The 57,671-nt window shown below is 38.1% G+C and carries 58 protein-coding genes and 4 tRNA genes (2 of these 62 cut by a window edge); 17 read left to right on the forward strand and 45 right to left on the reverse strand.

Annotated elements, in window-relative coordinates; all coding sequences use genetic code 11:
- The 5 genes from J663_RS02185 to J663_RS02205 all read right to left on the reverse strand — a co-directional run.
- Positions 1-260: the beginning of an MFS transporter gene (locus J663_RS02185; RefSeq protein ID WP_033847525.1), read on the reverse strand. 1,090 nt of this gene lie to the left of the window's left edge; 260 of the gene's 1,350 nt are visible here — the first part of the coding sequence; its start codon is at positions 258-260; its stop codon lies off the left edge, out of view.
- 117 nt (positions 261-377) lie between these two features.
- Positions 378-1,430 carry a 3-keto-5-aminohexanoate cleavage protein gene (locus J663_RS02190; protein WP_014207164.1) on the reverse strand — a complete coding sequence of 351 codons (1,053 nt, stop codon included), beginning with the start codon at positions 1,428-1,430 and terminating at the stop codon, positions 378-380.
- Positions 1,431-1,490: 60 nt separating this feature from the next.
- Complete coding sequence (locus tag J663_RS02195; RefSeq protein WP_033847526.1) at positions 1,491-2,339, reverse strand: TauD/TfdA dioxygenase family protein; 849 nt, start codon at positions 2,337-2,339, stop codon at positions 1,491-1,493.
- 11 nt (positions 2,340-2,350) lie between these two features.
- Positions 2,351-3,337 carry a quinone oxidoreductase family protein gene (locus tag J663_RS02200; protein ID WP_033847527.1) on the reverse strand — a complete coding sequence of 329 codons (987 nt, stop codon included), beginning with the start codon at positions 3,335-3,337 and terminating at the stop codon, positions 2,351-2,353.
- Between the two features lie 136 nt (positions 3,338-3,473).
- Positions 3,474-4,226 (reverse strand): aspartate/glutamate racemase family protein, encoded by a 753-nt coding sequence (locus J663_RS02205; RefSeq protein ID WP_033847529.1) that lies wholly within the window; start codon positions 4,224-4,226, stop codon positions 3,474-3,476.
- A gap of 137 nt (positions 4,227-4,363) precedes the next feature.
- On the opposite strand from J663_RS02205, the gene J663_RS02210 reads away from it, so the two are divergent.
- The 4 genes from J663_RS02210 to J663_RS02225 all read left to right on the forward strand — a co-directional run bounded on the left by J663_RS02210 (position 4,364) and on the right by J663_RS02225 (position 6,771).
- Positions 4,364-4,870 carry a GNAT family N-acetyltransferase gene (locus J663_RS02210; RefSeq protein ID WP_033847530.1) on the forward strand — a complete coding sequence of 169 codons (507 nt, stop codon included), beginning with the start codon at positions 4,364-4,366 and terminating at the stop codon, positions 4,868-4,870.
- A gap of 154 nt (positions 4,871-5,024) precedes the next feature.
- Positions 5,025-5,597 (forward strand): nuclear transport factor 2 family protein, encoded by a 573-nt coding sequence (locus tag J663_RS02215; RefSeq protein WP_033847533.1) that lies wholly within the window; start codon positions 5,025-5,027, stop codon positions 5,595-5,597.
- Positions 5,564-6,058: a chalcone isomerase family protein gene (locus tag J663_RS02220; protein ID WP_033847534.1), complete on the forward strand. Its 495-nt coding sequence runs from the start codon at positions 5,564-5,566 to the stop codon at positions 6,056-6,058. The genes J663_RS02215 and J663_RS02220 overlap by 34 nt, the downstream gene beginning before the upstream one ends.
- Before the next feature lie 17 nt (positions 6,059-6,075).
- A complete protein-coding gene (locus J663_RS02225) occupies positions 6,076-6,771 on the forward strand; it encodes a response regulator transcription factor (protein WP_000526530.1) in 696 nt (231 codons plus the stop codon).
- Here J663_RS02225 and J663_RS02230 read toward each other — a convergent pair.
- The 10 genes from J663_RS02230 to J663_RS02275 form a co-directional block, all read right to left on the reverse strand.
- A complete protein-coding gene (locus tag J663_RS02230) occupies positions 6,768-8,096 on the reverse strand; it encodes a sensor histidine kinase (RefSeq protein WP_033847535.1) in 1,329 nt (442 codons plus the stop codon). The genes J663_RS02225 and J663_RS02230 overlap by 4 nt on opposite strands.
- Before the next feature lie 32 nt (positions 8,097-8,128).
- Entirely contained in the window at positions 8,129-9,175 is a 1,047-nt protein-coding gene (locus J663_RS02235; RefSeq protein ID WP_033847536.1) for an SAM-dependent methyltransferase, read from the reverse strand.
- 8 nt (positions 9,176-9,183) lie between these two features.
- Positions 9,184-9,963, reverse strand: a complete 780-nt coding sequence (locus tag J663_RS02240; protein ID WP_033847538.1) for a DUF1295 domain-containing protein — start codon at positions 9,961-9,963, stop codon at positions 9,184-9,186.
- 29 nt (positions 9,964-9,992) lie between these two features.
- Entirely contained in the window at positions 9,993-11,192 is a 1,200-nt protein-coding gene (locus J663_RS02245; RefSeq protein ID WP_033847541.1) for an SAM-dependent methyltransferase, read from the reverse strand.
- A complete protein-coding gene (locus J663_RS02250; protein WP_033847543.1) occupies positions 11,189-11,980 on the reverse strand; it encodes a DUF1365 domain-containing protein in 792 nt (263 codons plus the stop codon). The genes J663_RS02245 and J663_RS02250 overlap by 4 nt, the downstream gene beginning before the upstream one ends.
- A gap of 21 nt (positions 11,981-12,001) precedes the next feature.
- Positions 12,002-13,264, reverse strand: coding sequence for an NAD(P)/FAD-dependent oxidoreductase (locus J663_RS19285; protein ID WP_033847545.1), 1,263 nt, complete (start codon positions 13,262-13,264; stop codon positions 12,002-12,004).
- Positions 13,261-14,232 (reverse strand): acyl-CoA desaturase, encoded by a 972-nt coding sequence (locus tag J663_RS02260; protein WP_033847546.1) that lies wholly within the window; start codon positions 14,230-14,232, stop codon positions 13,261-13,263. The genes J663_RS19285 and J663_RS02260 overlap by 4 nt, the downstream gene beginning before the upstream one ends.
- 119 nt (positions 14,233-14,351) lie before the next feature.
- Positions 14,352-14,915 (reverse strand): lipocalin family protein, encoded by a 564-nt coding sequence (locus tag J663_RS02265; RefSeq protein ID WP_032052263.1) that lies wholly within the window; start codon positions 14,913-14,915, stop codon positions 14,352-14,354.
- Positions 14,916-15,011: 96 nt separating this feature from the next.
- Entirely contained in the window at positions 15,012-16,415 is a 1,404-nt protein-coding gene (locus tag J663_RS02270) for a heavy metal sensor histidine kinase (protein ID WP_033847548.1), read from the reverse strand.
- The gene (locus tag J663_RS02275) at positions 16,412-17,083 is read right to left on the reverse strand and encodes a heavy metal response regulator transcription factor (protein WP_033847550.1); all 672 of its coding nucleotides are present in this window, start codon (positions 17,081-17,083) and stop codon (positions 16,412-16,414) included. Before J663_RS02275 ends, J663_RS02270 begins: the two co-directional genes overlap by 4 nt.
- A gap of 125 nt (positions 17,084-17,208) precedes the next feature.
- On the opposite strand from J663_RS02275, the gene J663_RS02280 reads away from it, so the two are divergent.
- The gene (locus J663_RS02280) at positions 17,209-17,676 is read left to right on the forward strand and encodes a GlcG/HbpS family heme-binding protein (RefSeq protein WP_014207181.1); all 468 of its coding nucleotides are present in this window, start codon (positions 17,209-17,211) and stop codon (positions 17,674-17,676) included.
- 10 nt (positions 17,677-17,686) lie between these two features.
- Entirely contained in the window at positions 17,687-18,088 is a 402-nt protein-coding gene (uraH, locus tag J663_RS02285; RefSeq protein WP_033847554.1) for a hydroxyisourate hydrolase, read from the forward strand.
- 117 nt (positions 18,089-18,205) lie between these two features.
- Here uraH and J663_RS02290 read toward each other — a convergent pair whose 3' ends face one another.
- Positions 18,206-19,111 carry an NAD(P)/FAD-dependent oxidoreductase gene (locus J663_RS02290; protein WP_081404562.1) on the reverse strand — a complete coding sequence of 302 codons (906 nt, stop codon included), beginning with the start codon at positions 19,109-19,111 and terminating at the stop codon, positions 18,206-18,208.
- Positions 19,112-19,216: 105 nt separating this feature from the next.
- Between J663_RS02290 and J663_RS02295 the strand changes: the two genes are divergently transcribed.
- Positions 19,217-19,672: an Rrf2 family transcriptional regulator gene (locus tag J663_RS02295; RefSeq protein WP_033848033.1), complete on the forward strand. Its 456-nt coding sequence runs from the start codon at positions 19,217-19,219 to the stop codon at positions 19,670-19,672.
- A 105-nt stretch (positions 19,673-19,777) separates the two neighbouring features.
- Here the strand turns inward: J663_RS02295 and J663_RS02300 are convergent, their stop codons facing one another.
- From J663_RS02300 to J663_RS02315, 4 genes are read right to left on the reverse strand one after another with little or no spacing between them, the layout of a single operon-like run.
- Entirely contained in the window at positions 19,778-20,485 is a 708-nt protein-coding gene (locus J663_RS02300) for a PqiC family protein (protein ID WP_005068387.1), read from the reverse strand.
- Positions 20,475-22,142 (reverse strand): intermembrane transport protein PqiB, encoded by a 1,668-nt coding sequence (locus J663_RS02305; RefSeq protein ID WP_032055556.1) that lies wholly within the window; start codon positions 22,140-22,142, stop codon positions 20,475-20,477. Before J663_RS02305 ends, J663_RS02300 begins: the two co-directional genes overlap by 11 nt.
- Before the next feature lie 7 nt (positions 22,143-22,149).
- On the reverse strand, positions 22,150-22,959 hold the full coding sequence (locus tag J663_RS02310; protein ID WP_033847557.1) for a paraquat-inducible protein A: 810 nt from the start codon (positions 22,957-22,959) through the stop codon (positions 22,150-22,152).
- Entirely contained in the window at positions 22,956-23,564 is a 609-nt protein-coding gene (locus J663_RS02315) for a paraquat-inducible protein A (protein ID WP_033847559.1), read from the reverse strand. Before J663_RS02315 ends, J663_RS02310 begins: the two co-directional genes overlap by 4 nt.
- 1,003 nt (positions 23,565-24,567) lie before the next feature.
- Here J663_RS02315 and aspT point away from each other — a divergent pair.
- Positions 24,568-26,253 carry an aspartate-alanine antiporter gene (aspT, locus tag J663_RS02320; RefSeq protein ID WP_033847560.1) on the forward strand — a complete coding sequence of 562 codons (1,686 nt, stop codon included), beginning with the start codon at positions 24,568-24,570 and terminating at the stop codon, positions 26,251-26,253.
- A gap of 56 nt (positions 26,254-26,309) precedes the next feature.
- Positions 26,310-27,908 (forward strand): bifunctional aspartate transaminase/aspartate 4-decarboxylase, encoded by a 1,599-nt coding sequence (locus J663_RS02325; protein WP_033847562.1) that lies wholly within the window; start codon positions 26,310-26,312, stop codon positions 27,906-27,908.
- Between the two features lie 77 nt (positions 27,909-27,985).
- Here the strand turns inward: J663_RS02325 and J663_RS02330 are convergent, their stop codons facing one another.
- Positions 27,986-28,540 carry a TetR/AcrR family transcriptional regulator gene (locus J663_RS02330; protein WP_033847564.1) on the reverse strand — a complete coding sequence of 185 codons (555 nt, stop codon included), beginning with the start codon at positions 28,538-28,540 and terminating at the stop codon, positions 27,986-27,988.
- A gap of 975 nt (positions 28,541-29,515) precedes the next feature.
- On the opposite strand from J663_RS02330, the gene J663_RS19460 reads away from it, so the two are divergent.
- Positions 29,516-29,749: a hypothetical protein gene (locus tag J663_RS19460; RefSeq protein WP_016806139.1), complete on the forward strand. Its 234-nt coding sequence runs from the start codon at positions 29,516-29,518 to the stop codon at positions 29,747-29,749.
- Positions 29,750-29,898: 149 nt separating this feature from the next.
- Here J663_RS19460 and J663_RS02340 read toward each other — a convergent pair whose 3' ends face one another.
- Positions 29,899-31,731 carry a monovalent cation:proton antiporter-2 (CPA2) family protein gene (locus tag J663_RS02340; protein ID WP_033847567.1) on the reverse strand — a complete coding sequence of 611 codons (1,833 nt, stop codon included), beginning with the start codon at positions 31,729-31,731 and terminating at the stop codon, positions 29,899-29,901.
- A 194-nt stretch (positions 31,732-31,925) separates the two neighbouring features.
- Entirely contained in the window at positions 31,926-33,161 is a 1,236-nt protein-coding gene (gltS, locus tag J663_RS02345) for a sodium/glutamate symporter (RefSeq protein ID WP_033847568.1), read from the reverse strand.
- A 432-nt stretch (positions 33,162-33,593) separates the two neighbouring features.
- Here gltS and J663_RS02350 point away from each other — a divergent pair, with 432 nt between their 5' ends.
- Together J663_RS02350 and J663_RS19290 are read left to right on the forward strand one after the other, a co-directional pair.
- On the forward strand, positions 33,594-34,745 hold the full coding sequence (locus tag J663_RS02350) for an alpha/beta fold hydrolase (protein ID WP_033847570.1): 1,152 nt from the start codon (positions 33,594-33,596) through the stop codon (positions 34,743-34,745).
- A 706-nt stretch (positions 34,746-35,451) separates the two neighbouring features.
- Positions 35,452-35,775: a hypothetical protein gene (locus J663_RS19290; RefSeq protein WP_005073518.1), complete on the forward strand. Its 324-nt coding sequence runs from the start codon at positions 35,452-35,454 to the stop codon at positions 35,773-35,775.
- Here J663_RS19290 and J663_RS02360 read toward each other — a convergent pair whose 3' ends face one another.
- The 8 genes from J663_RS02360 to J663_RS02395 form a co-directional block, all read right to left on the reverse strand.
- Positions 35,776-36,246, reverse strand: a complete 471-nt coding sequence (locus J663_RS02360) for an AnBLUF65 family BLUF photoreceptors (RefSeq protein ID WP_005073517.1) — start codon at positions 36,244-36,246, stop codon at positions 35,776-35,778.
- A 277-nt stretch (positions 36,247-36,523) separates the two neighbouring features.
- Positions 36,524-36,733, reverse strand: coding sequence for a cold-shock protein (locus tag J663_RS02365; protein WP_002115279.1), 210 nt, complete (start codon positions 36,731-36,733; stop codon positions 36,524-36,526).
- A gap of 436 nt (positions 36,734-37,169) precedes the next feature.
- Positions 37,170-37,243 (reverse strand) — tRNA-Trp (locus J663_RS02370).
- Positions 37,244-37,309: 66 nt separating this feature from the next.
- Positions 37,310-37,394: transfer RNA gene (locus tag J663_RS02375), tRNA-Leu, on the reverse strand.
- A gap of 27 nt (positions 37,395-37,421) precedes the next feature.
- Positions 37,422-37,495 (reverse strand) — tRNA-Trp (locus J663_RS02380).
- A 55-nt stretch (positions 37,496-37,550) separates the two neighbouring features.
- Positions 37,551-37,635: transfer RNA gene (locus J663_RS02385), tRNA-Leu, on the reverse strand.
- 92 nt (positions 37,636-37,727) lie between these two features.
- Positions 37,728-38,543: a protein kinase domain-containing protein gene (locus J663_RS02390; protein WP_033847572.1), complete on the reverse strand. Its 816-nt coding sequence runs from the start codon at positions 38,541-38,543 to the stop codon at positions 37,728-37,730.
- Positions 38,530-40,038, reverse strand: a complete 1,509-nt coding sequence (locus tag J663_RS02395) for a DUF3336 domain-containing protein (RefSeq protein WP_005073515.1) — start codon at positions 40,036-40,038, stop codon at positions 38,530-38,532. Before J663_RS02395 ends, J663_RS02390 begins: the two co-directional genes overlap by 14 nt.
- 177 nt (positions 40,039-40,215) lie before the next feature.
- On the opposite strand from J663_RS02395, the gene J663_RS02400 reads away from it, so the two are divergent.
- Positions 40,216-41,097, forward strand: a complete 882-nt coding sequence (locus J663_RS02400; RefSeq protein WP_002115248.1) for an ATP-binding protein — start codon at positions 40,216-40,218, stop codon at positions 41,095-41,097.
- A gap of 103 nt (positions 41,098-41,200) precedes the next feature.
- Entirely contained in the window at positions 41,201-42,304 is a 1,104-nt protein-coding gene (locus tag J663_RS02405; RefSeq protein WP_033847574.1) for a DUF6670 family protein, read from the forward strand.
- 2 nt (positions 42,305-42,306) lie between these two features.
- Here the strand turns inward: J663_RS02405 and tsaD are convergent, their stop codons facing one another.
- Complete coding sequence (tsaD, locus tag J663_RS02410; protein ID WP_033847577.1) at positions 42,307-43,317, reverse strand: tRNA (adenosine(37)-N6)-threonylcarbamoyltransferase complex transferase subunit TsaD; 1,011 nt, start codon at positions 43,315-43,317, stop codon at positions 42,307-42,309.
- 145 nt (positions 43,318-43,462) lie between these two features.
- On the opposite strand from tsaD, the gene rpsU reads away from it, so the two are divergent.
- Complete coding sequence (gene rpsU / locus J663_RS02415; protein ID WP_001136722.1) at positions 43,463-43,678, forward strand: 30S ribosomal protein S21; 216 nt, start codon at positions 43,463-43,465, stop codon at positions 43,676-43,678.
- A 25-nt stretch (positions 43,679-43,703) separates the two neighbouring features.
- A complete protein-coding gene (locus tag J663_RS02420) occupies positions 43,704-44,150 on the forward strand; it encodes a GatB/YqeY domain-containing protein (RefSeq protein WP_002115302.1) in 447 nt (148 codons plus the stop codon).
- Between the two features lie 90 nt (positions 44,151-44,240).
- On the opposite strand, the gene J663_RS02425 is transcribed toward J663_RS02420, so the two are convergent.
- The 12 genes from J663_RS02425 to J663_RS02480 form a co-directional block, all read right to left on the reverse strand.
- Positions 44,241-45,668 (reverse strand): M48 family metalloprotease, encoded by a 1,428-nt coding sequence (locus J663_RS02425; RefSeq protein ID WP_081404563.1) that lies wholly within the window; start codon positions 45,666-45,668, stop codon positions 44,241-44,243.
- Between the two features lie 143 nt (positions 45,669-45,811).
- Positions 45,812-46,777 carry a 2-hydroxyacid dehydrogenase gene (locus J663_RS02430; protein ID WP_033847581.1) on the reverse strand — a complete coding sequence of 322 codons (966 nt, stop codon included), beginning with the start codon at positions 46,775-46,777 and terminating at the stop codon, positions 45,812-45,814.
- A gap of 11 nt (positions 46,778-46,788) precedes the next feature.
- Complete coding sequence (locus J663_RS02435) at positions 46,789-47,436, reverse strand: hypothetical protein (RefSeq protein ID WP_017480785.1); 648 nt, start codon at positions 47,434-47,436, stop codon at positions 46,789-46,791.
- Positions 47,437-47,536: 100 nt separating this feature from the next.
- Positions 47,537-49,426 carry a M48 family metalloprotease gene (locus tag J663_RS02440; RefSeq protein ID WP_005068334.1) on the reverse strand — a complete coding sequence of 630 codons (1,890 nt, stop codon included), beginning with the start codon at positions 49,424-49,426 and terminating at the stop codon, positions 47,537-47,539.
- Positions 49,427-49,504: 78 nt separating this feature from the next.
- Positions 49,505-51,046 carry an amidophosphoribosyltransferase gene (purF, locus tag J663_RS02445; protein ID WP_033847583.1) on the reverse strand — a complete coding sequence of 514 codons (1,542 nt, stop codon included), beginning with the start codon at positions 51,044-51,046 and terminating at the stop codon, positions 49,505-49,507.
- A gap of 25 nt (positions 51,047-51,071) precedes the next feature.
- Entirely contained in the window at positions 51,072-51,659 is a 588-nt protein-coding gene (locus J663_RS02450; RefSeq protein ID WP_002115251.1) for a CvpA family protein, read from the reverse strand.
- Between the two features lie 6 nt (positions 51,660-51,665).
- Positions 51,666-52,670: a quinone-dependent dihydroorotate dehydrogenase gene (locus tag J663_RS02455; RefSeq protein WP_005073508.1), complete on the reverse strand. Its 1,005-nt coding sequence runs from the start codon at positions 52,668-52,670 to the stop codon at positions 51,666-51,668.
- Positions 52,671-52,759: 89 nt separating this feature from the next.
- The gene (gspM, locus tag J663_RS02460; protein ID WP_005073507.1) at positions 52,760-53,239 is read right to left on the reverse strand and encodes a type II secretion system protein GspM; all 480 of its coding nucleotides are present in this window, start codon (positions 53,237-53,239) and stop codon (positions 52,760-52,762) included.
- Entirely contained in the window at positions 53,239-54,378 is a 1,140-nt protein-coding gene (gene gspL / locus J663_RS02465; protein WP_033847584.1) for a type II secretion system protein GspL, read from the reverse strand. The genes gspM and gspL overlap by 1 nt, the downstream gene beginning before the upstream one ends.
- A gap of 23 nt (positions 54,379-54,401) precedes the next feature.
- Positions 54,402-54,857: a SixA phosphatase family protein gene (locus J663_RS02470; RefSeq protein ID WP_005073505.1), complete on the reverse strand. Its 456-nt coding sequence runs from the start codon at positions 54,855-54,857 to the stop codon at positions 54,402-54,404.
- Between the two features lie 56 nt (positions 54,858-54,913).
- Positions 54,914-55,987: an NAD(P)H-dependent glycerol-3-phosphate dehydrogenase gene (locus J663_RS02475; protein ID WP_002115297.1), complete on the reverse strand. Its 1,074-nt coding sequence runs from the start codon at positions 55,985-55,987 to the stop codon at positions 54,914-54,916.
- Positions 55,988-56,021: 34 nt separating this feature from the next.
- On the reverse strand, positions 56,022-56,597 hold the full coding sequence (locus tag J663_RS02480) for a nitroreductase (protein WP_033847586.1): 576 nt from the start codon (positions 56,595-56,597) through the stop codon (positions 56,022-56,024).
- A 203-nt stretch (positions 56,598-56,800) separates the two neighbouring features.
- Here J663_RS02480 and J663_RS02485 point away from each other — a divergent pair, with 203 nt between their 5' ends.
- On the forward strand, positions 56,801-57,181 hold the full coding sequence (locus J663_RS02485) for a hypothetical protein (RefSeq protein ID WP_033847588.1): 381 nt from the start codon (positions 56,801-56,803) through the stop codon (positions 57,179-57,181).
- Between the two features lie 37 nt (positions 57,182-57,218).
- Here J663_RS02485 and rhlB read toward each other — a convergent pair whose 3' ends face one another.
- Positions 57,219-57,671, reverse strand: the end of a protein-coding gene (gene rhlB, locus J663_RS02490; protein WP_002115257.1) for an ATP-dependent RNA helicase RhlB. 699 nt of this gene lie beyond the right edge of the window; only the last 453 of its 1,152 coding nucleotides appear in the window; the start codon falls outside the window, past its right edge; the stop codon is at positions 57,219-57,221.

The following is a 57,671-nucleotide window of genomic DNA, read 5'->3' on the forward strand; positions in this document are numbered from 1 at the left end:
CGGTCTGCCAATAAGGATAACGGCAGAGTCAATAAACCCACCATTAACGCCACAATACCACTGAGCAAACCTAACTGGCTATCGCTGAGCAACCACTCATTTTTAAGTAAAGGAAAAACTGCGTTTAAGACTTGTCGAGACATGTAATCTGAAATGAGCAGACCAAATGTCAAAGCAAAAACAAGCCATGCATAACGACGAGGTATACTGATTGACGTATCAACATCGCTCATCTGATCTGAATACTGATGTGCATTCATACGACCTCCTTGTATTTTTTATAATTTCTATTTAGCTAGTGCAGCAAGGCACTTTTAAAATCAAAGCGAATAAGCTGCACTACAATTGAGGTCTAAATTCCGTTAGACCTTGTCACATTATTTACGCTGCGGCACGCCCTTTTGCCCTGCTTTACGGTTGGGTGCCATACCATTCGCGATTAGGGTTTCTTCAATACTGTTGTATTGCACCCCAATACGATAAATTTCACGGGCTTCTTTTCCTGAGGCAATTTCACGGCCTAGTTCATGAGCAATTCGAACGGTTTGCTTAATTTGCTCTACAGATGAAAAACGGCGTCCGTGATGATCAATGATCGTGTCTTCGTTGCCCACACGGGCATGTAAACCCATTGCCATCGACATGGTATTAAAAGGCAAAACATTTTTGAGTAGAGACTCAGATGTCAAAGTACATCCATCGGGTACGCGATGAATAAAATTAAAGAAATTAAATGGGTTTGGACCATCAAAACCACCGCCGATTCCAATCCAAGTTAAGTTTAACGGCCCCATGTACAATCCTTTACGCACCATACGTTCTAACGTCTCAAGACCATGCATACCCGTTAACTGAAAGTGCGGTTGAATATTGTTTTTACATAAGCGCTTGATGTGTTCAGTGACCCATGCAGGCCCTGCTGGCACAGTCATCTCTGCATATGCAGCCTGAGTCGCTGGATGCGCCAGTGAAGTCCCTTCTAAATATTCAGGATAGAGCAATTCCATAATATTCATTTGTGTGGTGTTAATTGCCACTGTAACCTGATCGGGCTTTGGTGTAAGTTCAGCCAACATATGTCGGGTGTCATCACTTAACCATAATGCAGCTTCACCTTCACTTTCTGGTGCAAAAGAAATCGAACCGCCTACCTGAATAATCATGTCAGGCACAGCTTCACGAACACCTGCGATAAGCTCATTAAATTTTGACAAGCGTTTAGAACCTTTGCCATCAAGCTCACGAACATGTAAATGCAGCACCGTAGCGCCCGCTTCATAGCACTCAACCGCTTTTTGTATTTGCTCATCCATGGTCACTGGAATATCTTCGGGAAAGTCTTCTGGCATCCATTCGGGTCCATACGGCGCAACCGTGATCACCACTTTTTCCATATTTTCTGGGTGCAATGAGTCGTCAAAGAATTGCATGTGCATCTCCTCATATATTTTTTAGAATTTTCAATTAGATAAAATTATTAACCTATAGACTTAATAGGTTGCGTCACCAATAATGCCGGCCCGTTCCATTTTTCGGTGGCAAGGTGGGTAATCCATGACTGCATAATGTTGTGTGCTGCGGTTATCCCAGATGGCAATGCTGTTAGGCTTCCAACGCCAACGCACTTGAAACTCAGGAATATAGGCTTGAGAAATTAAGTAACGCAGTAGTTCAGCTGCGCCCGGATTGGCATCTTGTCCAAATCTAACGCGCTCTTTGGTGTGATAGTTACTAAAGTGGGTTGTGAACGCGTTGACGTATAAAATTTTCTCGCCCGTTTCAGGATGAGTACGTACCACTGGATGCTCAGCATCAGGGAACTTTGCTTTTAAGTCCAAGCGTTTTTCAAGTGGCATAGCCGCACCAAAACTCGCTTCTATGCTGTGGTAGGCACGTAAGTCTGCAATCTTAGCCTTAATATCGTCGGGTAAAGATGCATAGGCCATAACCATATTAGTCCACATGGTGTCACCACCTACAGGTGGGCATTCAACACAGTGCAGCACACATCCCATCGGTGGAACCTTGCGCCAGCTTGCATCGCTGTGCCAAGCATTTTCATAACGATCGACAGGACTTTCCGGATGTTTATAAATCTGCACCAAACCCGGATGATCAGGATGGCTGCCTACCGCAGGATGATCTTCTAATTGTCCAAATTTTTCTGCAAATGCCACATGATCCTGACGAGTTAAGTGCTGATCTCGCAAGAACAACACACGATGTTTAAGTAGTTGTGTGCGAATTTCAGTAAATAATCCATCATCATAAATCGCATCAGCGAGTTTGACGCCACTGAGCTCCGCACCAATATTGCAAGTTAACTGTTCAATTTGCATAAGAAATCCTTTCAAATTACAAAGATTGATGAACCTATTGTTTTACGTGCTTCCAAATCACGATGAGCTTGCACGGCATCCTTTAACTCATAGCGCTGATTAATTTCAATTTTAATTCGTCCATGCCGAACATGATCAAATAATTCATTTGCCAGTTCTTTCTTCTCGGCAGGATCTGCAATGTAATCTGCCAAAGCTGGACGTGTGACAAACAATGATCCTTTCACGGCGAGTAATACCGGATCAAAAGCAGGGATTGGACCAGACGCTGTTCCTACACAAACCAACAAACCACGGCATTTAAGCGAGTCTAATGAACTCATAAAAGTGGCTTGGCCAACACTATCGAAAACGACATTTACACCCACGCCGCCTGTTAACTCACGTACACGCTCAGCAACATTTTCATGGCTGTAGTTAATGACATGATCACAACCATGAGCTCGCGCTACGGCAGCTTTTTCTTCTGAAGATGTGGTACCAATAACAGTCAAGCCAAGTAATTTAGCCCATTGAGAAACGATCAGCCCAACACCACCTGCGGCTGCATGTAATAAAATTGAATCGCCCGCTTTAAAGTCATAAATACGGCGCATTAAATAAGCAGCGGTCAACCCTCGCATGGTCATGGCTGCCGCTGTTTCACAAGAAATTTCTTCGGGTAATTTAATTAAAGCATTTGCTGGAATTAGACGGTGGGTACTATATGCACCTAAGGTATTTAAAAAACCTGTATAAGTAACTCGATCACCTACTTTAAGCTGAGTCACTCCTTCGCCTAAAGCTTCAACGACACCTGAAGCTTCGACGCCCATGCCATTAGGCATTGGAATTTGATAGGTTCCATTACGAAAATATGTATCGGCATAATTTAAACCGACTGCCACATGACGTAGGCGTACTTCCCCTGCTTTTGGATCTCCTACTTCTACATCTTCATAGCGCAATACTTCTGGCGTTCCTGTTCCATAGAAACGTATAGCTTTCGTCAACGTCATGTCCTATTCCATATTTTGGTTTTTTATTGAGTGCCTATAAAAGCAATAACCAAAATTACAACAGTTAGGATATGGGCCACTTTACATTTGACGACACAAGCTTAACGTTTAATGACAAAGGATATTCCAAATATTGCTAAAGAATACTCCCAATAGTTACAGCAGATGTATTTAAATTGGTGCTATGAGAATTCTTATTTTCATTCAAGCTAAAACTCACTGCTTCTTTTGCATGAATGGCTGTAGTATCAAATAAAGGAACCGAAAATTTAAGCTCACCAATTAACATACAAATTTCGGTACAACCTAAGATAATTCCTTGGGCACCTTCAGCAATAAGCCTCTCTAAAATAGCAATATACTTTTGCTGAGAATCTGGGTTGATCACACCTAAACAAAGTTCTTCATAAATAATGCGATGAACTGTCTTTCGGTCGGCTTCATTTGGAATAACAACATCAATTCCATAATCCCACAATCGGGATTTATAGAAATCTTGCTCCATTGTAAAAGCTGTTCCTAACAGTGCAACTTTACCAATGTTTTGACTCAAAATTTCTTTTGCCGTTGCATCAGCAATGTGTAAGAAAGGAACGGTAATTGAATCTTCAATCTGTGCAGCAACTTTATGCATGGTGTTAGTGCACACCAAAATACAATTTGCCCCTGCTTTTTCTAAATTTTGTGCTTGCTCAGCTAAATATGTGCCAGCCTCTTGCCATAAACCTTTCGCTTGCAAGGCTGCTATTTCTTCAAAATCAACACTATTAATAATGACCTTAGCTGAGTGCAATTTTCCTAATTTACGATGAACCATTTTATTGATTTGTTGATAATAAAGCGCTGTAGATTCCCAACTCATTCCGCCTAATAAGCCGATTGTTTTCATTATTGAATCCTTCTATTTATGCAAAACTTATCTATATCTCTTATGGGTAAAGCGCAGCTAGAATAAAATTGCTTTCTTTATTGAATTATTATTCATCTTATAAGCTATAATTTTTTAAACTATTTAATAAGAACTCTATGTTAGAAACAGAACGTTTAATTCTACGGCCATTTCTTGAAGAAAACTTATCCATTATGGTCGAGTTTTTGAAAGACAAAGATTTTATGGCCTTTTCACCTCAGGGTGCCTTATCGACTGAAGCAGCAACTGATCGATTTTTAGAAATTTTGGAGCATTATAAAAATTATAATTTTGGCAAAATGGCTATCGTTTTAAAAGATACCCATAAAATTATTGGTTATTGTGGTTTTGAAACTTGTGAGGTTGATGGCAAAGCAGAAGCTGAACTAGGTTTTAGACTTATTAAAACTGAGCGAAATAAAGGTTATATTGTTGAAGCTTCACTTAAGTTACTAGAAGACATGCAAAGTCGAAACTTTAAACATGTGATCGCTTTTTCAGAAAAAGATAATTTACCTGCCCACAACCTATTAAATAAACTTGGTTTTGAAAAAACAAATTCATCTAGTTACATGAATATGGATGTTATCTTTTTCAAAAAAGACCTGTCATTTCTTCGATAAAAATAACGTACTACCTTAAAAAACTTTAAGTGAATGAAGATCTATTGGTTTCAAGAAAACCACTATTAAACCCAAACCATAAAACATAAGAATTCACGCAAAATTCACGACCAGCTCTTTAATTTAATCTTATAAAGTTGGCTTGGATATCGACATGAAAATTATAACTACAGCCCTAGGGTTGATTACTTTGGTAGGTTTAACGGCGTGTAAAAGTGTGCCTAGCTACTCAGGTGACTATGGCAAAGCTGAACAAAAAATTACTGGTGTAGAATTAGATGACCAACAGGCGCTAGATGTCGGCAATCGTTTTGTCGCTGCATTTAATACGCTCGGCACCCCTTCTTTTGTAAATAATGCCAGCAATCTTTACGCTGATCAGCTCTATATCAACGATACACTCTCACAGTTCTCTCAAAAGAAAGATCTCATTAAGCATTTTGAAGGCATGAATGCCCGAGTGAGTAATGTCACTGTAAAACTCATTAGTGCAACTCATCACCAAGATACAGCCTATATCCATTGGTACATGTCCTATGACTTTAAAATGCTAGGTCGTTCAAAAACCATGGCTTCTTATGGAATTAGTCAAATTAAGATTAATGACCAACAAAAAATTATTTTCCAGCAAGATTATTGGGATCCAGCGAATGGCCTCTACCGTTCTTTACCAATATTTGGAGGAGTATATAAATGGGTATTACCGTTCAAAAAAGTCGAATCTTGATATTTCTGGGAATCTTTATCGTATCTCAAGCGAATGCGGCTGAACTAAAAAAATGCAGTTCAGCTCCTTTAATGGTGACGGGCAAGAAAGTGGGAAATGTCAGTTACTTTGCTGAAGATTGCCTAAAAAATTGGCAGAGCCAAAGCATCAAAATGGACTTTAGCTATAACCGCGATATTCCCGAGTGGGCATTTAAACGCGCAGCAATCCACTTTTTGAAGAAAAATGTTAGCGGCTTTGATGCGAAATCCCCGCTTAATCATATTAATGAACTATATAGGCCAATTAAGAGTGGAGATCTCTATAGTCTCTACTATCAACATGAAAATCAAAAACTAGAATTAAAATTAAACCAGAAGCTGCTCGGCTCTTTGAACAATCCGAATGCAAATCAATATTTTAAAATCTGGTTTGGTAGCGAACCGTTTAATGCTAAATTAAAACAACAACTATTAAATTAATGGCTTAATAAAATCTCATGGGTAATCACTTTATCCTCATGGTTGAGGACCATTTTGAACTTGCAGCAACAGTCTGCGAATTTCTTGAAGTGCATGGTTATGTTGTCGATCATGCACGTAATTTAGATGCTGCACGGACTTTTCTCAAATCTCAGCATTATCATCTTTTGTTGCTAGATATAAATTTGCCCGATGGCTCGGGTTATGACCTATGCAACTGGCTACGCACCGAACAAGGCGTTGATATTCCTGTTCTTATGCTCACAGCAAGAGATACTTTAGATGACAAACTTAAAGGTTTTACCGCTGGAACAGATGATTATTTGGTAAAACCTTTTGATTTTAATGAACTAGTGATGCGGATTCGTGCATTAATAAAAAGAGCAGCTGGCGAAGTCACTCACCATAAAATTCAAATTCACGATTTAATTCTTGATAGCGCAACTCAAACCGTGGTTCGTGCCGGAAATAATATCGAGTTACCCCCTATTCAATTCAAACTATTAAAAATTTTGATGCGCCAGTCTCCAAAAGTGGTGACCAAGCAAGAACTGATGATGGAATTATGGGGTGATGAAGAGCCTGAAAGTGATGCGTTACGCAGTCACATTTATAACTTAAGAAAAATGGTTGATAAACCTTTTGACCCAAAGCTATTACATACAGTGGCAGGTGTCGGTTTAAAAATTGCTTTGGAAGATTCCGCGACTTAACTTAAATACACCACAACAATTAAGCCTGTGGTTGGCTCCAAATCGAGTTCAGGATGAGTGGTTAAATAATATTGTCGATCAAATAGCTCCACTCTCCATCCTAGTTGTTTGCAAAGCTTTTGTACCAATTGCAAACCAATTCCATGGCCTTTAGCCTTTAAGGAAAGTTGCGAATCGCTGAGCTCTTGCACCTTTACATCGTTAGGTAAAGAAATTCCAATTCCATTATCTGCAATAATCAGGCTGTTTTTTTGTTGAATAATGTCGATTTGTGAACCTTGAGAATAGTTCAGGGCATTACGTAAAATATTACCTAAAACCATTTGAGTCATAGAAGGATATAACCAACGTGGCTGCTCAGAAACGTCAGGTTGAATATTAATCTGTATCCCTTTACCCGCACTCACCGCTTCTAAACTTTCAACAAGATCCTTTACCGTTTTCGATAATAAATTTTTCTCAGACGGCAAGCTTTTTACCGTATTCCGAGCAATCGCAAGTAAGGTATCGACGAGCAACTGCATGTCTTCAATTGTGTTATGAAGACGGACTAAGGATTTATCCTCTCCATATTTCGCCTGACACAGTTGCACATTACCTTTCAAAATGGTGAGTGGAGTGCGTAACTCATGACTCACATCTCCAGTAAATTCTCTTTCGCGTCGAATAAAATCACTTAAAACCTGATGATATTTTTCTAAAGCTTGTTTGAGATATTCGGCTTCCATATTGCCATTGGTATTAATATCTCTAAAAGGAGATGCCTGAGTGTCTTGATGTGCCCAATCAATATTTTCTAAAGCATTTGCTAAACGGGTAATTGGGGAAAAATAGCGTCTTGCTCTTCGGTTTGACCACCACAAAAAGCTATATAGAACAGATAAGCTGAACATGAGTGGAGCAAGTCCAAATAACCAGATCAACTTATTAACATTACTTTCGCCAAATACCAACAGAACATGCTGACCATTACGCTCACCATAGACCGTCATTCGCTCTTTACCATCAACGAATACTCGGTGCACGCCACTTTCTAAATGCATGCCGCGAAAAGGTTGAGGCGCGACCTGTGTATTCCACCGATATCCATATAAATTTTTAGTATCTGGTAAGTCTGCATTTGGGTTACGTTCTATACGTAACCAGTAATGCTCCATTTCCTGTTCTAAAGCGGTTTTAAGTAAAGAGCCTTTAATTACCCAAGCACTACAAGCCAACCCGACCACGATCGATAATGCAATCAGACCAATTTGCAACCAGTAATATCGATTGAACATTTGGGCTAATGGATGACTCGCTTTGCCATCATGTCGAGTTTTTATCATATCTTTATCGCCGGGATAGGCTATAGAAATTACTATGATCGCTTTTTAAATAAAAAGTGACCAATGACCCATTCTTGACCTTGCTCAAAACCAAATAACTCAGCACAAGCCATGAAGAAAATACGCCAGCGTTGCCACCAAATATTGGCATCTTTTCCATAGATTTTTTTAAACAGGGGCTTTAGTTCGACTTCTTGGTTATCCATATTATCAAGCCAAGAATTTGCCGTTCTCATATAATGCTCACCCGACCACTGCCACTGTTGAGCCAACTCTAAATGCTCTTGAAAATGCAAAAAAGTGGAAGTCGACGGCATTAATCCGCCAGTAAAGAAATACTTGGACATCCAATCATAATCTGATTTCACTTCAAAAGGATAATGTAAAAAGCGATGGCAAAAAATATGACACCAGAGTGAACCATCTGCCTTTAACCAGCCCTGAATTTTTTCAAAAAGACGTTGGTAATTACGAACGTGTTCAAACATTTCAACCGATACGACACGATCAAACTTGTCTTGGTCTAATTCAAGTACATTCACATCACAGGTAAGCACTTCAACATTGGTTAAACCTCTCAACTCTGCCTGCCGAAGAATATGCTTTTTCTGAGTTGCAGAATTTGAAACAGCCGTAATCTGTGAGCGTGGATAGTTTTCTGCCATCCACAAAGTTAAAGAACCCCAACCACAGCCTAACTCTAAAATCTGTTGACCGTTTTTAAGTTGTGCTCTTTCACAATAAAGCTGAAGAGCCAACTCTTCTGCCTCATCTAAAGTTGTGGTTTTAGTCGGGAAATAGCAAGCACTATATTTGAGTCTTTTTCCAAGCACCGCCTGAAAAAACTCAGTCGGTAATTCATAGTGCTGCTCGTTTGCCTTATCCGTTTCAACCGCGATTTCGCTCTTCTTCAACATATTAAGCACATCCATGTAGCGCTGTGCTCCTTGTTCAGGGTCATAACGGCCTTCTTGGATTAAGCGCTTTTTACTTAAAGCACGAATTGCAGCTCGAATTGCATGATCTGGAATCACACCACTTTCAACAATTTTCAAAGACTGATGAACAATAAAATCCATATGCGCACCTATTTTTTGGGTTTTCGCGGAATAAACATTGATGTTTTTTGTTGATAATCAAGATAATTTTGACCGCGACTTTTAATTGCTTGTTTTTCACTAAATGGAATACCCGTGACGTAATATAAAAATAGCCACATCAGTAACGGATAAATCCACAATACATATTGGCCTGCTGCTAAACCAATAATTGGATAGGCAAACCAGTGTAACCATTCAAAAAAATAATTGGGGTGACGTGAATAACGCCATAAACCCTGATCCATCGTTTTGCCATGATGATCTGGATTTAATTTAAATCGGTATAATTGCTGATCAGCGAGTTGTTCCCCAATGAAAGCAATTGCCATGATGACAGCTGCAATTACTAAAGCGACTTTATATCCACTATTCCATTCAGTTGCCTCTACATTGAGTAGCGCCCACATCGGCAAAAAGAACAAAAGCACTAAAAGTGTTTGAAAGATAAAAAAGAATAAAAAGCCAATATGCTGAAACTTACCCATCGCTTTACGCATGCTCGCGTAACGTCCATCTTCTTTTTGTTCAGATTGATAACGTCTTAACAGGTGCCAAAATAATCTTAAAAACCATAAGCCGCTAAAAATACCGATAAAAAGACGCACTTCAACTGGGGCAACTGAAATGAGTAAAGAAGACACAATAATGTTTACTGCCAGACAGAAACTCCATGCAGCATCTACAATTCCAGCTCTGCCATTTAGAGTGGCAAGTAGCCAGCTCAGCAACATGATCATTAAATCTAGAATCAGTAAATTCCAAAACATGAGCAGTCTCCTTACTTGAGCTGTTTGATTTAGTAACTGGTACTTTCAAACAACAAGTGAACATTGCTTATCACGCCTTCTTTAAAACCACCTTCGCAATAACATAAATAAAAATCCCACATGCGAATGAAGTTTTCATCAAAACCTAGAGCCAATACTTGTTCCCGCGCTGCTAAAAACCGCGCTCGCCAGTGATGAAGTGTGTGCGCATAACTTAAACCAATATCATTTAAATGCTTTAACCTTAAACCACTCTCAGAGGCGGTTTGAGTTAATACACTCACACTAGGAATAAAGCTACCTGGGAAAATATAGCGCTTAATATAATCAACTGTATTTAATGCTTTTTTATATCGGAAATCTTCAATAGTAATGGCTTGAATAAATGCCAACCCTTTTGGTTTTAATAGTGCTTTACATTGATCAAAGTATGTCGATAAATATTGCGCACCAACTGCCTCAACCATTTCAATTGAAACCAGCTTATCGAACTTACCTTCGAGCAAACGGTAGTCTTTAAGTTGCACATCAATTCGATGTGCAAAGCCAGCTTCATTTACACGAGTAACGGCTTCATCATATTGAGCTTGTGAAATGGTAATGGTGGTTACTCTACAGCCATAATGTTGAGCTGCATAAATGGCAAAACCACCCCACCCACTTCCAATTTCAACTAAATGATCTAGTGGTTTTAAATCTAACTTTTTACAAATGATCTCTTTTTTTAAATCAGATGCTTCTTCGAGAGTCATGTTTTCATTTTCAAAAACGGCGCTCGAATACATTAAAGACGGATCTAAAAATAATTTAAAAAAGTCGTTGCTTAAGTCGTAGTGCTCGGCAATATTTTTACGGCTACCACTTATAGAGTTCTTTCGATTTTGATACCACGCTTTAAGAAAAAACTGGCTCGCTTGAGCAATAACATTCTGGTTGATTTGGTCCAATACAGCTCGATTACGTGCCAAGATCTGAATTAACTCGACAAGGTGCTCGCTGCTCCAGTCACCACGGATGTAGCCTTCTGCTGCTCCCAAAACACCATTTTTTAAAATGAGATCCATCAATAAAGGATTGTGAACTTCAATCACAGCATGTAAGTCTGAAACTTCACCGACCGTCCCATTCCACGCGCCCTGAAAAGTGATCTGTCCATGACGTAGTTTGAGAAGACTCTTGAGCAGTAACGGTAGTGAGTCATCTTCACCATAAAGAAATGTTTTTATCATGTCTTATCTACCTTGATCTTTTTAGGATGACGATAAAATGGAACTTTTTTTCGCCACAACTTAAATGCCTCTAAATATATTGAAAACAACATTTTAAAAGGCGCTAGGCTGTTTATAAGAGCATATCGATATTGCTGTGAAGGAAATGTGATGGGCACAAGCTCAAAGCGCATAGTGGCATCAAAGACTTGTTTTTGCTCTTCAAAAAGCTGCATGTGAATGACATTCTGCTGATCTGAAAAACTAAATCGCCAACGGTAAGTTAACTGCATGGGCATGAACGGCGAAACATGAAATGATTTTTCAAAGTTAAAATCAAAACTCTGATAATCACCCACCTGACTTTGTTGTTTTATACAGTCATGTATATAGAGTTTTCGTTCATTCCATGGAGTGTTGGTAATTTCACTAAGAATAAAGAGCGGTTTTCCGGCTTTATTTAAAACAAAATAAAATACGACCGAATTAAAACGAAAACCTAAACAACGAGGCAAAGCCAAGACTCGAATTTGCCAGTCTGGCCGAAGATGTAAGTGATTATTTTGCAGTATCGCTTTCTCTACTCTATCCCTTATAGAACCGCTATACATATTTAAAAAATCATTTTTAGATAGCTTTAATACATTCCAATGATCCGTCGACCAGAGTGAACAATCTTTTGTAATATCAACTAATTGATCTGGATCGAACCATAAATAATTTAAGGTCGATTTAAACTCATGCGGTTTAGGGCTATAACGCCGATGACGAATAAGCGCAGGAGCGATAGCAAGTTTATTTAATAACATTTGAAAGCTCCTTATTTATTCTTATAACGCTAAGAGTTGCTCAACAACACGTGCTGCACTGCGGGCGCCATCTTCATGGAAGCCCCAGCCCCAATATGCTCCACAAAATGAAGTACGATTTTGCCCACTAATTTCGTGCCAACGAGATTGAGCTTGAATCGCTTTTGCATCAAATACGGGATGCCGGTATTGCCGCTCAACCAAGATGTCTTCGGCTTTGATTTTCATATTCGGATTTAAAGTAGAAAAAATTTGTGTAGCGCAGGATAAATTCTGCAAATTATTCATCCAGTAGGTAAAACCATAATGTATGTCGGACTCATCGTTTTGAACTTGAGATTTTGGTGTTACATGTACATGCCAGCTTGCCCATTGCAAACGGCTTTTAGGCATAATTGAAAGATCACGATGGACGACCATTCGATTATCTTGATAACCAAATTGGCTTAATATTTCTTGTTCAAGCTCCGACGCATCTTTAATTAAACTTAGGCTATCGTCAGCATGGCTCGCAAAAATCACCCAGTCATATTGGGCTTGCCCTTCAACGGTTTCGATCCAAACTGTTTCTGGTGAACGACTCACACCTTTTACTTCTGCAAATTTCCACTCAATGGATTGGCAATTCTTTTGAATAGCACGAATATAGCTTGCTGAACCGTGTTTAACCGTTTGCCATTGCGGCCGCTCTTTTAACTGCAACATGCGGTGATGCTGAAAAAAGCTCACCACAAATCGATATGGAATTTGGCCTACCTGCTCAACGGGTGCCGACCATAAGGCACCGCACATCGGATAAAGATGCTCATAACGAAACTCATGACTATATTTGTGAAGGTCCAAATACTCTTCAATCGATAAATTAGGATCAATATCCGCCACAGCTATATCTTTATTGTCATCATAAAAACGTAACAAATCTGAGAGCATTTGCAGGAATTTACGGTTTAAAAAGTTCTGCGGACGGGCAAAGAGCGACCATTTTTTTGAAGGATTATATTGAAGTCCACTCACCAGATTATTCACCGAGAAGCTCATATCGCTGCTTTGAGTTTCTACACCTAATTTTTTAAGCATGTCGGTAAATAACGGATAGTTGTAATCATTAAACACAATAAAACCACTATCTACCGCGACTTTAGCAGCTTCTATCTCTAGCTCATGAGTGTCAGTATGACCACCAAAATAGTTATTTTTTTCATACACAGTGACTTGATGTTGTTTTGACAATCTCCAAGCCGCGTAAAGTCCAGATATACCCGAACCAATAATGGCAATTTTCATAACACTTCACCATTTTCAATTTTCTCTATCGATAAATTTTTAATCTTTTTATATTGATAAACCTTGTCTGGTACTGGCTTTAGTCCCCACACCAAACCCAATAAAGACATCAGTTTGAGCACATAAAAGGTGATATCAATCTGCCACCAATAAAAACCTTGCCGCACACTGCCTGCGTAAAAGTGATGGTTGTTGTGCCATCCTTCACCCAAGGTAATTAAAGAAAGTAGAAAATTATTACGGCTATCATCTGGGGTATTAAACTCACGTGAGCCATAACGATGAGCGAGTGAATTAATACACAAGGTTGCATGTGTTAATAGAACAGTGGAAATCACAAATCCCCACACTAAAAGTTGTAAGCCATTGGTACCCAACTCAGGGAAATGTTGTGCAAGCCACGAACCTAAACCATAAATTGCTAAGGCCGTCAAAATCACAATAGGCAAACTAAATCGGTCTAGCCAAATCAGCTCTGGATATTTCAACCAGTCTTTAATGACTTTTTTTCGAGTAGCAAAATTTTGCTCATTTAAAAACCAGCCTACATGCGAATACCAAAAGCCTGCTTTTGCTGAATGCGGGTCCTGATCGGTGTCGGTAAAGTGATGGTGATAACGGTGATGGGCTGCCCACCATAAAGGTCCGCGCTGCGCACTCATGGTTCCGATCAGTACAAAAATGAATTGAACAATACGTGATGTCTGAAAAGTTTTATGCGAAAGATAGCGGTGAAAAAAAGCAGTAATTGCAAACATGCGAAGAAAATAAAAACCCAGCATGAAAACAACCGCGAACCAAGATACGCCCACCCAAAACGCTGCTAAACAAGCGATATGTAATAAAATAAAAGGAATAATTCTTAACCATTGAATGTTCTTTTCAATGACATATTCGCTAGAAGCACCCACTTGCGCATTTTCTGAATCTGACCAGCTATCGATCCAGCGCAGAAAAAATTTAGACATTGATTCTTCCTGATCTAAAGCATTTCTTTTGGTTCTAATTTAGAAAATGCGCAATGAATTTTATGTGAAGTTCACTCAATTACGAGATAAATATAAACAACTATGCAACCAGCATTTCACTATTTAGACTGTGTTGTCTTAACGAGTTTGGAAACGTCGTAGCCATAGCTTTTTGCGGTTTGCAGATAAGACTGATATGTCGCCTCATCAAGTTGAGGACTACGAGAAAGAATCCATAAATATTTATGGCTTGGGCCACCGACTAAAGCAACCTGATAATTTGGGTCAACTCTTAAAACCCAGTAATCGCCTTTTGTAAAAGGAATCCATCTAAGGCCAGAAGGTAAAAAGCTTACCTTCAATTTACTGTTGCCTTCATTTTGCGGATAAGCAACTCCTTCAGATGAGATCATTTCGCCTTTTTTAGTCGTACAGCTATTTAAAACACCAACGGTTTTGTCCGCGTTAATAGAATAGTTTGCAGTTGTATTGGCTACACAATTACGCTGAAAAAACATAGGTAAATGCGCAATTTCATACCACTTACCTGCGTATTTATTAATATCGATAGAATCAACAGCGACGGGTTTAGTATTGGTGTCGGCAAAGGTGCTCAAAGGAAGCATTAAACTGACCGCTGCAAGGCTGCTGCTCATGACCAGTGACTTAAATAATAATTTCATGATCGCCCTCTTCTGTTTATTTGATGTACTTAAACATACGTCAGAGGGCTGTGAACAAAGTGTGAATTTTAAAAATTAAGCAACATTAATAAGGGTTTAATTGTATTTCTTTGCAGCATCTGCAACTGGAAAATCAAGCTCAAAGCACACACCCTCGACCGTGTTACAAGCCTTATAGCGGCCATGATGCAGATCCATAATTGAAGCAACAATCGATAAGCCTAATCCACCTGTTTGATTCTGATCACTTCGACTTGAGTGACATTGGTAGAATCTTTCAAAAAGATGCTCAAGTTGATGATCTGCAATTGAAACACCTCCCGTTACCACAGTCAGACTCACCCATTGCCTATGTTCAATCATCTTATGTTTAGTTGCGATATAAATAGTCCGCTTGTCACCACCGTGAACCAACGCATTTAAAATCAGGTTATAAACGGCTCTTTGAAAAAGCTCAGGATCTGCAAATAAGGTTTGAGCTTCTACGTTAAAACTAAAATGACAGTCTTGTTCGTCGGCTTGATATTCAAAAATCTGGCATAGCCCATCTATAACATCTTGGACGTTTATTTCTTGTTTATTTACAAGCACCATTTTCTGATCGGCTCTTGCCAAGAAAAGCATGCTATCAATCATGCGTTTTAATCTGTGGTAATCGTCTAAATGAGAAACCAGTAAATCTTCATATTGTTCAACCGAACGTTCGCCAGTTAAAGCAATCTCGGTTTGCCCAATCAGATTATTTAAAGGTGTGCGGAACTCATGAGCGATATCTTCAGAAAAACGGTTGAGCTGGGTATAGCCCTTTTCAATACGCTCAAGCATGTGGTTTATATCTTTTGAAAGCAGATCAACTTCTAAAGGTGAATTTGGGAGGTTTAATCGGTTCTGTAGCTGATTTGCATTAATAGAATGAGTTTGATTGCGAAGCTGTTGTAGCGACCGTAAACCAAAATGACACGCTAAAATACAAAGCACAAAGATTGCAAACACGCCCCCGACCACATACATCAAGAGACTTTCTTGAAAAGGTAAAAGAATATTAATGCGTTCCGACCATTGTTTACCTGCAATGAGTAGATAAGGCTCGTTATTAATCTTTATGGTTTTCCAAGCAATGCGCGTTGGATATGAGTTGTTAGCTAAATCTTGAAATTGAAGACTGTCGCGCTGTGCAAGTTCAGGTAACTGAATATGGAGCGGATTGATATTAATTAAAGTTTTGTCTTTATGGATGAGCAGAAACAAGTTGTCTTGGTTGCCGAGCATGTTTTGATACAGCTTAGGCCGCGCAATAATTTGCTCTACATTTTCGCTATCTTGCAGCAAAATTTCCAAACGATTAATTCTGTCTGCTAAAGCTTTATCTTGTTGCTTCAATAAAATTTGATTAATGCCTAAATAGGTCATAAAGCCGACTGAACATAAAATTAAGGCAGAACAAAGCGTGACCAGTAATGTAATACGGACTTCAAGAGAACGTAGAAATTTAAAGTTCATAAGCTAACCGAAATTTTATAGCCCAAGCCACGTATGGTATGAATGAGTTTTAACTCATATCCCTCATCAATTTTGCTTCGTAAACGGCGTACAGCGACATCAATAAAATTGGTATCAGTGTCAAAGTTAATATTCCAAACTTCGGAACCGATTTGTCTTCGCGTCACAATTTGCTCTTTGTTGAGCAACAGGTAACGCAACAAATTAAATTCGGTCTTGCTCAGTTCAATTAAGTTTCCGTTACGCCATACTTTATGACCAACCACATCCATTTTTAAATCACTAATAGACAACTCGTTTTCTTGCAGATATTGCTGTCGTCTTAACAGACTTTTAATGCGTGCCAACAGTTCAATATAGGAAAAAGGTTTAGCCAAGTAATCATCTGCGCCCAACTCCAAACCTTTAACTCTATCTATGACCTGATCTTTTGCCGTTAAGAAAATCACCGGAATTTTTGAAAACTGGCGTAGGACTTGTAATACGCTCCAGCCGTCTATGTCCGGCAGCATGACATCAAGAATAAGCAAGTCATATTGATTTCTCTTTAGCATTTCCAAACCTTGCAGCCCTAAGTGAACACACTCCGCTTGATATCCAGACTCTTTTAATCCTTTGACCAAATAAGTGGCGATCTTGATCTCGTCTTCAATAATAAGGATACGCATTTTGTAGAGACTCATTTGAAAGATGACAACTTTGTAATGTGATTGTCATGCTTGAAATTAAGCAATTTGTTTAAGATTTTCAAAGCGACATAGAGGCAATCATCATGAAAAAATTGAACTGGCTGATGTTAGCAGCCGTGCTATTCGGTAATAGTACTTTTGCACAGCCCCCTGCTTTGAATCAAGTTTATTCGTTAGATCTAAAAACTGCCCACCTGCTAGCCGACAGTGCAAAAGAGGCATGCAAAAAATTAAATCAAAACATTGCGGTTGTTGTTGTAGATCGCGGTGGTAATCCATTAACTGCCGAACGGCATGAGTTGGTGGGCCCGCATAACTTAATGGCTGCCGAGAAAAAAGCCTATACCGCGTTATCTACCAAAACATCGACCTTGGTTTTAAGCCAAAACAGTAACCAAAACCCCGATGCAAAAAATTTAACTACCGTAGCAAATTTACTTTTGTTAGGCGGTGGCGTACCTGTCCGTTTTGAGAACCAAGTGATCGGTGCTATTGGAGTTGCGGGTGCTGGCGGCGCACAGAATGACAATCAATGCGCAAGCAAAGCCATTGAAACCGTTTTTCATTCATAAGGAGTTCATCATGACTAAATCATTTATTGCTTTATCTTCATTATTTATAGCTTCAGCTACATTTGCACAAACTAATCCACTAAGTGTGCATGTGTTAAACCTAGAGACGGGTTTGCCCTCTTCTCAGGTTGAAGTGGTTTTAGAAAAAAATACCAATAACCAATGGGTTAAAATCAATCAGCAAGTGACCGATTCAAATGGTCGTATTACTGCACTCTATCCAGAAAATAAAAAACTAGAGCAAGGTGTTTATAAAGTTACTTTTAAAACTGAAGACTGGTTTAAAAAGAACAAACAACAAACTTTTTTTGCCGAAGTACCTGTAATTTTTAAAGTCGATGGAAGCGTAAATCACTACCATATTCCGTTACTACTTAGCCCTTACGGTTATTCAACTTATCGCGGCAATTAAAATAAAAAACCCCTTTATCTGTTATGCAAAAATAAAGGGGTTGGTTAAAAGCAATTTCTACAATTCAACTGAGACCCTACATTCGTAATGATCTTAGTAGAATGCAGTTTTCCTAATTTACGATGAACCATTAAGAATAAGCGAACGGTGAGCGCTTACCCCTGCCATCATTCCATCTGCAACTGCGAATGGTACCGAACCACCTAAACGTGCAATATCACCGCAAGCAAAAACCCCTTTTACCGTGGTGTCTTTTGTCGCGTTTGTTTTGATTATTTGTCCAAACGGCGTGTCTTCGACTTCACATCCAAGCTCGGCCAGCCAAGGTTGAGTAATATATGTACGTGTTGGAATAAACAGTCCATCCAGAGCAATAACCTTTCCATCGGTAAACACAATCTCTGCCTCACCTCTGATTTCCTGAATAAGACATGGCTCTACAACCACGCCACGTTTTTGTAAGGAAGTATGCCATTCTGTATGAATGAGTTGATCATTTCCATTAAGTAAAAGCGTGGTTGGGCCCCAATCAGGTAGCATTATTGCCAATTGTAAGCTGTGTTCTGAAGTGGCCAAGATACCGATTTTTCCTTGTTCTAATTCATATCCATGACAATATGGACAGTGAAAAACTGTTTTTCCCCATCTTTCAGCTAAACCCGGTATTTCGGGCAACTGGTCGGTCACTCCTGCCGCAATAATAATTTTTTTAGTTTGAATGGAATACACCCCATCAATACAAATACAAAAACCTTCATCTATTTTTGCAATTTTTTTAACACTCCCATTTTGCCATTCAACAGTGCTATAAGCTTCTAATTGTTTTTTTGCAATTTCAACAATTTCATTAGCTTGAGTTCCATCTTGGGTAAGGAATCCATGAGAATATTCAGCAAAACGATTTCTTCTTTGCCCTGCATCAATTATTGCAATGTTTCTACGTGCACGGGCCAACGGCATTGCTGCTGATAAACCCGCATAACTGCCACCAATAATCGCAACGTCATACAGCATTTTATTCACCCTTAATAAGTAACTTATGAAGTTACATTAATGCCTTTTATTTTAATTTGCAACTTTTCATGTTACATTTTATACATTCTATTGATCGCGCTGTTTTTTGTGCTTATGCGTACAGACAATAAACTTTCCCGAATACTTCATGTGCTTTTACACATGGCGAGGCAAAATCGCAGTTTTACTTCTGAAGAAATTGCCAAAATGTTATCAACTAATCCTGTAGTTATTCGTCGTACCATGATTGGGTTAAAACAGGCTAACTTTGTACAATCAGAGAAAGGGCCTGGCGGTGGTTGGCACTTAATAGGAGATATAGAAAAAATTACGCTTCTTGATATTTATAAGGCTGTTGGTGAACCTACAATTTTTGCAATCGGCAATGAAAGAAAAAATCCGGAATGTGCTGTAGAACAAGTCGTCAATGCAGCTCTAGATACAAGTATTCAAGCTGCACAGGCGATTTTGATTCAACGTTTAAAAGAAACTCCCCTAGCCGATCTTGCAAGATCATTTGATCAAATTTGTATTGAAAAAGGATGGGATTTAAAACACTCACATGAGTAAATTTTTCCTCACAGCTTTTAAATAACAACTAAAGAACTCAAAACCGGATGGAATTATCAAATTTTATCCGGCATTTAACCGGATAAAACGTGTATAGATTTAATATTAAGAACAGACACCATTGCTAATAACCGATTTTTTGTTTGAATCTAGCGCCACAATTGAAGAAGAAACCGTATTAATGATTTGAGTCATTGCTTCACTTGAAGCATTCACAATACCTTCCATCTTTTTAGCTTTCTGATCAATCGGTTGCCTAAAAGCAATTCGACAATTGAGCTGAGATCCTGCATTCGTGATGACTTTTGCATTATTTGACTCTAATTGAGTGGGCGGTATTTGACGCTTCACCACCCAAGACACTGCAATATTAATATAGCTTTTATCTACAATATCAAAATGAGAAAAGTCTGTAGAAACTCGATATAAAGGCTGATTGTTTCCAGCTAGCCCACTACTATAACTGTCAATTGCCCCTAATTTTTGCTGTAAACCCGCTGACAAGGTATCGCGTAATTGCGTACCCATGGTCGATGTCCAGCGTTCATTGTTTAACACCGTAGACTTACCACTACTGTCTTGGAGTACCAAAGGCGCACGGTCCAATCGGTCTGGAATCCCGACGGGTAATACCTCAATCACCTGCACAGTTGATTTTGTAGCCGCAGTAATTTTAGGGGACATCGTATAATAATTTGGCGTTGGCGAACTCGAACATGCCGTCATGGCAACAGCCGTTAAAAACAGGCCGCTCCCAAGCAGCCATTTGGCTGCTTTAGGATGTTGAAAAGATAGAGTGTTTTTATTTTTCATCATCGGTCTCTGGTGTTTTACCACGAATAATTGATTCAGGATGTTGCTCAATATAGTCTGCCATTAACTGTAATGAAGCAGCTGCACGTGTCATTTGCTGCAATGCTTTACGTACGTCTTGTTGTAACGGCGCATCGCTCGACAAAATAGACTCTGACGATCTTACAGTTTTACGAACATCGTCTAAGGTTGCTTGTAAACCAGGTGCAACTTTTCCATCTAACTGTTTAACCAATTTATCGGTAGACTCAATGGCTGTGTTCATATTGTTGAGCGTTTTACGTACATCTTGCCCAATCTCAACTAACGGGAATTTAGTTAACTTATCAGCAATCTGAGAAACTTGTGCTTGTAAGCCACTCAGTTCAGTTGGTGTAGTTGGAATCACCACACGATCATCACTCAAAATTTGTAATGTGGCTGGTTTAGCTTTAGGGAACTTATCTAGGGCAATATAGTTTTGACCCGTGAGAAGGTTGCCTGTTCTCATTTGAGCACGCCAACCATGTTCAACAAAATCTTTGAAAATATTGCTGTTTGGATTGAGTGCCTGTCCATTCTCAACGCGTGACGGATAGATGACCGCCTCAACACGCATACGAATCTGCTTATAGTTGTTATAAAACTCTGCATTAATCGATTTAACATTACCAATTTCAATGCCCATGAAATCAATTGGCGCGCCAACAGACAGTCCACGTAATGAATGATCAAAGTACATAATCACACCACGAGGTTGCCCGTCAGGTTCTTTTAATGCCTCAGATTTCGAGTCCCACAGATTAAAGCGACTATGATTTGCCGCTGTAGTAGCACGCGAGCTTTCAGGAATTCCAAAAGCAATACCGCCCGCGACAATACTTGCCAGCGATTGAGTATCTAAACTAAATCCTGAAGCATTCAAGCTCACATCAATACCACTCGCCTGCCAAAAACGTGCATCGGTGGTGACAAACTTGTCATATGGTGCACGGATAAAAGTTTGCAGCTCTACAGTTTTACCATCATCAGATAACTTATAGGCTGTAATTTGCCCCACATTAATTCGACGATAATAAATTGGGGAACCGACATCTAAAGACCCCAAGTCATCTGCATTTAAGAAAAATTCTTTACCCGGCACATCGGAAGTAATCACTGGCGGTATTTCTAAGCCAGTAAATTCAAGCTTTTTCTCTTCTGACTTGCCGCCATCCACTTCAATATATGAACCTGACAATAATGTGTCTATTCCTGAAACCCCACTCGTCCCAATACGTGGTCGCACGACCCAAAAGCGTGAATCTTTTGCGGCAAAGTTACTGGCATCTTTGCGCAAATCAATTCTGGCAATCACGTGTGAACGGTCTTCTGAAAGATCAATCTGGCGTACGACACCAATATCCACCTGTTTATAACGGACCGTTGTTTTACCTGCGACCAATCCCTCAGCCGTTCTAAAAGACACGTCAATTGTAGGGCCGTGAGACAAGAGCGCTTTTATCGCTAATGAAAGCGCGATTAAAAGAGCAATCAATGGAATGAGCCAAATTAAAAGAGGCTTCCATCGACTTTTCTTTTCTTGGGGTTCTGGCAAATCATTCATGCTATCCAGTTCAACATCTGGATCACGACGATCTGAGTTACCAGGGGTTATTTCATTTTCAGACATACTCATTGTTCTTTTATTGACTGGGATTAATGGAATCATTATTCAACGGCGGGTGTTCAGCCTGAATAATCTTGGTTTTGTTTGAGGCAAAGGAAGAAGGCTTATTTGTATTTTGAGATGCGTAGAAGTTATCCCAAATAAGTCGTGGGTCAAAACTTAAAGATGCAAACATGGTTAGCACTACAACTGCACCAAAAGCGATCGAACCCGGCCCTGCTAAAATCGTAGCAAGCGACTGAATCTGAATGAGCGCTGTTAAGAGTGCCACCACAAATACATCAATCATTGACCAACGGCCGATAAACTCGACAACTCGATATAATTTAACGCATTGCTCAGGTAAAAACTTCCAAGCTGACGATTGTTGCAGATATACCGCCACCAATAAAAAATACAAAATCAGTAGCTTTAGCATGGGAATAAAAATACTGGCCATGAAAATGACCGCTGAAACCAGATAGTCTCCACTTTGCCAAAAGTAAATGACCCCACTCATGATGGTATCTTGCTGGCTACCCAACAGTGAGTCAGTCACCGTCATTGGAAGTACATTGGCGGGAATATAGAGAATGGTCGCAGCCACCACTAAAGCAAAAGTTCGATTTAAACTCGCTGGTTTACGTGAATGCAGCACGCTATTACAACGAATACAACGTAATACCTGATGGCTTTGGTTGAGTCGTCTCTTGTCATTTTGAGCAGAATTTACAACCCCACAACAGTGACACACAATTAATGAGAGATCTTTGGCTCTTGGGTATTGCTTAAGCATTGACCCTTGCTGCGAGCTTTGTATTTGGGTCACATTTTTTATCGTTTTCATGGCAGTGACCTATCAATTTCGTTCCATATATCACTCACCTTTATGGAAGTAATATAAACCAACAATACACTTAAGATCGCAAATGCCCATAACGCAATCTCGGGAATCACCAACACCATTCCTATTAACTTCACAAGCGTGACCAAGATCCCGATTAAGAACACCTCAACCATTCCCCACACTCTCATAAAATAAAGTGTACGTAAGGCAAACACTAAAAATGTGGGTCTTTTCTTTAATACGCTTACTGTGCCCAACACATAGGAAAGTAATAAAAGATAGGAAAGTGGCACAATAAAAGTGGTGATTAAAATAAGAATGCCAACAAAAGCCCGATCATAATGAAACATCACCCAGACCGCACCCAGTAAGGTGGTTTCAGAGATGTTGCCCTGCAATTCAATTTTTACGATAGGAAAGCTATTGGCAAGAATAAATACAATTAATGCTGTTAAGATTAAAGCCAATAATGTCGAAAAAGGTTTGGTGTGCCGATAGAGTTCAGCGCCGCAACATACGCAATAAGCTCTTTTTCCATAAGCAAGCGGGGTTCTACGATAGACAGTATCGCATTCCTCACAACCTGCTAATTCTTTAAGCTTCATAGTTATACTCTGAGATTTATAGTTTTAACTGCGTCACACAAAACTCTTTTTATTACTAAGGTAAATTAAAATATAAATCAATCGAAAAACTATCCAAGTCATCATAAATTTTGAGATGAAAATTACCATGTACTGTTCAATATATTATTGAAACTTCTGGATAATCTGTACAAATTCTGTGGTCAAATTAAAATAGAACCTAAAAGTCAAAGGCTTAAGCTGAGATAGTACAGTTTTATGACCAACATATCTTAGATCGGCATGCGACAGCACGAAACCATCAAAAATTTAGCATTTCTGAACAGTACGGCATGTGAGTCATTGGGAAAACAGTACAAAAGAATAGCGTGTTGGTTATAGAGGCGGACAGAGATTTACTTAAAAATATGAGTGGTCATAAAGTAGTTCTAAAGTTTTTTTAATACCCATAACCCTCTCTTTTTAATATGATAATTTTAATTAAAATATAAAAAAATTAATTACTTTCACATTCAAATATACATTCCATTCAAGAACGGCAATTTCAAATCTTATATTTTTCTTTAAAAATAAATGTCATTATAAAGATAAATTTAAATATATTAAAAATTAATTTATGCGACATAATTATCAAAAAATTAATTTTAAGTAGATTGTTTTTTAATTTATATAAAAATTAAGACCAGCCTAACAATTAAAAATTAATCACTTAAATATCAATAAACTAAAAATTTGTTTTCAAAATTAGATATAAGCAATACGCTTTAATTTCATAAAATATTCTTTATATTATTGTAAATAAATTTTATCTATGATTAAAAAATTAATAGTTGATTTAAACACTCAGAATTACCACCAAACCTTAGATCACAAGCATTTTAAACTTATTAATTCTTATAATTAAACTTAAGAAAACCACCAAACTTAAAGGTTTGCTTAAGTAATTTTCATATTGTATTTTAAAAATGAAAAATAAATAAATTTATATATTAAAGATAGAGCTAATAATAAAAGTGAGATCAAAATGATTGAATGGTTACAAGGTGTTTTAAAGCACAGCCCCGAAATATTATTGTTCTTATCACTCGCAATAGGCTTCTGGATTGGACAATTCCAGTTTGGAAAATTTCAATTTGGTGGAGTCGCAGGCTCCTTACTCGTCGCAGTTGTTTTAAGCCTTATTGGCGTACCTGTCGATAACGGTGTTAAAGCAATTTTATTTGCTCTCTTCATTTACGCAGTAGGCTTTGAAAGTGGCCCTCAGTTTTTTAAATCACTGGGTCCACAGTCCATAAAAGAAATTTTATTAGCAGTATTTATGGCAGTGTGTGGTTTAGTCACTGTTTTAGTGATGGCTAAAATTTTTCATCTCGATAAAGGCTTGGCTGCGGGTCTCGCTGCGGGCGGCATGACTCAATCAGCGATTATTGGGACTGCGGGAGATGCAATTTCTAGACTCGATCTCCCACTCGCAGAAATTCAAAGACTTCAAGCAAATGTCGCGATTGGCTATGCGGTCACTTATATTTTCGGTTCATTGGGAGCAATTATTGTCTGTGTGAATATCTTGCCTAAATTTATGGGTAAAGAAATTCACGACGATGCTTTAAAAGCTCAGAGTGAACGGCTCAAAGGTGCTTTTGAATTAGCCCCAGGCCAAGAACTGGCAATGCCCGAAATTGTTGGCCGTATTTATAAAGTTAAACAAGCCAATGGGCAAACTATTGCGGAAATTGAAGCAAAAGAGCCGAGTATTACGATTGAACGGTTAAAACGTAAAGATCAGTTTATTGATGTCGCTCCCGAGCTAACTTTACAAACAGACGATGTCATTTTACTGGTTGGTCGCCGTGCCAATGTAGTTTCAGTTGCCGAGCAAATCGGTAGCGAATTACAGTCATCGCAAGGTATGGAAATGATTATGGATACCAGCGATGTCATCCTAAGAAATTCCAAATATCTCAACCGCACCTTAGGAGACATTAAGGCCAATACGCCTGCGTATTTAAAGCACGGTATTTATGTACTTGCAATTAAGCGTAACGAAGAGACACAACCTTTAAGTGATGACACCGTTTTACGACAAGGCGATGTGGTCACCGTATACGGTACAAAAAGTGACCTCGACCGTTTGGTGAAAGAAGCAGGTAAAGCCCTACCTGAAAGCTTAAAAACGGACTGGATTTTTCATGGTGCTGGCCTTGTGGTTGGTTTGGTGATTGGTCTATTTGTGATTCGTTTGGGTGATGTGCCATTAACTCTTGGTGCTGGTGGTGGTGCTTTACTATCAGGTCTTCTGTTTGGTTGGATTCGAAGCAGAAATCAGGTGCATGGCAATATGCCTTTAGCGGCTTCACAGCTTCTTAAAGATTTGGGACTTGCGGGCTTCGTTGCTGCCGTCGGCTTACAATCTGGTTTGCAAGCTATTCAAACCATTAAAGAAAGTGGTCTTTCACTCTTTATGATTGGAGTTGTGGTAACACTGGTTCCCCTCCTACTTTCCATGCTCTTTGCTCGTTATGTTCTGCGTTATGACAACGTTGCAGTAATGGCAGGGGCGCTATCCGGGTCACGCAGTGCAAACCCTGCATTTGGTGCAATTTTAGACAAAGCAGGAAACTCGATTCCGACCGTTCCATTTGCAATTACCTATGCCCTAGCAAATGTGTTCTTAACCTTACTCGGACCACTGATTGTAGGCTTGGCCTGATTTTATACATTGAATTAGAAATTTTATTCATCTCACTATAATTAAGGAGACGTCCCATGGGGAAAGTCGATTATTCTAAATACGCAAAACTCAGCCCATTTGAACTTAAAGATAATTTAATAGAATTAGCTCAAAGCAGAACTGACCGAATGATGTTAAATGCTGGGCGTGGTAATCCGAACTTTCTTGCGACTATCCCACGTAGAGCATTCTTTCAACTGGGTTTGTTTTCTGCGACCGAATCCGAGTTCTCGTTTTCATATATGCCGGAAGGTTTAGGTGGCTTCCCGCGTCCCGTTGGACTCCAGTCACGGTTTGATAACTTCATTTTGGAAAACCGTGACAAACCCGGTGTGGTCTTTTTAGGTAAAGCCGTGTCTTATGTACGCGACCAGTTAGGCTTAGATCCAGATCTTTTTTTACTTGAAATGGTTGAAGGGATTTTAGGGTGTAACTATCCAGTACCAGACCGAATGCTCAGAGTGAGTGAAACGATTATTAAAGAGTACGTCTTAAGAGAAATGGGCGTACAAGGCATGCAAAAAAGAGACTTAGATTTGTTTGCGGTCGAAGGCGGAACAGCCGCAATGGCCTATATTTTTAACTCATTAAAAGAAAATAAAATTATAAAAAATGGTGACCGTATTGCCATTGGTAGTCCTATTTTCACGCCATATCTTGAGATTCCAAAGCTCAATGATTATCAACTCGAAGAAGTATTAATTGCGGCAGACCCTAAACTCGATTGGCAATATCCAGAGTCGGAGCTTAGAAAGTTAGAAGATCCGTCTATTAAAGCTTTCTTTTTAGTCAACCCAAGTAACCCGCCATCGGTAAAAATGAGCGATGAAGGACTTGCAATTTTGGCTGATATCGTTAAAAAACGCCCTGATCTGATCATTTTGACAGATGACGTTTACGGTACATTTGCCGATAATTTCAAATCACTATTTGCGATCTGTCCTGACAATACAATTTTAGTTTACTCGTTCTCTAAATACTTTGGTGCGACTGGTTGGCGACTGGGTGTCATTGCACTTTCAAATAACAACGTGCTTGATAAACAAATTGCAAATCTATCAAAACAAGAGAAGAAAGAGCTTGAAGAGCGCTATTCATCTTTAACCACTGACCCAGCAAGTATTAAATTTATTGACCGCTTAGTTGCCGACAGCCGAAATGTTGCTTTGAACCATACCGCTGGTCTATCTACCCCACAGCAAGTTCAAATGGTTTTATTTGCCTTGTTTAATATGATGGACTCACGCCAAAGCTATAAAAAAGCAGTTAAATCTGTTGTTCGTGAACGCGACGCAGCACTTTATAGACAGCTTGGTGTCGAGGTTCCAACAGATCCAAATGCTGTTGATTATTACACGCTAGTCAACCTTGAAAACACATCAAGGACTCTCTATGGAGATGAGTTTGCTGATTGGGTCATGAAAAATAAAAATCCGACCGAGCTATTGTTTAGAGTTGCCGATGAAACAGGTGTAGTTTTATTACCGGGTTCTGGCTTCGGTGTGCAGCACCCTTCTGCCCGTGCATCTTTAGCTAACCTGAATGAATACCAATATGCTGCAATTGGTGATTCTCTAAGACGCTTTGCGGATGAAGCTTATGCAGAGTATTTAAAAACTAAAAAAGGCAAATAAACACCTATATACAGTGAGGCTCTAGCAGCCTCACTTTTTTCTTTCTGTTCTTTAATTTGCTATTTCAGTTTTTCAATTTAAGCATTTATCTTTAAAAAGTAATCTAGCAACTGATCAGGTTCTTCATTTTGGCTTGAACCTAAAAGACCAAAAATCGCACCATCAATCATAAATACAAAAATATCAGACTCTTCATATGTGGCTCTTTTTTTAGATTCTCGCAGAACCCAGAAAATTTCATTTTTAAGCCATCGCCTATAGCGAATTGCGGTTTGATAAGCGTTTGGATAAAGCTGTTTAATTTCAAAAATCGCTTTAAACAACAGGTAATACGCCCCTTTTAAGTCCGCATGTAAAAGGTAAATTTGTCTGAGCTTAATAGACAAATCTGGATATTGACGAGATTCACTTACCGCCCTCACTTTTTCTTTTAAGTGCTCTTTTTGAACCAACAAACACATTTCAATTAATCTTTCTTTGGAGTGAAAGTAGTTGTAAAAAGTGGCTTTAGAAATTTTAGTCTCACTAACAATTCGGTCCACCCCGACTTTGTTGAAGCCGTATTGTTTAAATAAATCTGCTGCTGTGTAAAGCGCTCGCGTAGCTCTAAATGAAACTTCTAAATTTTTCATGTTTACTGCTTAAAATAATTTTTTGTTGTAAATAGAAGAGATAGAAATGCCGTCACTCTTAAAATGAGTGCTAAATACAGGCATGCGAAAGCTGCACAATAATGGTGTGCTCGCCTATCTCTGGTTTATTGTTGCTATGTTTTAGTCGTAACGATTCTTAAAGTGTAGAAACCTAAAGTCGGTTAAACCGTTTTAAAGACTGTTTAAGCGGTATGAATAGAGAGAATTTGGCAAAGGCCAATAAAGAAAAAGAATTAGTACGCATAGAGGACTCCTCATGTCTAAAGAAGTTCTACCGAATTACTGTCAAATAATTATGGTGGCAGAACGAGAGAAGGTTGACAGACTGGTTAGACGCCAGCACACCCGAAGGTGTCCCTCTCCCGTCCTACCGCAACGGGAGGAGACGAGAAGCTTACACACAAAACTATTCCTCAGAAGGAATAATTCTGATGCGGTCTAAATCAGCCTGTCAAAGCCGGCTGACAATGTAGGTCAGCAGGCAAAGGATAATCGGCAAGGTTTAGAGTGTCAATGTAAGGTTGAATAGAAAATAGTTAAATAATTATTGTTTTTCATTCAATTAGATATTGAATCTTAATAATAACCAAGTTCAACTTTAAAGAAGCTAAACATTTCAACTAAATCTATCATTTTAGATAAAAATTAATTAAAACAAAAAAGCCAACTCTTTCGAATTAGCCCTAATTACCTCACGACCACGTCTGTGAAAATTGCTTTTGATTTTATTGTTCGCGACAATCTTCATCATTTTTGTTATGAGTCTAAATTAGCCTTTCTTTATGACATTTCGATTAAAAAAACATCCAAAATCTCTCCTAAACAAACTTCATACATAAAATATGTGTTTTAGAGAACTAAATCACAATTTACAGAGCTGTACATTTTAAAGGCATATTCCGCTAAACGGCCAAGTCTATTATGCTTAAGTCATCTAATTGTTAAGTATGTATGATGGAACAGCAAACTTTATTACAAGAACTGAACTCACTCATTGAATACTACTCAAAAAGAACCGATTGCCCGCCTACTCGAATACGCATCGGCTATAGGGCTTATGCAAAATTGATGCAGTGCCCGCCTTTTGCAGATGAAGTGATGAATTCAGCCCTAGATCCAAATAAGCGAAAATATAAGAAGTTAAAAATTAAAATTACAAAAGATGATAATCAGTTGGAACTTGAGTAAATTTTTAAGAGTTCAAAATAAAAAGTTCTTCAACTCTCCTATTTGCGATTTTATTTATATAACAATCCAGTCAAAGGCACAGCCGTAGAGCATTTATAGTCATTCCGTAAAAGCTCTGCTAAACAAAGCTTTTACAGATATTTTTTATACTAATCCAGACTTTCATTATCTGAGGTATCTTCTTTATTTAAAATCCGCCCTTCTTGTTTTGGTCGAATCAATGGTGCTGTCGGTCTTGGGTGATGAGTATGTGTATATTGCATACCTACTCCCGCATTGACGTCATCTGCCGCGATTTCAGTTTCAAAACGCTCATTATCCAAATCTCGAATTTCCTCGGTAATTCTTTCTACCTCGTCTTCATCCACACCAAGTTCTTGCAAAATCACGCCGCCAAACTTAATTGCAGATTCAAATGTTTCACGAATCATAAAGTCCACTTTTTGTTTGACTAAATGTAGTGAATGCTCACGGTCATATGAACGGACTAATAGTTTTGCCAAAGGAAATTCATGGGTCACGAGTTCTACAATTCTATTGGTCGTTTCCTTGCTATCTACACACACCACAATCGCTTGTGCTGTTGCGGCGCCAGACGCATGCAGAATATCTAGACGGCAACCATCGCCATAATAAATTTTAAAACCAAATTTTTCGGCGTTTCGAATCATGTCGGTATTATTATCAATAATGGTGACATCGACACCTCTTGCTAACAATAATTGACTAGTGACCTGTCCAAAACGTCCAAATCCAATCATTAAAACGCTACCGCTTAAACCCTCAGCAATATTGATATTTTCTAATGAAACCTTCGTTTTTGCTTGAGTAAAACGTTTGAAAATAATACCGACAATTGGGGTCAACACCATTGAAAGCACAACAATGGCAGTTAAGTTAGATTTAACGGTACTATCAATAACTTGTGCACTTAGCGCAGCCGAGAATAGTACAAAGGCAAACTCTCCACCTTGAGCCATAAGTAAAGCGCGGTCTAATGCTTCAGTATGAGAGCTTTTCGTTACTCGGGCGACTATATAAATCATGAGCGCTTTGGCAAGCATCAGAGCAATTACGCCACTCACAATCAGTTGCCAATTTTGAGCAACTACCGATAAGTCCAATGACATACCGACCCCAAGGAAAAAGAGGCCCAGCAAGATTCCACGGAACGGTTCAATATCCGCTTCAATTTGATGTCTAAAGGTTGATTCAGATAAAAGCACGCCCGCCAAGAAAGCACCCATCGCCATAGTCAAACCACTGACTTGCATGAGTAACGCCGCACCCAACACAACCAGTAAAGCCGCAGCCGTCATGACCTCTCGGGCCTTGGCAGCGGCCAACAGTCTAAATAATGGGTTTAGTAACCAATACCCTGCCGCAATAAGCCCTGCAATTGCGAGCAAACCAATCCCTATATCTAGACGTACCGATGTGCTTTCGACCACATGATTCGGTGCCATAAAAGCAACAATAGCCAGCAATGGCACAATGAGTAAATCTTCAAATAGTAAGATGGCTACAATCTTTTGCCCACGTGGCTGAGTCAAATCACCCCGATCACCCAATAACTGCATTACAATTGCAGTCGAGGTTAATACAAACCCTGCGGCACCAATAAAAGCAACTTGCCATGTAAAGCCAAATAACAGCCCAACGCCAGTCAAAGCCAGCGCGCAAATAATAATCTGTAGCGTACCAAGGCCAAAAATCTCGCGTCTAAGACTCCACAAATGTGACGGCTGCATTTCCAAACCAATCACAAAGAGGTACATCACAATTCCTAACTCGGCAATATGCAAAATTGCGGCAGAATCTTGAAAAAAAGCAAAACCGAATGGGCCAATAATCAGACCTGCAATTAAATAACCAAGTACTGAGCCTAAACCAATACGTTTAAAAATAGGGACTGCAATGACAGCCGCCGCCAATAAAACCACAGGGGCAACCAAGCTAATTGAATGTGCTTCTGAGCTCATACATTTCTCATTTTATTTATCTGCAATTTATTCTATGTGAAACTAGGTTTAAGGGCGATTATTAGTTTTGAGAAAAAGCATCCTAAAAATAAAATGGTTTAAATGATTCGAAGATAAAAATTGAGTCTAGAGATACGAATCAAATACTCATGGATAAACACCCATAAAAAAAGCCCTAACGGGCTTTTTTTATATTAGGCAATAAATTTCAACATGAGCTGAATGACAGTCGCATTAATTAAGTCGACAAAGAATGCGCCACAAAGCGGAACAATCAAAAAGGCCTTATGTGATGGACCATACATATTGGTAATAGCCTGCATATTTGCAACGGCGGTTGGAGTTGCACCCATACCGAAACCACAATGGCCTGCTGCCAATACTGCCGCATCGTAATTTTTACCCATGACGCGGAACGTCACAAATGCTGCGTATAAAGCCATAGTCAGTGTTTGGGCACCTAAAATAACCACAAGCGGACCAGCTAAGTCGGCAAGCTGCCAAAGCTTTAATGAAAGCAATGCCATTGCTAAATAAAGCGACAAAGACGCGTTACCAAATACATCAATCGCACGGTCGAAAATATCAATTTTCAATACGCTTTCTAAAATGTTTCTTAAGATTACACCGCCACCGAGTGCCCAAACGAAAGTTGGTAACTCAAACCACGTTCCCTTACTAAAGCCAGTCATAAATTCAGCAAACGCTAAACATGCTGCAAACATACCCAGTGTAGTAATTGCATTATCGGCAGTAATTAAACGGACTTGATGCGGATTTTCAAACGGAGCTAAATCATCTGAATTTTGCTCAAGATGTGTGTCGCGATTTTGGATTTCAGCATTGGTTTTTGGTTGAGCAAGACTGTAACGATTGATAAGCAATTTCGCTAACGGCCCACCAATCACACCACCAATAATCAAACCAAAAGTAGCACTCGCCATACCTAATGCTAAAGCCCCCTGAATACCATGCTGACTTTCTAAAATTTCACCCCATGCGCCAGCTGTACCATGACCACCTGTTAAGGTAATTGAACCAGCAATCAAACCAATAAGTGGGTCAAGACCTAATAATGTCGCAAGACTCATACCAACAGCATTTTGCACAACAATAAATGAGGCTACACAAATTAAGAAGATGATTAAAGCAGTACCACCTTCTTTAAGCTTCATAAAATTGGCACTTAAACCAATTGAAGCAAAGAACACGAGCATAAAGCTGGTTTGTAATTCGCTACTAAAAACAATGCTATACCCCCACAAAGTGTGGACAAGTAAAGAAACTACAGCAGCAACCAAACCACCAGCTACAGGTTCAGGGATATTATAACGTTTTAAAAAATCAATACGATTAACAAGAAAGCGGCCCAACAATAAGACGATAACCGCCGAAATTAGTGTATAAAAACCATTAAAAACAAATTCCATATATACTACTTTCTGATTACATTCCTAATGGATTGTAAAATAATTATATTTTATTTTTTATTATTTAAATAAAACACAAACAAACTTTACAAAAACCATCTTTATTTAATAATAATCATATAAATCAATTTTTTATTTTGAGTATTTAGTAAAAAATCACAATGTATCCTCTCTTAAATTTCTATATTGCTTTGATAATTAATTTTTTAAACATTTAAATGCTCAAGCGATGAAATCAAGACATCTGGTTGCCTCAATCTTATTACCGATTTTTTAAGTAAGAGTATGTTGGGCTAAGCTAAGCTCTACTTGATACATTTAAAGAAAAATCCTGTCTTTTGGGTCACTGAACTTCTCCATCATTCACTTTAATATCCTTCAAAGACCAGCTCTTTACTGTTCTGGGCAACATCTTTATAGGTTTTATATTCAATGAGTTTATTGCTTAAAGTTCGTCAGAACGTTCCACAGCTACAATCTATTAAAAAATCTCTTCAGACACGTGCTGGTCAAAAAATACCTCACATGCTGATCAATGCATCAGATCTATTTTTCCGAGGCCCTCAAATAGCTTTGTCAGGAAAAACACCTTTTGAAGTGATTCATAAGCATGAAATCATTACCTTACGCCATTATAAAAATGAGACTGATACCTCTACTCCTAAACACCGCGTACCTTTAGTTATTGTTCCACCGCTAGCAGTGAACATGCTCATTTACGATTTGTTCCCTACTCGCAGTTTTGTACGTTTCTTTTTGGCCCAAGGGTTTGATGTTTACTTAATTGACTGGGGCGTACCAACCCGACACCAAGCAAAATATAACTTCGGTACTTATATTAAAGTTTTCATGCCAGAGATGTTAAAGCAAGTTCGCTTGCACAGCGGTCAGCAACAGCTTTCTTTACATGGCTGGAGTTTAGGCGGCGCACTTTCACTCTGCTATACCGCATTGTTTAAAGATAAAGATATTAAAAATCTAATTATTCTTGCTTCACCTATCGACACACACAAAGCGGGTTATATGGGGAAACTCTACGGTAGCCTCACCAAACCTGCCGAGTGGGTTCGTAAACATACGCCCTTTCGTATTCGCCATCATGTACCAAGTGAAGCATTTCATATTCATGGCTGGCAAAACACGCTTGGCTTTAAATTAACTGACCCGATTGGAAATTTGAAAACATATTGGGAACTTTTTAAAAATTTAGATAACCGAGAATTTATTGTCGATCATGCAACCTCAAGTTCATTTATCGATAATATGCTGGCATATCCGGGCGGTGTCATGCGTGACATTATCCTGCGTTTCTGGATTGATAATGAACTGTCTAAAGGTGTAGTTAAATTTGGTGAACTTACCGCCTATCTAAAAGACATTCAATGTTCTGTGTTAGCTATCGGTGGTAACACAGATATCATTGTTACAGCTGATGCTGTTAAACCACTCATGGATTTAATTAGTAGCCAAGACAAAACATTTAAGGTGGTACCCGGTGGTCATATGGGCGTAGTTTCTGGTAGTCAAGCACCCACTACGGTCTGGCCCGAAGTGAGTACTTGGTTAGCTACTCGTTCAGAATAATTAATTTAAAAGCAGTAAAGCCAGTGTAGTCAGTTCTATGCTGGCCATAATTCAAATTTTATAAGTCTGATATTCTAGTTTCATTTATATTACAGTAGTTTTTTCTCATAATTCAAAAGCAGCTCATTACTAGATAACTCAAAAATATAAATATAATTTCCTCACTATTAATCACATTAAAATCCTTCAACACATAAATTTTATTTATTAGAAATACAACTTAATAAAACAATATTTTATCAAATGTTAAAATTTTTTAAATAGATCAATTTTTTCTTATTAATATTTATAAATTTTAAGAAAAGAACCTCTTAAAGTTGATGTTACTTTTTGTTATTTATGTAAAGCTCATCTAAACAATATATTTACTTAAGTTACTGTTAAACAATTATTTTTATAAATTTAATTTTGTAAAATTTGATCATTATTTGTACAAATGTAGGCAATCTCTCACAATTATGTAAGCCAAAGCTTACAACTCAACTGATTGTTTTTCTTATAATTAATTTCAGTACATATAAGCACTCTTTACTATTAAATAGAAAGCTGAATATTAATAAAGAGATCTGGAGAAAATGATAAAGTCATCTTTATTAATATAAAAACTCTTAATAATAGAAAAAGAATCTCAAAAATTAATATGTACTATCTTTCCTCTGGAAACAGAGGAAAGATACTTTTTTAATCATCAGATAGGGTATAGAAAATGTTTATTGCAAAAAATATATTTGTATATTTACTATCAATGTTAGCTTTATGCTTACTGATTATTTTCTTTAATTACATAGGAATGAACGAGACGATTAATCTTCTTCTCTCTTCTGCACTGTTTGGAATATTTATTACTTGGTATTTTAAAGGTAGTGGACTCTGTCTCGCCCTATTTAGCTTTTTTTATTGGGCTATGTTTGTCATTAGTCAAAGCTTAGAAGTGATATGGATGCTCGCAAGTTCAGTTATTGTATATTTAGTCATGACTAAAATATTACCTAAACTCAAGACCATCCATATTGGCGTGATAGCCAAATAGCTAAAACGGTTTCACCCCACGATTCACCATACCCACTTTCTTAACTGTGTTAATTTTAGTTTGTTCGGCAATGACTAATTCATTGATGAAAGCTTTTAAGTTTTGCTCATCAAGACGAATAGGATTAAAAGTACTTTCTCCCATTTTTAGAAAGAAAGATTCGATATTTGTATTACGTTGTACATATTTCATTGACCATCGTTGAAACGAGTTTTGTTCAATGGAATATGTACACAACCATTTAACATTGTGGTGTCTTTCATCATTTGTAATTTTTTCAAATAATCGCTCAACCACCTCTCGCTCACCTTCCAAGCATTGAAAGAAAGCATTATCGGCATAATAGAGCACCCCACAGATCTGATTCAAATCATTGAAATCTCGTGCTTCTGTCAAAATATCACGTAAATCTTGCAACAAGTCTTCATTTTTTTCGTTCCGTTGACTGGCATAACACAGGCGAACGTTCATTAGCAATTCCGTGAAATATAAAATTTCTTTATTTAAAGATTTTTTAATCTACCATATCTCTATTACTAATAATTTATATTTCACACATATTCTAAAGTTTATATTAAAAATATGTTTGATTATTAACTATAAGAGCTTAATAACTAATGATTTATATTCACAAGAAAATAAAAAGCCCTCCTATTGAGGGCTTCTAATGCTCTAAAAGAACAATAAATTGCTTTAAAAGCTAAAATAAAAAAAGCACTAAAAAGTGCTTTTTTTACTTGCTGTTATATTATTGTGGAATAATATTTACAGCATTTGGGCCTTTTTGCCCTTGAGTAACGGTAAATGTTACGCGTTGACCTTCATGCAAAGTTTTGAAACCAGAACCTGCGATTTCTTTGAAGTGAGCGAACACATCTGGACCGTTGTCTTGTTGAATGAAACCAAAACCTTTAGTTTCGTTAAACCACTTTACTGTACCACTTACTGTATTAGACATGATATATCCTACTGATTTCTAATATTTTAGAATCATTAAATAATGACCCTATCATAACTTTGAAAAAAGAATAACAAATTGAGCTTAATATCTTAAAAAACGAAGGATTATGACTAAAACTACGATACTTAAAAGAAGATTTACTAACAAGTCTTTTTTCTAGTTAACAGCATCATACATGAAATAAAATTGTATTCAAGGCTTTTATATAAATAATTTCCAAAACTTAAGTTAAATAAATATAAAACAATAGCTTAATAAAAAGATTAAGAAATTCAGTATATTGCTTAATTAAAAAACAATCTATGATGTGATAAAAACATTGAAAAGCAACAGTTATAAAAATGTCTATTTAGAAAATTGCTTGAGCACGAATGAAAAGTTATTTTTAAAAATATAGATAATAAAAAAACTCCTGATTAGGAGCCTTATTTTATGGCAGAGGATCAAGGACTCGAACCTTGACGAACGGTTTTGGAGACCGTCATGCTACCATTACACCAATCCTCTATATTCATGATTAAACACTCAAGATTTAATCACAAAAAAAGCAAGATCATAATCTTGCTTTTTTAATGGTGGGGGCGAAGAGACTCGAACTCTTACACCTTGCGGCGCTGGAACCTAAATCCAGTGCGTCTACCAATTTCGCCACGCCCCCATCTGGGACATTTATTTAAAATAAATGTGGCAGAGGATCAAGGACTCGAACCTTGACGAACGGTTTTGGAGACCGTCATGCTACCATTACACCAATCCTCTTCCAAGATCTAGATGACTTAACATCTACATCAAACTTTAAGTTATTAACTTAAAGTGGTGGGGGCGAAGAGACTCGAACTCTTACACCTTGCGGCGCTGGAACCTAAATCCAGTGCGTCTACCAATTTCGCCACGCCCCCGATGGCTGTGTATATTAGCGATAAGATCTGACAGTGACAAGTGTTTTTTTTCTAAAAAAAACTAACCGTGTAAATTGTATACAGATACTAGATCAATGATTTTTATCAATTTGAATCTGTTTTAAGCAATTTATTGCTTCATCAGCATTTGAAAACCGATTTTGCTGCTGTTTTTGTAATAAACCTACAAGTAAGGGTAAAAAAATCAAAAACTGCGTGGGTAATTGAATGGTTAAATTTTGACAGTGTAAGACTGCCCAATCACGATAACTACTTGCTTCTAAGCGAGTTTGAGTCAACCATTCATATAAAATGATGCCAAAAGCATATAAATCACTTTGTATTCCCTTATGCTCTCCTCGAAATAGCTCAGGAGCCATATAACGAGGTGTTGCATCCATGACTGTATCGCAACTTGAGATTGGTCTCGTTTTCTCAAAATCAATTAAATAAGGCTTTTGCTGAAACTTTCTAAAATGCTCTGCCTTAACGTCTCCATGAATCCAGCCAAGTTCATGAAGTTCTGCAAGCTTATTTATTGCGAACCAAATCTTACGGTATACATCAGTTAAATCACTTTCATGAACCAATGAACTGAACCACACTTCACTATCAGGTAAAATTAAAACCTTACCCAAAGAATGGCCTAGCTGAGGGATTAAACTGACCTCAATTAATTTATGAGGTAAAAGCCATGCAGGTTTTTTAAAGTGAATTTCTTCGTAAAATAATTGCTCATGCATGAAATCTTGCTCACTTTGAGCATGGGTTTCAGGCAAATGATATTTTAACCAGTAATTTTCGGTATCTATGGTACATGTCCATAAACACCGCCCTAACGCTGCACTTGTTGGCTTTGTTACACATGTTAAGTTTTCTATATGCGAAGCAAAATCATGCCTCAGCATAGTAAGACTCAGGCTGTTGTTTCTTTTCTTCAAAGCGCAAAACTTCTAAACAATGCTGAATTGTCTTACCAATACGAGCATGGGTTTCAATTGAAGAAATTTTTGGCCAAGTTGCACGTTCCCCTTCTCTTTGCAAACGCTTAAACAGATGCGGACGCGGGTTTTGCAAAGTGTAGGTATAGTGACTTAGGCTATATTTAGCAATGATATTTACATCACCATAATAACGCTGTCCCATTACGCCATATCCATGATCTAACAATCTTCTAACTGGAGATATAGAACCAAGTCGTTGACGCGTAAAGTCCATAATGCCCATTGATAGTACTTTACCTTGGCGTCTTAAAATTCTTTCAGGCCAACTTAAAACGTCTTTACGGAAGCGATCCGCATCATTTTGCATAAATGGAACAATATGTGGGTTAACCTGACTCGCAATCGTGTAGTTTAAATTATAAAGCCGCGCCATTCTTTCTTGCGGGAAATCGCTTCTTACACTTCCATCCACCCACTTTGTATTTGCCATATAAGGTGTATGTTCACCGTCATAACGTTTACTGGTTAAACGTACCGGTGGGAATAAAATTGGCACGGCACATGAAGCCAATACAGCACTCCAAACCAAAACATTCGGCGTCATAATGGCATTCATAATTCTTGGGTTTTCTGTTGCATCATATGGCGCTACTGCCACATTAATGTTTAAACCAGATTTTTTGAAAGCCTCTTCAAACGTAAGATCACCTAAATTCTCAATGAGGAATTTTTTCAAATATTGAACATCGGCAATTCCACCATTGCCTTTAATAAGTTCACGGAATTTCCTAAAATGAAAAGCATCACTAAAAAATTGCTCACCATTTAATAAGTTTTGGATATCTTCACTAGCAGAGGTTCCAAGCATACCTGTCATAATTGCCCCTGCACTTGAGCCAGAGAGCACTTTAGGCATTAAGTCTTGTTCAATTAAAGCCTTACATACTCCCGTATGAAAAAGTCCTAAAGTCGCCCCACCCGAAAACATAAGTGCAGGTTGTCCATACGCCTTTTCACAGTTTTCAAAAAATTCTATTTTTTCTTTTCTTTGAAACGTAATGCATTCACTTGAAGCGATATAAGCCAAGCTTTGGCTAACTTCTTCAATATAGTCTTCAATTAACTTTTTTGTACCGACATGTGTTGCGGCAAAAAGCATTGGATGACCAATATTTGCAATATCGTAAGTTAGACCCTCTTTAAGTAAATAGATGAGGTCTAATGTGCGATGTTGCTGACGATATCTTTTGAGCAAAGTGTATCGATAAGAAATGAGTTCGGCATCAAAGTAAGGTGAACTATTATCAAACTTCCACTCTTGCACACCTGTTTCTTCATCTAGTTTTAATGCAAAAGACTTCCATTCTTCATAAGATTCAGCCATGTCTAATTGACGTTGTAATTTTTTGATACGGTAAGCCTGATGTGGATTCATATCACTTCGTATTTTTTCAAACATATTTCGTCCTCATCTTCACAGATGATTTTACTGAATAGACATCACAACACTATGCTCGGTCTGAACATTTCAATCAATTGCAAAACCGATAAAGTGTATAGGCAATAAGTTTTTTGTCAGCCTGTTAATTTCGGTGTTAGTATCCTATCAAACACTGTTTAACATGATTGACTTACCATGGCTACCATTGATTTACCGGACAATTTAGTTCAAACATTATCACTTGTATTAAATCAGTTACAGCAAGTCTTGCCTGAGCCTCGACAAGAAACAGATTTTACTGCACCTGCTTTTAGATGGGAAAATCAGCAACTTAATGCCATCTATAAGCCAAAAAATATTTATCTTGATGACTTAAAAGGCATTGAGCGTCAAAAAGAAAAAATTATTCAAAATACTTTGCAATTCTTAAATGGCCTACCAGCAAATGATGTGCTGTTAACCGGCTCACGTGGTACAGGAAAATCATCTATTGTTCGTGCTTTACTCACTGAGTATGCCCCTCAGGGATTACGTTTAATTGAAATTGAACGTGATGATTTATCAGACTTACCTAAAATTCAAAAACTCATTCAAAATCGTCCTGAAAAATATATCGTCTATTGTGATGACTTGGCTTTTAACGCGGAAGATGAAAATTACCGTAGTCTAAAAAGTGTATTAGATGGTTCATTACAGTCAGGTTCAAGTAATTTTATTATTTATGCAACCAGTAACCGTCGCCACCTGTTACCAGAATTCATGCATGAAAATACACCTGTAACTAAGGTCGATGTTCCCCAATATACTGAACTACATCCACAAGAAGCGATTGAGGAAAAGATCTCTTTGTCGGATCGGTTTGGTCTATGGCTATCTTTTTATCCAATGGATCAAAACCTATATTTAGAAATCGTTGAGCATTATCTTGATAAAGCAAACATGCCTTTCAATGATGAAGTTCGTGCAGAAAGTCTACGTTGGTGTCAGATGCGGGGTCAGCGCTCTGGTCGAGCGGCTTATCAGTTTTCTAAGCATTGGATTGGTTTAAACGCATTAAAAGATTTGTCTAACAATTAAATAAAATGTCCCGCAAAGCCTTAGCTTTGGCCTATAAACCGCTTAGCTTTGGCAGTTGTTTTTCATAACCTAAAACAAAGATAGCCCTTCTTTAGGTTTATATATGAAAAAACAATTGCCAAAAATTTCTACAGCCAGTAAAGCGCTTGGTAAAAGTTTATTACTTGCACAAGGCGTTTTAGACCAAGCAAAAAAATATTCAACTCTTCCTTTTACTCAAGCTCATACCATCCATCCACGAGTTGACGAAAAATATTATAGTTGGACACATTACGGTATCTTTTTCCCGCTTTTACCAGAGCCGCATCGTTACTTAAATATTATGATTTTAATCGGTACACCAGGTGCACTTGCTTTTGACCATGATGACATCATTACTGGAAATCCTAGAAAAACAGCTACATTCTTTTCAAGCACAGCTGCTCTGGAACAAGCTTTACTAAAGGCCTATGTCATTCACGAAGATACAAAAATTAATAAAGATGGGAGCTTAATAGAACTAGGTCAAGAAATTTCAATTCAAGGTAAATTCCCTCAAATTCACATTAATGGTCATTATGATGGATTTGATTTCGACTTTGATATCGATATTACTTCACATGTTTCATGGTTTATAAAAACACCAATCTATGATCATTTTAGCTTATTGGCAAAGTTTAAAGGTTTTCTAAGCTATCAAGCAGAACGCATTGAAAGCCAAGGACTCTGCACTTACGAATACGCTCGAGCAGTTGGTCCTCACTCCATCACAAACAAACTTATTCCTGATGTATATAAACTGCCACTTGATTTTTTCACTTATCAAATCATCAATTTAAATGAAACCACTCAACTTCTTCTTACCAAAGCCGATATTGCAGGACAAACAGCTGCATATACCCTACATATTCGACATCTGGACCAGCCAGCTGAAATTTATACAGATGTAAGCTTTGATATTATTTCGCATCAAGTTGATGACTTTGTTTCACCTAGTGGGCAAAAAATGCGACTTCCAAAATATTTTTCTTGGATCGCTAGAAATGAGGCAAAGCAAATTATCTTAAACATTCAGGCAGAAATTGACTGCCCATTCCGCTATGGTCATGGGCGAGGTTATGCGAGTAGCTATATATTTACAGGTCATTATTTTGGTAATGAAGTACAAGGCCGCGGTTATATCGAATACATTGATATCGAAAACCAACAGGCCTTTGACGATGAATAATTTTACTCAGGAATAGTGAGTTCAGTCATTGGCCATCTTGGTGTGGTCGTTACCGCTAACCCATCATGCTGACCTGCTTTTAAACGCTGATAACCAGCAAAAGCTATCATTGCCCCATTATCAGTACATAAAGCAGGCTCAGCATAATAAACTTGCGCTTTAATTTTCGCCAAAGAAGTTTCTAATTGCTCGCGTAGTCTTAAATTTGCGCTAACTCCACCTGCAATCACTAAACGTTTAAGTCCAGTTTGCTTTAAAGCTTTCACTGATTTTTTTACCAAGGTATCTACAATTGCTTCTTGGAATGAAGCAGCAATATCAGCGTCACGATTTTCGCCATTCAATTTTTTCAATTGAACAGAAACAGCTGTTTTTAAGCCACTAAAAGAAAAATCCAAGCCTTGATGAAGCATAGGTCTTGGAAACTCAAATGCTAATGGATCACCAGATAATGCAAGTTTTGCAATATTTGGCCCACCTGGATATGGCAAGCTCATCATTTTTGCAACTTTATCAAAAGCTTCGCCCGCAGCATCATCAATAGACTCACCCAATAGTTCATATTGACCAATAGCGTGGGCTGCCATCAATTGTGTATGCCCACCTGAAACTAACAATGCTACAAACGGAAATTCAGGTGGTTGACTTGAAAGTAATGGGGCCAGCATATGACCTTCCATATGATGAACACCAATTGCAGGCTTATTTAAAGAAAAAGCTAAAGTTCTGCCAAACAGTGCACCTGTCATTAATGCTCCCATTAAGCCGGGACCACGCGTGTAAGCAACCGCATCAATCTCTTGTTTTATTACACCACTTTGTTCAAGCAATTGATTCATTAAAGGAATTAATTTACGAACATGGTCACGAGAAGCAAGTTCAGGTACTACGCCACCATATTCAGCATGAAGTTTAATCTGGCTATAAAGAACCTGTCCCCGTAAGCCGAGTTCGCTATCATAAAGTGCCAACCCTGTTTCATCACAAGAAGTTTCCAAGCCTAAAACAATCATCAAAACTGCCTTTTATATGAGTCAAAATATTGCAATCGCTATTATAGACTTGTGATATGAGTTGTAAATGAGTAAAATACTGACCTTCACTTGTGATCCGGCGCAATGGTGTGCCTGATCTTATCCATAATCTAGAGGATTTTACATGCCACAAGTTAAGTTGAAAGAAGGCGAACCAGTTGACGTAGCTATCCGTCGTTTCAAACGTTCATGCGAAAAAGCTGGTGTTTTAGCTGACGTTCGTAAACGCGAATTCTACGAAAAACCAACTCAAGAACGTAAGCGCAAAAAAGCTGCAGCAGTTAAACGCTACCAAAAGAAATTGGCTCGCGAATCTGTACGTACTACTCGCCTTTACTAATTAATTTGTGATTGACTGCTGAATTATGACTACTTTAAAAAACCAAATTACTGATGCATTAAAAACTTCTATGCGTGCCAAAGATATGGCAACAGTGACGGTTTTGCGTAGTCTACAAGCGGCAATTAAGCAAATCGAAGTCGATGAGCGCAAAGAGCTTGACGACGCTCAGGTTCTTGCGGTCATTGAAAAGCAAATTAAACAACGTAAAGAATCGATCAAAGCCTTTGAAGGTGCTGGTCGTAATGATTTAGCTAGTAAAGAACAAGCCGAAGCTGAGATTATCTCTCAGTTTCTACCAGAAGCTATGACTGAGGAAGAGCTTGATTCTATCATTGAGCAAACGATTGCTGCTCAAGAAGCAACTAGCATGAAAGATATGGGTAAGGTGATGAATTCTCTACGTCCGATCATAGCCGGGCGTGCCGATCCTGCTCAAGTTTCAGCAAAAATTAAAGCTAAATTAGCTTAATTCCCTCTCTTCTTATATACCTTTAAATTAAACTTTCTCGTAAGTTTAAATATATTTATGCCTGTGAAAATTCCTAAGTCATCCTAGACCTTAAATTTTCATTCGTCGCTCATCTTGCATTTGTTTCAAACGACTGTCTATTCTTGCCGACATTCCTTGATTATCTTTTGCCAATCGCTGAGCATGCAACATTGATTTAATTGCATTTTCCTCACTACCTGACCAATATTCTGCTTCAGCTCGATAGCGTAAAACATTAACCGCTCTTAAAGGTCCATTCTTATCCAAATTAGCGGCTTGCTGTAAAAATTGCCAGCCTTGTATATCTCTTGGATTCTTATTAATAAATCTTTGAACTAAGGTTTGAACTTGCGCAAACTTACCTTGTCGTAGCAGCACCTCAGCTAACTTATAACTAAAAGCTTTATTTTCAGGCATCGTCATCTGCATAGAAGCAATTGTTGTATAAGCTTGATCTAATTTATTTTGGCCAAGATAAATATCTGTCTGCAATAATGCCACTAGAGGCTTTCCACTAGATTTCGCTTGATCTAAAGTAGACTGGGCTTGAGCATAATCACCTTGTCTTGTGTAAAATGCTGCTAAAGCAATCAGACCAGCAATATTCTTTTGAGAGGCCAAACTTTGTAGTTGGTTTTCAGTTGCCTGATTTGCAACCACCATGGTGTACCATTTTAGAATCTCAAAATCAGCATCATATATACGGTTTTTAACTCTCGGCATCTGGTTTGCACGCAGCCGCGCTTCGCTCATACGCTCAGTCGTCAATGGATGAGTCAACCAGAAATCTGGTAAAAAACTCACTCGACTTGTAGCCCTATGCATTGTTTCAAAGTAATCAGCCATACTTTGAGGGTTATAACCCGCCGCATACATATATTGCATACCAATACGGTCTGCTTCACGCTCTTGATTTCGACTATATGTTAATTGCTTATCCATGAGTGCAGCTTGGGTTCCAAGCATCACTGCTGCACCCGCATCGCCACCACCCTGCGCAGCTATAGCCACCCCCGCTAAAAGTCCTGCTAGACTTAGCAATGTTTGACCTTTAAAAGCTTCTTCAGAGCGACTAAAATGTCTTTGCGATACATGCGCAATTTCGTGAGCCATAACCCCAGCAATTTCATCAATATTTCGTGCTGAGGCAATAAGCCCTGTATTGAGCGCAAATAAGCCACCTGGAACAGCAAAAGCATTAATTTGTGGATCTTTAATCACGACTAGACCAATCGGCTGCCCAAGCTGAGTTTCACTTAAAATACTCGAAAATACCTGAAAAAATTGATCTTCTAGCCAGACGTCTTGAATAACGGGCATTTGTTTGTGAACTTCACGAAAAACTTTTTCGCCAATAAATTTTTCTTTTTGTTGATCAAGTAAACCAATCCCACTTCCAATATTTGGAATTTCTACTTGATTTGCAGAAGGCTGAGGGTCGAAAGGCTGCGCGTACGAAGCATTTGTTATAAAAGCCGTACTTAAAATAATTGGCAAAAATCTCAAATGTTTTTCTCTAGTAAAATTAAACCATCAAAAAAAGTCTACTGATATAAAACATAAAAAATTATGTTCAATCAATAGACTTTTAATATATCACTCGAGATCGCTTAGTTTTGCAATGAAGTGTTATTAATCATTTATGCAAAGTTTGGGTTTACCAAATATCTAGGAGTTTTATCCTCCAAAGCTTCAACTAGATTTTTATAAGCAAGATTTGCCATTTTTTTACGAGTCTCTGCAGTCGCAGATCCTACGTGAGGCAAAGTAACAACATTTGACAGTTTAAAAAGCTCTGAATCTTGTAAAGGTTCTTTCTCGTATACATCCAGACCAGCTCCAAAGATTTCCCCGCTTTGTAAGGCCTCAATCAAAGCTTGCTCATCAACTACTGAACCACGCGCAATATTTATAAAAATAGCGTGCTTTTGCATAAGCTCAAATTGAGCTTTCCCCATCAAAGCTTTCGATTCATTATTTAAATCAACTGCGGTTACCACAAAATCAGACTGTTGCAATAACTCATCTAAACCAAGATATTGTGCTTTTAAAGGCTCTGCCAATTCAGGTTTTTCACGGCGGTTATGGTAAACAATATTCATGTTAAATCCATAAAAACCACGGCGTGCAATTGCAGCACCAATATTACCAAGCCCAATAATTCCTAGCGTCTTTCCAAAAACATCTAAACCAAACTGCTGAGGCCCAACAGTTCTTTTCCATTCACCTTGTTTCGTCCAATGATCAAGAAAAGGAACTTTTCTAGCAGCGCTTAGTAATAATGTAAAAGCAAGATCAGCCGTTGTTTCAGTTAAAACATGAGGGGTATTTGATAACCAGATTTTTCTTTGGTTTAGATAAGCCACATCATAATTGTCATAGCCAACTGTTACAGATGAAATAATTTTGAGTTTTTGAGCAGGCGCAAGATTACTTTCATTAAGAAGTCGACCAGCACCAATCATCCCATCAGCATCTACAACGTGTTGGCGAATTTGCTCATTAATATCACCCAGTTTTGGATTAAGAACCACAACATGATAATCCTGTTGTAATCGAGACAAAATTTCTTCATCAATTTGGCTAAAAACTACAACTTTTTTCATGTAAATCCCTACTACTCGTTGTTATCTTGCATTAATTGCCATAACCTTTTTTTAAGGAGTGGTTTCTCCAACATCTCTTTTAAACTCGCCAAATGAATAATATTGGCATGTTGAATATAAGAACATTCCCCAAGGCACAAGATTTTCTTGTCTGCTGCGACAGCATCTAAAAATCCTTGAATATATGAACCTGCACCACGTTGATCTTGATAGTTAGCTAAAGGGAACGGCCATTTTAGTTCAGCATATTGCCCTATTTTTGCTTTTTGAATGTTATTCCAAAGCTGCTTTTCTTCTTCACTTAAATTGGTAACATCTAAAAAAATAACGCATTTTTCAAGCGCAAAAGCCTGTAACTCAAATGAAGCAATCGTAACCACTGGAGCTTGTACTTCAGTACGAGGCGACACAACAGGCGGAACTTCTACTGGAAGTGGTACCGCAATTTCAGGTTCAACTTTTGGAACTTCGTTGACTTGTGGTTTTGTCGGTTGCTCAACAACTGGATTGTTCTTAGAAGGCAATATAATTGGTTCACCTTCTGGCGCAGCTTGATCTCGCCAGAGACTTTGAGCATTATTTTTTTGGCACACCTGTGTCTTAGGAATCCATACATCAATCCCCAAAGTTGCCAATATATTTCTTTGCTGCCCAATCATCTGTAAATCAATACCTCTACTCTATCTACATTCTAACGGGCTTGAGTTTTTTTTTCAGTGTTTTATTTCATTCAGATGTTTTTATAATCGTATATGTCTTTTAAATAATCATCACACTATTTCTCTTTTGCATTTGATCCACAATTTCTTCTGTCTCAAAGCCAAAACGCCAATAAAGCAATTCAAGCACATCGAGTTCATCTTGCGTGATAATACGGTCGCTCCACAAACACATTTCTGCAATAGCTAGAATACTTAGACGGTCACGTAATAATAAACCAGCAATATCATTTAAAATTTCAGCCAGATCTAATGGCTCATCTGAAATTTCATCATAGATATACATTTCATCAGGATTGAGCAGCGAACGTAAAATACGCTCACGTACTTCTAATTGATTTGGGCTATTAATTTGTTGAACATGAAGTAAAGCATCAATCAAACGAACAATTTGAGGTTTCACTTCTTCAAATGCAGTTGGCAAATGTAATGGCATCAAGTTCAACTCATGTTTAACCCGCTCCAATAGTAGTGCATCTAACAACCCAATCTCACCATCTTCTTGGATAATGAGGGCCAACTTAGTAAGAAATTGCCGCGCAATACTTGCGGGTATATGTCCAATATTTTTACAAGCATCATGAAATATTTGAATATGAATACGTCCATCCAAATTCAATAATGCATCAATAATGGCATGACTCACAGGTGCATCTTTTGGAATGAATTCCCGATATTGGCGAATCATCAAAATAGCAACCATCACTTCACGTGAACCAGTCGCAGTTTGTAGTGCTCGCTGAATTAATTCAGGACGCTTTTTATTTCGACGTACATCACTACTCAGGGGCTTAATGGCATCATTTAATGCAAAACTAATTGGTGACAACCTTAATAAAGGTAAAGGCTGTGGAGATGACCACGGAATATAAATTTCTTTCTCAGATTCTTCTAAGAAATGAAATAAGCTAAACAACGGACGGTTGCGAAGTTTCTTTAAATTTTCTAATTGTAAATCTTGTAGCAAAGTAGGATTTAACTCATAAATACGTTCACGAATACTCGGGTGAATATTCATCCAACTTTGTGGACTCAGTGAGTTAGCAAAACACATATGTGCGATTGATTCGGAATAAGCACTATGAATTTGCGAACCAGAGTGGTGAACATAAATACGCAACAAAGTTTGGGTATTCGCATTATTTTTTAATAGTCGTACTGTTTTTTGGTCATTACGAAATGTGCGCCCACTCAAAGTCAAATATTTAATAAAGCGAGTAATCAGTACACCTAGGCTTCCAGCCAACCAAATGACTCCACCGACCGCAACAAAAACAGTTTCAAATTTATGTTTATAACCCGGGCTATAGCGCTTAAAACCTTGCTTGGCTAATTTACTGCCCCACTGACTAAAAGTTGTTAAGCCGCTATATAGAATCTTTAATTTAGTATTCTCAACAGCCTCACCCGATAAAATCTGATTAAATTCATGGCCCAATAAACCATATAACTCAAGCTTATCCAGATTCTGTAAAGCACCCCATGTCAGAATAATTACAATATCTTTGGGATGAAAACCTGCCGTAAGTGCATTTACACCAACTTCATCAGGTAATACATATACGGTTGGAACTTTTAGTGAAAAATTTTGGGCTAAGTGTTCTGTAATTTTTAATGCCGCGAGTTCTTCGGGAGTACTCTCCTCTTTCACCAAACGACGTGCTTTAAGTTGTTTTGCTAAAGAGTGCCCACCTTTACGCAGAATATAAAGTTCGGTAACTACCGACCAAACCATAATAAAAAGTAATAGCGCAACGAAGTAAGGACTTAAGGTGTGCCACCAAATTGGCTGGCTATAATCAAAAAAATGAACGAGTAAACCTAAAATTAAATTTAAGATAAAAATAGTAAGCAGCACAGCAACCAAACACATAGTGATGGACCATGCCATATTTTTATTTTCGATGAGATAGTGGCTTACTTCTTTCAATGTAAATATTCCCAATTACATTGTTAGGTTTCATCATAAAAGAAAAAAGCGGGAAATACCCGCTTTTTTCGGCTATTTCTATTCTTCTTTGATGCCTGTTAAATCTACAGAAGCAGCATCGACATTAACGTCAATATAACCATCTTTTTTCTTCTTAGCAGAGTCATTACGCTTCTGCTCCAAATTATTTAGATAGTTACCATCAATATCACCTGTTACATAGATTCCATCAAATACTGAGCAATCGAACTCAGTTAAGTCAGGCACTTTGCTGGTACGTACAGCATTTTTCAAGTCTTCCAATTCTTGGAAAATCAAACGATCAGCACCAATAATTTCTTGGATTTCTTCCACGCTGCGTTCTGAAGCAATAAGCTCAGCTTTAGCAGGCATATCAATACCGTAAACGTTTGGATACATTACTTTCGGTGCTGCTGACGCAAAGTATACTTTTTTTGCACCAGAATCACGTGCCATCTGAATAATCTCATTACACGTTGTACCACGTACAATAGAGTCATCCACCAATAGAACGTTCTTGCCTTTGAATTCCAACTCAACAGGGTTTAATTTCTGACGTACAGATTTTTTACGTTGCTGTTGACCCGGCATAATAAAGGTACGGCCGATATAACGGTTTTTCATAAAACCTTCACGGAACTTCACACCTAGAATATTTGCAAGTTCTAAAGCTGAAGTACGGCTCGTATCTGGAATTGGAATCACCACATCAATATCATGGTCCTCACCCCAGTCACGTAAAATTTTATGAGCAAGCTTTTCACCCATTTTTAAACGTGCTTTATAAACCGAAATTCCATCAATAATGGCATCAGGACGAGCAAAATAAACGTATTCAAAAATACATGGACGGTATTTAGGATTAGCAGCACATTGTTTAGAGAACAACTCACCATTTGCATTGATGAAAATTGCTTCACCTGGTTCAATATCACGCTCAATTTTGAAACCAAGAGCAGTAATAGCAACCGATTCAGAAGCAATTATGTATTCCATCTCACCTTGTTCAGTCACGCGTGAACCGTAAATAAGTGGGCGAATACCATTTGGATCACGGAAACCAACCAAACCATGACCAGTAACCATCGCCACTACACCATACGCACCTTGGCAACGCTCATGCACACGAGAAACCGTGTGAAAAATATCGTCAGCTGTAGGATTTAAAGTGCCTTTTTTCTGTAATTCATGCGCGAATACATTTAAAAGAACTTCTGAGTCAGAATCTGTATTCATATGACGTAAATCTGTTTTAAACAGATCATCATGAATTTCTTCTGCATTGGTCAAGTTACCATTATGTGCAAGCGTAATACCGTAAGGTGAGTTTACATAAAATGGTTGTGCTTCAGCACTGCTCGCAGAACCAGCAGTTGGGTAACGTACATGGCCAATACCATAATTACCAAGTAATGCTCTCATATGACGAGTATGAAAGACATCACGCACCATACCGTTATCCTTACGAAGGAAAAGACGGCCTTCATGGCAGGTTACTATTCCAGCTGCATCTTGCCCACGATGTTGCAACATCGTTAAAGCATCAAACAACATTTGGTTCACTGGCGATTTACCGGCTATACCAACAACTCCACACATAGCAACCTCGCAGACAAGCTAGGAATTAATAAAAAGGATTCTTTGTCGAATGGTCGGATCGGTTTTCTAAATCTTCCGATTCGTCCATTGGTTTTGAGGGAGTACCTGATGCACTACCTCCAGATGTTATTTGATGAAATGCCTCACTTGCAGCATCTTTAGACAACTCGGTAGCCAAAGGCGCATAAGGCAATAAAAACTGTATAAATTTGGACTGTTTCCAGTGTGGTGAACTCTCAACCCAAGGCCCTACACCCTGCATTGTAATTAGTACAACCAACAAGCCCTTTAAAGAACCAAAAGCACCACCTGCTAAACGATTTAATGGCCCCAATTTCAGACTTTTCAAGAGGCCATTTAAAAATGCAGAGACGATCCATGTTAAAACAATGATCAAAAGCGCTATAAATGCAAAAGCTGCAATTTTCTGAACAACTGGATCATGACTTAAACCCGACATAGACGGAGCAAGAAGGACAGCATATTTTGCACCCATAATTAATGCAATGACCCATCCTACCAAGTTCGCAAAGGCTTTAATAAATCCTTGTCGCAAACCGTTTAGCCCCCCAATGAGCAAAAGTATCAGAATAATGATATCAATTGTGTTCATATTCACTTAAGACATAGCTGCAACACATTGTTTCACTAAAATAGGACCTGTATAAATTAGCCCACTATAGATCTGTACTAATGTTGCTCCAGCTTGCTGTTTGACTGCTGCCTGTTCACCCGACAAAATTCCACCCACGCCAATTAACGGGATTTGTCCTTTTAATGTTTGGGCAAACAAACGTAAGCATTCTGTACTTTTTTCAAAAACAGGTGCGCCTGATAAACCACCCGACTCATTACCATAAGGAAGATTTTCTACACCTTCTCTTGATAAGGTCGTATTAGTAACGATCAAGCCATCAATTTTAAACTGCACTAACTGCGCTGCAATAAATTCAACATCTTCAGCTGTTAAATCAGGTGCAACTTTCAGAACCAAAGGAACATAGTGATTATTTTGTTCAGCTAGCTCAAGTTGTCTTTCTTTTAAGGTTTGCAATAGTTCAGTTAATGCATCGCCACTTTGTAAACTTCTTAAGTTCTTAGTATTTGGAGATGAAATATTAACGGTAATATAAGAAGCGTAGTTATACACTTTCTCAAGGCAAATCAGATAGTCATCAACAGCTTTTTCTACAGGCGTATCAGCATTCTTACCAATATTAATGCCTAAAATTCCTTTAAACTTTGAAGCTTTGACATTTTCAATCAGCTTATCAACACCATCATTATTAAACCCCATACGGTTAATAATGGCTTGAGCTTCTGGAATACGGAATAAGCGCGGCTGCGGATTACCCAATTGAGGACGAGGTGTAATGGTTCCAATTTCAATAAAACCGAACCCCAACCCAGCTAAAGCATCAATGTGTGCACCATTTTTATCAAGACCAGCTGCCAAACCTACTGGATTTGGAAATTCAATTCCCATACAAGTCGTCGGTTTCGCCTCTACGCTCTGACGGAGTAGGCCGAACTTATGTGCTTTATCAAGCATAGATAATGTTAATTCATGGGCACGCTCTGGTGCTAAACTAAACAACATCGGGCGAGCAAGTGAATATAACATACCAATCACAATCTACTGATTTTAGGTAGGCATATTATAGGCACAGGCAGCACAAAACACCATGCTTAAGACCAGCATATTTTAATATGTTATTGAACCGTCGCTGTTAATTTAATCTGACCTTCACTTGAAACCATTTCCATTTTTTCAATACTTAAGCCCATTTGTGCCAGCTGGGTTAAAAAGTTAGCTAAAATTGCGTAATTCTGATGAGTAACAATAATTTGTAACTGCTCGCCATTTTGCTGAGAAGTAACTGTTAAACCTTGCTGTTGAGCTACACGTTGTATTTTTTCTGCTTGCCCTAACTCAAGCTCACTCGCAGGTTTCATAGTGACTGCATTACTTTGCATCCACACCATCAAATCTTTTAAATCATTTAAGCGCTGTTGCTGCTGTTCTGCTAAGGAATGCATTTTCCAAAGTGAAGCCCCAATAATAGCCACTACAACAAAAATTGTAGTAAAGACCACCATGATACGTTCACGGACAGTCAAACGGTCTAAATATTGATTAACTTGTTCGATCCACTGATCAAAGCGGTTTTGCAATTGAGCTAACATTTTCATTATTGTATTTTCACCACCCCAATAGCCCCACCACCATCGGCTTGAACATTACCTAACTCCGCCTTAAATCCTTGCTGATTAAGCTGCTGTGTTAAAGCTTGCAAATCATCTGCCGATTTTGCTTTCAAGGCCATGGTTAGTGTAGAAGCATCATAATTTAATTGCTGAGCTAAAATTTGTCTTTGCATCAAAATAGGTCCAACACGACTCAATAAAGAAAGTGCTTGTGTATCGCCTTGTTTACTCATTCTTAAATGACTTTCAAATTGGCTTTTTATATTTTGTTCATTTACGCGACTAGAAGGACCAAACCAATATTTATATTGCTCAATTGTCTGCTCAGCTGTTTGATTGGCTACATTTCTTAATTTTACCCAACGCAACAAATCATAGCTGAACTGAACCACAATGATTGCTAAAACAATAACCGCACATGCTTTCCAGTACCCAGAAACCGTTTGCTCTTGCCCTTTGGCTTTTGGTAAAACGTTAAAAGGATGCTGTTTAGGTTTATCTAAGCCCTGAAACTGATAAAAAAATTCTGAACGTTGCTCAATACTAGAAGCTGCTTCTAAGCTTTCTAACTGTTCTACCGTTAACCCACTATATTGATAGTTTGTTTCAACTGGCTGGAATTCCAAAAACAATCCCAAATCATCTAGTGAATTACCGACCCATTTACTTTCACGCGCCAGTAATTTTTGGTCAATATTACACAGGATAACTTGCTGTTCTTGTGGTTCTGGCAAGATCAAAAAATCTGGCAACAAAGCAACCAGCTTGATTGGCAACAAATTCATCGCATGTTGCCATGTTTCCACCGTAGTTTTTGCAACACCCAATATTGTTAATTGATCAGCATGAAAATGATGAACTACTTTCATGTGATCAATAGGCAAAGTTACAAACTCTTCAAGCAAATATTTAACACCATCTGCTCCAAGTTGCTTGTAATGAGACTTTGCTATTTGTTGCTGGAATACCTGAGCATGACGACTAGGAAAAAAGACAACAGCCTCTTTTCCTTGGTGCAATTGTAGGTCTTGTATTAATTGATCAAGGCTTTCAGCCTGCAACCAGTTTTCTCCGTTAGACCAATGCCATATTCCATTGGTTTCAGGCATCCATAAATACAGCATAATGGGCTAAATAACCTTTTTAATTATATTGTGGGTATAAAACTATTTTTTTGTGTTGATAAACCAGTTGCAATCACAGCCTGATCATAAATTCGAGCTTCAGCCAATGCAAATGGATTAAAGTTTTCATGGGTCAGCAGTTCAGCAATATGCCCTACTACATTCATATGACACACGACCACAATTGACTCATAAGGAATCTGAGACAACCACTCGACTGCCTCTTTGGCGTTATCATCTGGTTTAATTTTATCGCATAACAACACAGGCACATCTTTAAAATACGCTTGAATATGTGCCAATGTCTCTTGAGCACGTAACAAAGGACTAACTACAAAAATATCAGGCTTAACAATATCTTTTAAAAATGTTGCTGTCTGTTCTGCTTGAGCATGTCCACGAGCAGTAAGAGGACGTTTAGTGTCGTTACCATTTATAGGTGGAGCGGCTTCCCCATGGCGAACCAATGTTAGTTGCATAAATTTTCCTTGTTAATAATTCTTGCATTATAACCACAATTTATGACATTTCTTCTTCAGACTTCGTGATGAGGTAAAACAAATTCAACATCACTACGGTGTCCGTTTTTCATAAGAGATAATGCAATATTTAAAGGAGGCGCCCCTTCGAAAATAACTTCATATAAAGCGTTAGTGATAGGCATATAAACATCTAGTTCTTCTGCTTTACCACGCACCTGAACAATTGTATTGATGCCTTCAGCCGTCTGCCCCAACTCTTTACTCGCCTGATCCAGCGTTTTACCCGAACCTAAAGCATAACCAATCTGATAATTACGGCTTAAAGGACTATTACAAGTAGCGAATAAATCACCAACACCTGACAACCCCAAGAATGTAAGCGGATTTGCACCTTGTTTTACTGCAAATCGGCTCATCTCGGCTAAAGCACGCGTTAAAATCATACTCTTGGTGTTTTCACCAATTTTGTAAGCGGCGCCAATTCCCATTGCAACCGCATAAATATTTTTAAGCGCACCACCTAATTCTACTCCGTGTACATCATCACTACCAAAAACACGGAATAAAGCACTATGCAGAGCATGTTGCACAGCATAACGAACTAACTCAGAATCACTGGCAATAACAGTCCCAGATGGCATCCCTGCCATAATTTCTTTTGCAAGGTTTGGACCTGATAGCACACCATAAGGAACTTCAGGTAATTCTTCACGAATAATATCGCTCATAAAGCTGAAAGTTTTAGCTTCAACACCTTTGGTCAAAGACACAACCGCTTGTGCAGTAATATAAGGAGCGATTTGTTTTAAGACATCGCGGAATGAGTGACTTGGAATTGCGACTAAAATAATATCTCGGTCACATACAGCTTGCTCAAGATCAGACACAGCGCGTAATGATGACTCTAAAATAAAATCTGGCAAATAACGTTTATTAATGTGGGTTTTATTAATTTCCTCAGCTGTTTCGGCATCACGAATCCAGATCATGGTATCGCAACCGTTACGTGCAGCTAAATTTGCCATAGCCGTTCCAAAGCTTCCTCCCCCTAGAACGGTAATACGTAAAGCAGTTTTTTTATCAACCGCAACAGGTTCCACCAAATCTGTAAACTTAAATTCAGCCATCTTTTATTATCCTATTTCTTACTTCTACAGACGTTTAAGCCTGCCAAACTTTTACGAATTCTTTACTTTCAATATCTGCACGCGGTGCAATTACTTTAGCTGCTGTGCCGACGTAAATAATACCTGAAATTAAATCACGAGGTTGCAGACCTAAATACTGTTTTAACCAATTTGATTCGACAACTGCACCACTACGCCACATAGTCGAAAAACCTTGAGCTTGTAGAGATAATAAAAGATTTTGTACTGCGGCACCCGTACTTAAGATTTGTTCGAAATGCGGTACTTTCGGGTGATCTTGTAATTGTGTAAGCGCTAAAATAAGTAATGGTGCGCGAAAAGGATGTTGTTTAACACGTTCGAGTTGAGCGGGATCAGTTTCACCTAAATCTGCTAGAGCCTTTGCTAAAACTTCACCAAAAGCACCACGTTGTTCGCCTGAAACAACTACAAAACGCGTTGGCTTAAGTCTATGATGATCTGGAGCAGTCAAAGCTGCTTGGAAAGCTAACTCTAATTGCTCTGTACTTGGAGCTGGCTCAACTAATTGGCCAATAGACTGACGCTGATGAATATTTTGGTGAATTATTTGTATTGCTGATTCCGTCATTAATATTGATCTAACTCAAAAATTCAAAATAGATTAGCATAATCTACCGTTAATCCACCATTGAATCTAGCTTATAAAATTAGCAACTCCCACTTTGACATTTTTTAATACAAAACATCAAAACTCATACAACGTCTTCAAAATCAACTAGAAAACTTATGTTCAAATAGCTATGTCTTTTAGCGATTAACTTTAGGTGCATTATGAAAAAAATAATTTTAGCGAGCGCAATGAGCGTTGTTGTTTTATTACTTGGTGCTTGCGCAACTACTCCTAAAAATACTTTAGCAGTTCAAAAAGAAAATAATCAGTTTGAAGTTACAGGTATTGGCAAAACCAATTTAATTGCGAAAAATAATGCGATTACTGCAGCTCAAAAAACTTGCTCAAAAAGCACTACACCAGTCGTTGTAGATGAAAAAACAACATACAACGGTGTATTAAAAGATGTTGTAAGTGAAAAAACTGGTCAAATGGTTGAAGCTGCGGCAGGTGTTATTGGTACATTAACTGGTAAAAATGCATCTTTAGCAAAAGATGATGACTACCAAACAACGCTTACTTTCTATTGTAAAATTAATTAATAAAAAAAATCCCAATCATTTGATTGGGATTTTTTTATTAGCAATAACCATCTAATCTGGTCAATGGTAATTTTTTACCAATTGCTTTTTCAATTTCGGGTAAATAAAAGGCATCATCTTCAGATAAGAAACTAATACTTACCCCTTGTGAGCCAGCACGACCTGTACGACCAATACGGTGTACATAATCATCAGATTGTTCAGGCAATGTAAAGTTAATGACATGCGACACGCCATCCACATGAATACCACGACCAGCAACATCTGTCGCAATCATAATATTATGTTTACCTTGCTTAAATTGCTCTAACATTTTTAAACGTTTATCTTGAGCAATCTCACCTGAAAGCATACCAACTCTATATCCATCTTTCTTTAAATGATCATAAAGACGGCGGACTTGGTCACGTCGATTAGCAAAAATCATAACCTTATCGATTGGCTCTTCACGCAAGATATCTTGCAGTAAACGATATTTGTCTTGTTTAGC

The organism is Acinetobacter sp. 826659 (assembly GCF_000588515.1).
GTDB lineage: Bacteria > Pseudomonadota > Gammaproteobacteria > Pseudomonadales > Moraxellaceae > Acinetobacter > Acinetobacter pittii.

Excerpts from the sequence above, each read along its gene's own strand:
- J663_RS02190 (WP_014207164.1), bottom strand. The coding sequence starts at position 1,430 with ATGCAATTCTTTGACGACTCATTGCACCCAGAAAATATGGAAAAAGTG.
- J663_RS02195 (WP_033847526.1), bottom strand. The coding sequence starts at position 2,339 with ATGCAAATTGAACAGTTAACTTGCAATATTGGTGCGGAGCTCAGTGGC.
- J663_RS02200 (WP_033847527.1), bottom strand. The coding sequence starts at position 3,337 with ATGACGTTGACGAAAGCTATACGTTTCTATGGAACAGGAACGCCAGAA.
- J663_RS02205 (WP_033847529.1), bottom strand. The coding sequence starts at position 4,226 with ATGAAAACAATCGGCTTATTAGGCGGAATGAGTTGGGAATCTACAGCG.
- J663_RS02210 (WP_033847530.1), top strand. The coding sequence starts at position 4,364 with ATGTTAGAAACAGAACGTTTAATTCTACGGCCATTTCTTGAAGAAAAC.
- J663_RS02215 (WP_033847533.1), top strand. The coding sequence starts at position 5,025 with ATGAAAATTATAACTACAGCCCTAGGGTTGATTACTTTGGTAGGTTTA.
- J663_RS02220 (WP_033847534.1), top strand. The coding sequence starts at position 5,564 with ATGGGTATTACCGTTCAAAAAAGTCGAATCTTGATATTTCTGGGAATC.
- J663_RS02225 (WP_000526530.1), top strand. The coding sequence starts at position 6,076 with ATGGGTAATCACTTTATCCTCATGGTTGAGGACCATTTTGAACTTGCA.
- J663_RS02230 (WP_033847535.1), bottom strand. The coding sequence starts at position 8,096 with ATGATAAAAACTCGACATGATGGCAAAGCGAGTCATCCATTAGCCCAA.
- J663_RS02235 (WP_033847536.1), bottom strand. The coding sequence starts at position 9,175 with ATGGATTTTATTGTTCATCAGTCTTTGAAAATTGTTGAAAGTGGTGTG.
- J663_RS02240 (WP_033847538.1), bottom strand. The coding sequence starts at position 9,963 with ATGTTTTGGAATTTACTGATTCTAGATTTAATGATCATGTTGCTGAGC.
- J663_RS02245 (WP_033847541.1), bottom strand. The coding sequence starts at position 11,192 with ATGATAAAAACATTTCTTTATGGTGAAGATGACTCACTACCGTTACTG.
- J663_RS02250 (WP_033847543.1), bottom strand. The coding sequence starts at position 11,980 with ATGTTATTAAATAAACTTGCTATCGCTCCTGCGCTTATTCGTCATCGG.
- J663_RS19285 (WP_033847545.1), bottom strand. The coding sequence starts at position 13,264 with ATGAAAATTGCCATTATTGGTTCGGGTATATCTGGACTTTACGCGGCT.
- J663_RS02260 (WP_033847546.1), bottom strand. The coding sequence starts at position 14,232 with ATGTCTAAATTTTTTCTGCGCTGGATCGATAGCTGGTCAGATTCAGAA.
- J663_RS02265 (WP_032052263.1), bottom strand. The coding sequence starts at position 14,915 with ATGAAATTATTATTTAAGTCACTGGTCATGAGCAGCAGCCTTGCAGCG.
- J663_RS02270 (WP_033847548.1), bottom strand. The coding sequence starts at position 16,415 with ATGAACTTTAAATTTCTACGTTCTCTTGAAGTCCGTATTACATTACTG.
- J663_RS02275 (WP_033847550.1), bottom strand. The coding sequence starts at position 17,083 with ATGCGTATCCTTATTATTGAAGACGAGATCAAGATCGCCACTTATTTG.
- J663_RS02280 (WP_014207181.1), top strand. The coding sequence starts at position 17,209 with ATGTTAGCAGCCGTGCTATTCGGTAATAGTACTTTTGCACAGCCCCCT.
- uraH (WP_033847554.1), top strand. The coding sequence starts at position 17,687 with ATGACTAAATCATTTATTGCTTTATCTTCATTATTTATAGCTTCAGCT.
- J663_RS02295 (WP_033848033.1), top strand. The coding sequence starts at position 19,217 with ATGCGTACAGACAATAAACTTTCCCGAATACTTCATGTGCTTTTACAC.
- J663_RS02300 (WP_005068387.1), bottom strand. The coding sequence starts at position 20,485 with ATGAAAAATAAAAACACTCTATCTTTTCAACATCCTAAAGCAGCCAAA.
- J663_RS02305 (WP_032055556.1), bottom strand. The coding sequence starts at position 22,142 with ATGAGTATGTCTGAAAATGAAATAACCCCTGGTAACTCAGATCGTCGT.
- J663_RS02310 (WP_033847557.1), bottom strand. The coding sequence starts at position 22,959 with ATGAAAACGATAAAAAATGTGACCCAAATACAAAGCTCGCAGCAAGGG.
- J663_RS02315 (WP_033847559.1), bottom strand. The coding sequence starts at position 23,564 with ATGAAGCTTAAAGAATTAGCAGGTTGTGAGGAATGCGATACTGTCTAT.
- aspT (WP_033847560.1), top strand. The coding sequence starts at position 24,568 with ATGATTGAATGGTTACAAGGTGTTTTAAAGCACAGCCCCGAAATATTA.
- J663_RS02325 (WP_033847562.1), top strand. The coding sequence starts at position 26,310 with ATGGGGAAAGTCGATTATTCTAAATACGCAAAACTCAGCCCATTTGAA.
- J663_RS02330 (WP_033847564.1), bottom strand. The coding sequence starts at position 28,540 with ATGAAAAATTTAGAAGTTTCATTTAGAGCTACGCGAGCGCTTTACACA.
- J663_RS19460 (WP_016806139.1), top strand. The coding sequence starts at position 29,516 with ATGGAACAGCAAACTTTATTACAAGAACTGAACTCACTCATTGAATAC.
- J663_RS02340 (WP_033847567.1), bottom strand. The coding sequence starts at position 31,731 with ATGAGCTCAGAAGCACATTCAATTAGCTTGGTTGCCCCTGTGGTTTTA.
- gltS (WP_033847568.1), bottom strand. The coding sequence starts at position 33,161 with ATGGAATTTGTTTTTAATGGTTTTTATACACTAATTTCGGCGGTTATC.
- J663_RS02350 (WP_033847570.1), top strand. The coding sequence starts at position 33,594 with ATGAGTTTATTGCTTAAAGTTCGTCAGAACGTTCCACAGCTACAATCT.
- J663_RS19290 (WP_005073518.1), top strand. The coding sequence starts at position 35,452 with ATGTTTATTGCAAAAAATATATTTGTATATTTACTATCAATGTTAGCT.
- J663_RS02360 (WP_005073517.1), bottom strand. The coding sequence starts at position 36,246 with ATGAACGTTCGCCTGTGTTATGCCAGTCAACGGAACGAAAAAAATGAA.
- J663_RS02365 (WP_002115279.1), bottom strand. The coding sequence starts at position 36,733 with ATGTCTAATACAGTAAGTGGTACAGTAAAGTGGTTTAACGAAACTAAA.
- J663_RS02390 (WP_033847572.1), bottom strand. The coding sequence starts at position 38,543 with ATGCTGAGGCATGATTTTGCTTCGCATATAGAAAACTTAACATGTGTA.
- J663_RS02395 (WP_005073515.1), bottom strand. The coding sequence starts at position 40,038 with ATGTTTGAAAAAATACGAAGTGATATGAATCCACATCAGGCTTACCGT.
- J663_RS02400 (WP_002115248.1), top strand. The coding sequence starts at position 40,216 with ATGGCTACCATTGATTTACCGGACAATTTAGTTCAAACATTATCACTT.
- J663_RS02405 (WP_033847574.1), top strand. The coding sequence starts at position 41,201 with ATGAAAAAACAATTGCCAAAAATTTCTACAGCCAGTAAAGCGCTTGGT.
- tsaD (WP_033847577.1), bottom strand. The coding sequence starts at position 43,317 with ATGATTGTTTTAGGCTTGGAAACTTCTTGTGATGAAACAGGGTTGGCA.
- rpsU (WP_001136722.1), top strand. The coding sequence starts at position 43,463 with ATGCCACAAGTTAAGTTGAAAGAAGGCGAACCAGTTGACGTAGCTATC.
- J663_RS02420 (WP_002115302.1), top strand. The coding sequence starts at position 43,704 with ATGACTACTTTAAAAAACCAAATTACTGATGCATTAAAAACTTCTATG.
- J663_RS02430 (WP_033847581.1), bottom strand. The coding sequence starts at position 46,777 with ATGAAAAAAGTTGTAGTTTTTAGCCAAATTGATGAAGAAATTTTGTCT.
- J663_RS02435 (WP_017480785.1), bottom strand. The coding sequence starts at position 47,436 with ATGATTGGGCAGCAAAGAAATATATTGGCAACTTTGGGGATTGATGTA.
- purF (WP_033847583.1), bottom strand. The coding sequence starts at position 51,046 with ATGTGTGGAGTTGTTGGTATAGCCGGTAAATCGCCAGTGAACCAAATG.
- J663_RS02450 (WP_002115251.1), bottom strand. The coding sequence starts at position 51,659 with ATGAACACAATTGATATCATTATTCTGATACTTTTGCTCATTGGGGGG.
- J663_RS02455 (WP_005073508.1), bottom strand. The coding sequence starts at position 52,670 with ATGTTATATTCACTTGCTCGCCCGATGTTGTTTAGTTTAGCACCAGAG.
- gspM (WP_005073507.1), bottom strand. The coding sequence starts at position 53,239 with ATGAAAATGTTAGCTCAATTGCAAAACCGCTTTGATCAGTGGATCGAA.
- gspL (WP_033847584.1), bottom strand. The coding sequence starts at position 54,378 with ATGCTGTATTTATGGATGCCTGAAACCAATGGAATATGGCATTGGTCT.
- J663_RS02470 (WP_005073505.1), bottom strand. The coding sequence starts at position 54,857 with ATGCAACTAACATTGGTTCGCCATGGGGAAGCCGCTCCACCTATAAAT.
- J663_RS02475 (WP_002115297.1), bottom strand. The coding sequence starts at position 55,987 with ATGGCTGAATTTAAGTTTACAGATTTGGTGGAACCTGTTGCGGTTGAT.
- J663_RS02480 (WP_033847586.1), bottom strand. The coding sequence starts at position 56,597 with ATGACGGAATCAGCAATACAAATAATTCACCAAAATATTCATCAGCGT.
- J663_RS02485 (WP_033847588.1), top strand. The coding sequence starts at position 56,801 with ATGAAAAAAATAATTTTAGCGAGCGCAATGAGCGTTGTTGTTTTATTA.